The sequence below is a fragment of the Streptomyces sp. NPDC101225 genome (assembly GCF_044767585.1).
GTDB lineage: Bacteria > Actinomycetota > Actinomycetes > Streptomycetales > Streptomycetaceae > Streptomyces.
In genome coordinates, this window is record NZ_JBIWOE010000008.1 from 35,335 (window position 1) to 93,005 (window position 57,671).

At 71.9% G+C, this 57,671-nt stretch carries 47 protein-coding genes (1 of these 47 running past the window's edge); 23 read left to right on the top strand and 24 right to left on the bottom strand.

Annotated elements, in window-relative coordinates:
• Window positions 1-151 precede the first annotated feature (151 nt).
• The 3 genes from ACIRPX_RS13890 to ACIRPX_RS13900 are packed head-to-tail and all read left to right on the top strand — an operon-like array spanning window position 152 to window position 3,115.
• On the top strand, window positions 152-1,564 hold the full coding sequence (locus tag ACIRPX_RS13890; RefSeq protein ID WP_404192978.1) for a polyketide synthase: 1,413 nt from the start codon (window positions 152-154) through the stop codon (window positions 1,562-1,564).
• On the top strand, window positions 1,561-2,739 hold the full coding sequence (gene redW / locus ACIRPX_RS13895) for an L-prolyl-[peptidyl-carrier protein] dehydrogenase (RefSeq protein ID WP_404192981.1): 1,179 nt from the start codon (window positions 1,561-1,563) through the stop codon (window positions 2,737-2,739). Before ACIRPX_RS13890 ends, redW begins: the two co-directional genes overlap by 4 nt.
• Window positions 2,740-2,794: 55 nt before the next feature.
• A complete protein-coding gene (locus tag ACIRPX_RS13900) occupies window positions 2,795-3,115 on the top strand; it encodes a RedY protein (RefSeq protein WP_404192984.1) in 321 nt (106 codons plus the stop codon).
• Between the two features lie 30 nt (window positions 3,116-3,145).
• On the opposite strand, the gene ACIRPX_RS13905 is transcribed toward ACIRPX_RS13900, so the two are convergent.
• The 7 genes from ACIRPX_RS13905 to ACIRPX_RS13935 all read right to left on the bottom strand — a co-directional run bounded on the left by ACIRPX_RS13905 (window position 3,146) and on the right by ACIRPX_RS13935 (window position 9,138).
• A complete protein-coding gene (locus ACIRPX_RS13905) occupies window positions 3,146-3,820 on the bottom strand; it encodes a DNA-binding response regulator (protein WP_404192986.1) in 675 nt (224 codons plus the stop codon).
• Between the two features lie 372 nt (window positions 3,821-4,192).
• A complete protein-coding gene (locus ACIRPX_RS13910) occupies window positions 4,193-5,437 on the bottom strand; it encodes a RedV protein (RefSeq protein WP_404192988.1) in 1,245 nt (414 codons plus the stop codon).
• A gap of 12 nt (window positions 5,438-5,449) precedes the next feature.
• On the bottom strand, window positions 5,450-6,235 hold the full coding sequence (locus ACIRPX_RS13915) for a 4'-phosphopantetheinyl transferase family protein (RefSeq protein WP_404192991.1): 786 nt from the start codon (window positions 6,233-6,235) through the stop codon (window positions 5,450-5,452).
• 1 nt (window position 6,236) lies between these two features.
• Window positions 6,237-7,127, bottom strand: a complete 891-nt coding sequence (locus ACIRPX_RS13920; protein WP_404192993.1) for a DUF6206 family protein — start codon at window positions 7,125-7,127, stop codon at window positions 6,237-6,239.
• A gap of 13 nt (window positions 7,128-7,140) precedes the next feature.
• Window positions 7,141-7,584, bottom strand: a complete 444-nt coding sequence (locus tag ACIRPX_RS13925; protein ID WP_404192996.1) for a DUF6041 domain-containing protein — start codon at window positions 7,582-7,584, stop codon at window positions 7,141-7,143.
• Window positions 7,585-7,660: 76 nt separating this feature from the next.
• Complete coding sequence (locus tag ACIRPX_RS13930; protein ID WP_404192998.1) at window positions 7,661-8,893, bottom strand: beta-ketoacyl-[acyl-carrier-protein] synthase family protein; 1,233 nt, start codon at window positions 8,891-8,893, stop codon at window positions 7,661-7,663.
• On the bottom strand, window positions 8,890-9,138 hold the full coding sequence (locus ACIRPX_RS13935) for an acyl carrier protein (RefSeq protein ID WP_404193001.1): 249 nt from the start codon (window positions 9,136-9,138) through the stop codon (window positions 8,890-8,892). Before ACIRPX_RS13935 ends, ACIRPX_RS13930 begins: the two co-directional genes overlap by 4 nt.
• 387 nt (window positions 9,139-9,525) lie before the next feature.
• On the opposite strand from ACIRPX_RS13935, the gene ACIRPX_RS13940 reads away from it, so the two are divergent.
• From ACIRPX_RS13940 to ACIRPX_RS13995, 12 genes are all read left to right on the top strand, one after another.
• Window positions 9,526-10,527 carry a beta-ketoacyl-ACP synthase III gene (locus ACIRPX_RS13940; RefSeq protein WP_404193004.1) on the top strand — a complete coding sequence of 334 codons (1,002 nt, stop codon included), beginning with the start codon at window positions 9,526-9,528 and terminating at the stop codon, window positions 10,525-10,527.
• A 49-nt stretch (window positions 10,528-10,576) separates the two neighbouring features.
• Window positions 10,577-10,825, top strand: coding sequence for an acyl carrier protein (locus ACIRPX_RS13945; RefSeq protein WP_404193001.1), 249 nt, complete (start codon window positions 10,577-10,579; stop codon window positions 10,823-10,825).
• A gap of 85 nt (window positions 10,826-10,910) precedes the next feature.
• Window positions 10,911-11,171 carry an acyl carrier protein gene (locus tag ACIRPX_RS13950; RefSeq protein WP_404193006.1) on the top strand — a complete coding sequence of 87 codons (261 nt, stop codon included), beginning with the start codon at window positions 10,911-10,913 and terminating at the stop codon, window positions 11,169-11,171.
• On the top strand, window positions 11,168-13,057 hold the full coding sequence (locus ACIRPX_RS13955; RefSeq protein WP_404193008.1) for an aminotransferase class I/II-fold pyridoxal phosphate-dependent enzyme: 1,890 nt from the start codon (window positions 11,168-11,170) through the stop codon (window positions 13,055-13,057). Before ACIRPX_RS13950 ends, ACIRPX_RS13955 begins: the two co-directional genes overlap by 4 nt.
• Before the next feature lie 34 nt (window positions 13,058-13,091).
• Window positions 13,092-14,711 carry a D-alanine--poly(phosphoribitol) ligase gene (locus ACIRPX_RS13960; protein WP_404193613.1) on the top strand — a complete coding sequence of 540 codons (1,620 nt, stop codon included), beginning with the start codon at window positions 13,092-13,094 and terminating at the stop codon, window positions 14,709-14,711.
• A gap of 11 nt (window positions 14,712-14,722) precedes the next feature.
• Window positions 14,723-22,621 (top strand): aminotransferase class I/II-fold pyridoxal phosphate-dependent enzyme, encoded by a 7,899-nt coding sequence (locus tag ACIRPX_RS13965; RefSeq protein ID WP_404193011.1) that lies wholly within the window; start codon window positions 14,723-14,725, stop codon window positions 22,619-22,621.
• A 79-nt stretch (window positions 22,622-22,700) separates the two neighbouring features.
• Window positions 22,701-23,570, top strand: coding sequence for a thioesterase II family protein (locus tag ACIRPX_RS13970; protein ID WP_404193014.1), 870 nt, complete (start codon window positions 22,701-22,703; stop codon window positions 23,568-23,570).
• Window positions 23,558-24,649: an SAM-dependent methyltransferase gene (locus ACIRPX_RS13975; RefSeq protein ID WP_404193017.1), complete on the top strand. Its 1,092-nt coding sequence runs from the start codon at window positions 23,558-23,560 to the stop codon at window positions 24,647-24,649. Before ACIRPX_RS13970 ends, ACIRPX_RS13975 begins: the two co-directional genes overlap by 13 nt.
• 19 nt (window positions 24,650-24,668) lie before the next feature.
• Complete coding sequence (locus ACIRPX_RS13980) at window positions 24,669-27,386, top strand: PEP/pyruvate-binding domain-containing protein (RefSeq protein WP_404193019.1); 2,718 nt, start codon at window positions 24,669-24,671, stop codon at window positions 27,384-27,386.
• Window positions 27,387-27,462: 76 nt separating this feature from the next.
• Entirely contained in the window at window positions 27,463-28,626 is a 1,164-nt protein-coding gene (locus tag ACIRPX_RS13985; RefSeq protein ID WP_404193022.1) for a Rieske 2Fe-2S domain-containing protein, read from the top strand.
• A gap of 73 nt (window positions 28,627-28,699) precedes the next feature.
• Complete coding sequence (locus ACIRPX_RS13990; protein WP_404193025.1) at window positions 28,700-29,380, top strand: DUF1295 domain-containing protein; 681 nt, start codon at window positions 28,700-28,702, stop codon at window positions 29,378-29,380.
• A 52-nt stretch (window positions 29,381-29,432) separates the two neighbouring features.
• Window positions 29,433-30,350, top strand: a complete 918-nt coding sequence (locus tag ACIRPX_RS13995) for a lysophospholipid acyltransferase family protein (RefSeq protein ID WP_404193028.1) — start codon at window positions 29,433-29,435, stop codon at window positions 30,348-30,350.
• 64 nt (window positions 30,351-30,414) lie between these two features.
• Here ACIRPX_RS13995 and ACIRPX_RS14000 read toward each other — a convergent pair whose 3' ends face one another.
• Entirely contained in the window at window positions 30,415-30,942 is a 528-nt protein-coding gene (locus ACIRPX_RS14000; protein WP_404193030.1) for a nitroreductase family deazaflavin-dependent oxidoreductase, read from the bottom strand.
• Between the two features lie 150 nt (window positions 30,943-31,092).
• Window positions 31,093-31,737, bottom strand: coding sequence for a TetR/AcrR family transcriptional regulator (locus ACIRPX_RS14005; RefSeq protein WP_404193032.1), 645 nt, complete (start codon window positions 31,735-31,737; stop codon window positions 31,093-31,095).
• Window positions 31,738-32,207: 470 nt separating this feature from the next.
• On the opposite strand from ACIRPX_RS14005, the gene ACIRPX_RS14010 reads away from it, so the two are divergent.
• Complete coding sequence (locus ACIRPX_RS14010; protein WP_404193034.1) at window positions 32,208-36,092, top strand: glycoside hydrolase family 2 TIM barrel-domain containing protein; 3,885 nt, start codon at window positions 32,208-32,210, stop codon at window positions 36,090-36,092.
• A gap of 37 nt (window positions 36,093-36,129) precedes the next feature.
• Here the strand turns inward: ACIRPX_RS14010 and ACIRPX_RS14015 are convergent, their stop codons facing one another.
• Complete coding sequence (locus tag ACIRPX_RS14015) at window positions 36,130-36,537, bottom strand: BlaI/MecI/CopY family transcriptional regulator (protein WP_404193036.1); 408 nt, start codon at window positions 36,535-36,537, stop codon at window positions 36,130-36,132.
• 134 nt (window positions 36,538-36,671) lie between these two features.
• On the opposite strand from ACIRPX_RS14015, the gene ACIRPX_RS14020 reads away from it, so the two are divergent.
• The 4 genes from ACIRPX_RS14020 (at window position 36,672) to ACIRPX_RS14035 (ending at window position 39,849) form a co-directional block, all read left to right on the top strand.
• Window positions 36,672-37,325, top strand: coding sequence for a DedA family protein (locus ACIRPX_RS14020; RefSeq protein WP_404193615.1), 654 nt, complete (start codon window positions 36,672-36,674; stop codon window positions 37,323-37,325).
• 61 nt (window positions 37,326-37,386) lie between these two features.
• The gene (locus tag ACIRPX_RS14025; protein ID WP_404193040.1) at window positions 37,387-37,770 is read left to right on the top strand and encodes a BlaI/MecI/CopY family transcriptional regulator; all 384 of its coding nucleotides are present in this window, start codon (window positions 37,387-37,389) and stop codon (window positions 37,768-37,770) included.
• A 91-nt stretch (window positions 37,771-37,861) separates the two neighbouring features.
• Entirely contained in the window at window positions 37,862-39,346 is a 1,485-nt protein-coding gene (locus ACIRPX_RS14030; protein WP_404193043.1) for a DNA-3-methyladenine glycosylase 2 family protein, read from the top strand.
• An 11-nt stretch (window positions 39,347-39,357) separates the two neighbouring features.
• Window positions 39,358-39,849: a methylated-DNA--[protein]-cysteine S-methyltransferase gene (locus ACIRPX_RS14035; protein WP_404193046.1), complete on the top strand. Its 492-nt coding sequence runs from the start codon at window positions 39,358-39,360 to the stop codon at window positions 39,847-39,849.
• On the opposite strand, the gene ACIRPX_RS14040 is transcribed toward ACIRPX_RS14035, so the two are convergent.
• Window positions 39,846-40,583, bottom strand: coding sequence for an SIR2 family NAD-dependent protein deacylase (locus ACIRPX_RS14040; RefSeq protein ID WP_404193050.1), 738 nt, complete (start codon window positions 40,581-40,583; stop codon window positions 39,846-39,848). The two genes, ACIRPX_RS14035 and ACIRPX_RS14040, sit on opposite strands and share 4 nt — an antisense overlap.
• 87 nt (window positions 40,584-40,670) lie before the next feature.
• Here ACIRPX_RS14040 and ACIRPX_RS14045 point away from each other — a divergent pair, with 87 nt between their 5' ends.
• Entirely contained in the window at window positions 40,671-40,934 is a 264-nt protein-coding gene (locus tag ACIRPX_RS14045) for a hypothetical protein (RefSeq protein WP_404193053.1), read from the top strand.
• A 7-nt stretch (window positions 40,935-40,941) separates the two neighbouring features.
• Here the strand turns inward: ACIRPX_RS14045 and ACIRPX_RS14050 are convergent, their stop codons facing one another.
• Together ACIRPX_RS14050 and ACIRPX_RS14055 are read right to left on the bottom strand one after the other, a co-directional pair.
• Window positions 40,942-41,436 (bottom strand): NUDIX domain-containing protein, encoded by a 495-nt coding sequence (locus ACIRPX_RS14050; RefSeq protein ID WP_404193056.1) that lies wholly within the window; start codon window positions 41,434-41,436, stop codon window positions 40,942-40,944.
• A gap of 40 nt (window positions 41,437-41,476) precedes the next feature.
• Window positions 41,477-42,550, bottom strand: a complete 1,074-nt coding sequence (locus ACIRPX_RS14055; RefSeq protein ID WP_404193059.1) for an ADP-ribosylglycohydrolase family protein — start codon at window positions 42,548-42,550, stop codon at window positions 41,477-41,479.
• A 216-nt stretch (window positions 42,551-42,766) separates the two neighbouring features.
• Here ACIRPX_RS14055 and ACIRPX_RS14060 point away from each other — a divergent pair, with 216 nt between their 5' ends.
• Window positions 42,767-43,885, top strand: a complete 1,119-nt coding sequence (locus tag ACIRPX_RS14060) for a glycerate kinase (protein ID WP_404193062.1) — start codon at window positions 42,767-42,769, stop codon at window positions 43,883-43,885.
• Between the two features lie 231 nt (window positions 43,886-44,116).
• Here the strand turns inward: ACIRPX_RS14060 and pssA are convergent, their stop codons facing one another.
• The 9 genes from pssA to ACIRPX_RS14105 all read right to left on the bottom strand — a co-directional run bounded on the left by pssA (window position 44,117) and on the right by ACIRPX_RS14105 (window position 55,115).
• Window positions 44,117-44,971, bottom strand: coding sequence for a CDP-diacylglycerol--serine O-phosphatidyltransferase (gene pssA, locus ACIRPX_RS14065; protein WP_384260052.1), 855 nt, complete (start codon window positions 44,969-44,971; stop codon window positions 44,117-44,119).
• Complete coding sequence (locus ACIRPX_RS14070; protein ID WP_384260222.1) at window positions 44,958-45,614, bottom strand: phosphatidylserine decarboxylase; 657 nt, start codon at window positions 45,612-45,614, stop codon at window positions 44,958-44,960. Before ACIRPX_RS14070 ends, pssA begins: the two co-directional genes overlap by 14 nt.
• Window positions 45,615-45,784: 170 nt before the next feature.
• Window positions 45,785-46,999: an acyl-CoA dehydrogenase family protein gene (locus tag ACIRPX_RS14075; protein ID WP_404193065.1), complete on the bottom strand. Its 1,215-nt coding sequence runs from the start codon at window positions 46,997-46,999 to the stop codon at window positions 45,785-45,787.
• 5 nt (window positions 47,000-47,004) lie between these two features.
• A complete protein-coding gene (locus ACIRPX_RS14080; protein WP_404193068.1) occupies window positions 47,005-47,511 on the bottom strand; it encodes a MaoC family dehydratase in 507 nt (168 codons plus the stop codon).
• Window positions 47,512-47,516: 5 nt separating this feature from the next.
• Window positions 47,517-48,479, bottom strand: coding sequence for an HpcH/HpaI aldolase/citrate lyase family protein (locus ACIRPX_RS14085; RefSeq protein ID WP_404193071.1), 963 nt, complete (start codon window positions 48,477-48,479; stop codon window positions 47,517-47,519).
• Window positions 48,476-50,524 carry a protein meaA gene (locus ACIRPX_RS14090; RefSeq protein WP_404193073.1) on the bottom strand — a complete coding sequence of 683 codons (2,049 nt, stop codon included), beginning with the start codon at window positions 50,522-50,524 and terminating at the stop codon, window positions 48,476-48,478. Before ACIRPX_RS14090 ends, ACIRPX_RS14085 begins: the two co-directional genes overlap by 4 nt.
• A gap of 17 nt (window positions 50,525-50,541) precedes the next feature.
• Entirely contained in the window at window positions 50,542-51,885 is a 1,344-nt protein-coding gene (gene ccrA, locus ACIRPX_RS14095) for a crotonyl-CoA carboxylase/reductase (protein WP_404193076.1), read from the bottom strand.
• A 448-nt stretch (window positions 51,886-52,333) separates the two neighbouring features.
• Window positions 52,334-53,146, bottom strand: a complete 813-nt coding sequence (locus ACIRPX_RS14100; RefSeq protein ID WP_404193079.1) for a TetR family transcriptional regulator — start codon at window positions 53,144-53,146, stop codon at window positions 52,334-52,336.
• A 160-nt stretch (window positions 53,147-53,306) separates the two neighbouring features.
• A complete protein-coding gene (locus ACIRPX_RS14105; RefSeq protein WP_404193082.1) occupies window positions 53,307-55,115 on the bottom strand; it encodes a 3-hydroxyacyl-CoA dehydrogenase family protein in 1,809 nt (602 codons plus the stop codon).
• A gap of 396 nt (window positions 55,116-55,511) precedes the next feature.
• Between ACIRPX_RS14105 and ACIRPX_RS14110 the strand changes: the two genes are divergently transcribed.
• The gene (locus ACIRPX_RS14110; RefSeq protein ID WP_404193085.1) at window positions 55,512-56,087 is read left to right on the top strand and encodes an adenylosuccinate lyase; all 576 of its coding nucleotides are present in this window, start codon (window positions 55,512-55,514) and stop codon (window positions 56,085-56,087) included.
• A 1-nt stretch (window position 56,088) separates the two neighbouring features.
• Here ACIRPX_RS14110 and ACIRPX_RS14115 read toward each other — a convergent pair whose 3' ends face one another.
• Entirely contained in the window at window positions 56,089-56,496 is a 408-nt protein-coding gene (locus ACIRPX_RS14115) for a RidA family protein (RefSeq protein WP_404193088.1), read from the bottom strand.
• Between the two features lie 60 nt (window positions 56,497-56,556).
• On the bottom strand, window positions 56,557-57,671 hold the 3' portion of the coding sequence (locus tag ACIRPX_RS14120; RefSeq protein WP_404193091.1) for an alpha/beta hydrolase. The gene runs 463 nt beyond the window's last position; the window shows 1,115 of its 1,578 coding nt (coding positions 464-1,578); the start codon falls outside the window, past its right edge; it ends in the stop codon at window positions 56,557-56,559.

Consider the following 57,671-nt stretch of genomic DNA (forward strand, 5'->3'; position numbering starts at 1 on the left):
GGCTCGGCCGCCCGGCTCCCCGGCCGGCGGGGGGGGGGGGGGGGGGGCGCCCCCCCCCCCCCCCACGCCGGCCGCGCCGGGCCGGGCCGCGGGAGCCGGGGACCGGACCGCGGCCGTTGCCGCCCCGGCGCCGGGCCCGGAACCGATCGCGGTGGTCGGTCTCGCCGGCCGCTTCGCGGGCGCGTTGGACGCCGAGGGCTTCTGGCGGGTGATCGGCTCCGGCAGGACCCGCGTCGGTCCGGTGCCGGAGTCCGTTCTCGAGCGGCGGCTGTACTACGCGCCCGGTGCCCTGAGCCTCACCCACACCTACACCGACCAGGGCGCTCATGTGCCGGTGCCGGAGGAGCCGCCCGGCGAGCTGCGGATCGTCCCGTCGCGGCACGCGGCCATGGACGGCACGCAGCGCCTCGCGCTCGCCGTCGCCGCCGAGTTGCTGCGCGGACGAGCCCCGTCCCCGGGCGGGGAGCCGGGCACGCCCGGCGCGGTGGGGCGGCTCGCGGGCAGGGGGCTGGTCGCGATCGGCACCAATCTGGGGCTGACGCGTGAGCGCCGGGCCGACGCGGAGCTGTCCCTGCAGGAGTGGGACGAGGTGGTCGGCCGGCTCGCCGCCCTGGACGGACTGTCGCCGCTGCGGAAGAAGACCCTGCTGGCGTCGGTGCGTGAGGGGACGCCGGCGGCGCAGGACGCCGCCATGTCACCGGCTCTGGCCGACGGCTGCCTGGCGAGCGGCGTGGCGGCGCTGCTCGCCCACGAGTACCGCCTCGACGCCGTGCCGCTCGGCGTCGAGGCCGCGTGCGCCTCGTCGCTCGCGGCGCTCGACGCCTGCGTCGGAGCCCTCCGGCAGGGGACGGTCGACTTCGCCGTGACGGGCGGCGTCGAGCTGGCCTGCAACACCCGTGACATGGTGCTGTGTTCGGCGCTCGGACTGCTGTCGCACAGCAGGAACGCCCCCTTCGACCAGGCCGCCGACGGCTTCAGCCCGGGTGACGGCTGCGGCCTCTTCCTGCTCAAGCGGTACGGCGACGCACGCCGCGACGGTGATGACATCGTCGGCCTGGTACGCGGTATCGGCGCGTCCAACGACGCGAAGTCCCTGATAGCCCCCGACGTCGAGGGCCAGGCGTCGGCCATGCGACGGGCCTTCACGGAGGTCGACTTCGGACCGTCGGCGGTCGACTACCTGGAGGCGCACGGCACCGGGACCAAGGTCGGGGACCGCGTCGAGATCTCCGCGGCGGCGCGCGTGTACGGCGGCGAGTCCCGGGCCCGGCCCCTGGAGATCGGCTCGGCGAAGTCGTTCTTCGGCCACACCTTCGCGGCCGCCGGCAGTGCCGGCCTGCTGCGCACGCTCCTCGCCATGCGGGCGGGGACGCTGCCGCCCACCGCGAACCTGCGGACGCTGAATCCGGCGCTCGCCCTCGACGCCATTCCGGCGGCGGTCTCGACCGAGCCGTCTTCCTGGATCCGGCAGCCCGGGCAGCCGAGGCGCGCGGCCCTGAGCTCCTTCGGCACCGGGGGCATCAACTACCACGTACTCATCGAGGAACACCTGGACGGACGATGAACTTCGACTTCGACGCGGACACCGAGGAGATGCGCGCCATGGTGGTCGCGTTCGCCCGGCGCGAGCTCGCCGGCCGCGGCGACACGGCGCACACGGCGTTCGACGCCGTTGACTTCAGGCGGCGCTGGCGGAGCGCGGGTGACCAGGGGCTGGTGGGAGGCACCGTGCCCGCCGACTACGGCGGCAGCGGCCTGGACGCCGCCACCGCGTCAGCCGTCATGGAAGCACTGGGCTACGGCGGCGAGGACACCGGTTTCGCGTTCTCCGTCGCGGCCCATCTGTTCGCCTCGCTGATGCCCATCGTCGAGTTCGGCACCGAGGAGCAGAAGCGGGAGTGGCTGCCCGCGCTCTGCTCGGGGGAACGGATCGCCGCGCACGGCATCACCGAGCCGGAGGCCGGATCCGACGCCCTGAGCCTGCGCACCCGCGCGGAGCGCAAGGGTGACGCGTACGTGCTCCAGGGCGGCAAGTGCTTCACGACGAACGCGCCCGTCGCCGATGTCTTCGTCGTCCAGGCGGCGACCGAGCCGAACGGCGGCTTCTTCGGCCTCACGGCGTTCGTCGTCGACGCCGACACCCCGGGGCTCAGCGTCGGACCGGCCTACGACAAGGTCGGGCTGCGCGGATCGCCCACGGCCGATGTCCACTTCGACGGCTGCGTCGTCCCGGCCGGCCGGATGCTCGGCCCGCAGGGCGCGGGAGCCAGCGTGTTCTCCGCGTCCATGAAGTGGGAACGTGTGTGTCTGTTCGCCATCTACCTCGGGGCGATGCGACGTGTCCTCGAGTCCACGATCGCCTACGCCACGGAGCGTGAGCAGTTCGGGTCCCCCATCGGTGGCTTCCAGGCGGTCAGCCACCGGATCGTCGACATGACGCTGCGTCTGGAGTCCGCCCGGCTGCTGCTGTACAGGGCCGCCTGGGGACTGACGCGGGGCGACCAGGACGAGATCGCACCCGCTCTCGCCAAACTCGCGGTGAGCGAGGCAGCCGTCCAACTGGGCCTGGACGCCGTCCAGGTGCGCGGTGGCCTCGGAGTGGTCCAGGGGGAGGCCGAGGCCTTCCTGCGCGACGCCCTGCCCTCCCGTGTCTTCTCGGGCACCAGCGAGATCCAGAAGAACAACGTCGCACGCGCGCTGGGGCTGACGGGCAACCGCCGCCCGAGCCGCCGCCGTTGAGGCCCGGCGGCCCGCCGCCGGCGCCCGACTTCCGTACCGGACTGGAGGTTTCATCTTGGCGATCATCGTTCACCGCATCCGGCTGCACGACGGCGTCCCGCCCGAGCGCTTCGAGAAGTGGGTGCGGGACGTCGACTACGCGGCATGTCCCGAGCTGCCCAGCGTCCTGGCCTTCGGCGTTCAGCGGGTGGTCGACGCCGCCGGCGGCCCCGGCTACTTCGAGATCATCGAGGTGACCGGTCGCGAGGAGTTCGAGCGGGACATGGAAAGCACGCGGTTTCAACAGCTCGTCGCGCAATTCGACCAAATGGCCAAGGTGGTCGACGAAGTGACGGGAGAACGGATCGGGGACGGGTACAGGGTTCAGAACTTATGAAGTGTGGTTGAAACGCATACTGAATTTACTTCAGTTGGCCGGATTCGGGTTGGCCGAATTCCTTCCGATGGCGGAGATGAGTCCCGACTCGTAGGCGACGGCGACCGCCTGGGCGCGGGTACCCACTTCCAGCTTCCTGAGCAAGTGATGGACATGGGACCGTACCGTCGCCGTGGAGACGGACATTTTCTCCGCTATCTCGGCGTTCGACCTGCCCTGGGCGAGCAGGACGATCACTTCGGACTCCCGTGGTGTCAGGGCGGCCACCAGGCACGCGGCCGGCGTCGCGGAGGTCTCGTCGGGCACGTGGCGCAGGCTCGAGAGGGCCTCCTCGGGCATGACGATGGCTCCGCCGACACTGACCGTGCGCAGGACATGGAGCAGTTCGTCGGCCGAGCTGCCCGGAGTCAGCACCGCCTGGACGCCGGCGCGCAGGGCCTCGATGGAGCGCGCGGCGTTCTCCGCCTTCGCGATGAGGATCACCTTCGTGCCGGCGGACAGGGCGGCGAGCTCCCGTTTGTGCTCCACGGTCAGTGCAGGTGACACCACGACGAGGACGTCCGGTGCCTGCTCCGCGGCCGCCGCCGCGGACTCGGCGCCGGTCGTGTTGCCGATCACCGTGATGTCGGGTTGCTGGTCGAGCAGTGCCCGCATCCCGGCGCCCAGGATCGCATCCTCGCAGCAGACGAGTACGCGAATGTTCACCGACAGCCTCCCTGAGGTGGGACCGGGCGGGTGCATGGGTGGGGCGCCCGCTACGGCCCGGGATGTGACGTTGGTGAGAGGTGCCCTCAGTCGGCGCTGGTGAGGCGGGCCGTCCAGGTGGACGGCGAGGCTGCTTTCGATGGTTTTCGTCCGCGGTGCTGCAAAGTTCGTGCCTCCCCCGAGAGGGCGCCTAGGCGCTCTTCTGACACTCCTTGCTGCTTGCGCGACTGAGATATATCGGTCGTTTTTCAGTCGTGCAACATTTCTTATAAGCAGCTTATTGGAGGCTAGCATGCGATGACACGGCTGCACCGGATTCACGGCGTTCGGCGCACCCTGCCGAATCGCTGACCACCGTTCAGCGGCGGAGCGTCATACGCGCCGAACCGCCCGGTGCGCGGCGCGCCGGTGGGACGGCGGGAAGTCCGTCACCGGGAGTCCGAGCCGGCTCATGAAGAACGCGCGCCCGGGCAGGCCGAGCCGCCGCTCCAACTCGGCCCGCACGTCGTCGTGCTGGAGGACGACACTCACGGGGTGCAGGACGAGCCCGGCACGGGTCGCCCCGAGCCAGTAGTCGGCCAGTACGGCGCCGCCCCGCACGGCGGACCCGGCGCCGGGCGCCTCCTCGTGGAAACCCAGGGCGACGACGGCAGGGGAACGCCGTACCATCGCGGCGAGTTGCCGGGCGAGGATCCGGTGATAGCCGGCGTGCCGCAGCATCCGCATGGTCGGGGGCGCCAGGGCGATCCGCAGGCCGAGCCGGCGCGGCGGCGACATCGGCCCGAAGAGCTGGCCCAGGGTGAACCCGTCACCGCGGGCCTCGGCCTCGGCCTCGTCACGGCGGATGAACGCATGCGTCTCGGTCCAGGCGAGCGGGTGGCTGAAGTCGCGCCCCCCGTGCCGGGAGACCAGGTCGGCGACCGCGGCCCGCTCGGCATCGGCGACCACATGGCGGACGGTGACCTCCGGGCCGTGCTCCGGCGCCGCCCGGAGCAGCGCCGGGCCCGGCCGGGGCGGCGCCAGCCGGGCGAGTACGGCCGGGTCGACACCGGCGGACTCGTAGGGGCCGCGGTTGGTACGGCGGGCCCGCACGGTCGCGCGCAGTTCGGTGAGGTCCTCCGCGGGCGTGGGCGTTCGCCGCAGGCGGACGACGCACAGCGGCGCCCAGGCCCGCGGCCACCGGTCGCCGAAGACCCGGCCGGCCGCGCCGTCCGCCGTCCCGGGGCCGGCCGGCGGCAGGTCCAGGAAGCGGATCCGGTCGGCCGTCCAGCCCTGGGCGGCCAGGGACCGCAGCAGGATCTCCCCGTAGGCGCCGCAGCTGATCAGCATTTCCACCCCGTGCGCGGGGAGCGCGGTGAGCCGCCGTTCGCGGTCCAGGGCGAGGACGAGGAACTCGCCGTCGTCCTGCGCGACACGGTGTTCCCGGGCCGCGGCCGGCCCGAGCAGGGCCGCGGCGGCGCGCCGGGCGACCGTACCGTTCGCCCAACCGACCCCCCATGGCTGGCAGTTGTGCGACGAGGGGCTGTGGACGGCGATCTCGGCCGCCGCCCGGAGCGCCTCCTCGAACGCCACGCCGCGCTGCGGGTGGGCGGACACGGATGCGGATGTCGATGTCACTGCCCTGAGCTCCTATCGCCACACCAACGCCACGGAGTAGCCGTCGACTTCCCGTGCCCAGCTGTCGAACCGCGTCCCGTCGCCGTGGGCCACGTGACGGCTGAGGGCCGGTCCCGCACGCCACGAGAAGCGGCCGTCGGCACGCCAGCCGGTCAGCTCGACCTCCTTCGGGTCGACGCGCAGGCCGAAACCGAAGTGTTTGAGCACCGCCTCCTTGCACGCCCAGTGCAGGGACGGCGGCATGGCCCGCAGGAGGCCGGACTCCGTGTCCCCGGCCGCACCGGCCGGGAGCGTGAGCAGAGCGGTGAGCATCGGGGGCATCCGGCGGACCTGCTCGACGTCGATGCCGACGGCACGCGGTCCGCACACCGCGACGGCGAAGTCCACCGAATGGGACAGGCCGACCTCGACCGGCTGGTCGACCTGCGGCTTGCCGGCCCGCAGACCGTCGGTGACGGCGCTGACGCGGACCTCGCGCGTGCCGGTCCGCGTCCCGAAGTGGCGCCCCTGGTAGGCGCACACCCCGTGCTTGAGCGCCAGGCGTCCCGCCAGCCATTCCACCCGCCTCTTGGGCAGGCGCAGCTGACGCGCCTGTGCCCTCTCACCGGCGTCCAGGTGCCGGTGGCGGAGGGCCGCACGGGCCTGCTCGCCGCAGGCGCGCAGCCAGGCGATCGACACCACGGCGAGGGTGAGCGGCCCGCGTACGTGACAGACGTACAGCGGCCGTGCCGGATCGAGCGTCAGGCGGTCGTCGAGTCCGGGCACCGTGCGGACCGGCGGTGTCGTCACAGCGCCCACGTCAGCGATCCACGGGCGGCGGCAGCAGGAACGGGTAGGGGCGGCGCAGCACCTTGAAGTGCCAGAAGCGGTCGGCGGTGCGCAGCCGCTGGATCAGCTCCCACATCCGCGCGTCACCGCGGTAGTAGGCGGCGACCTCCGATTCCGTGATCGGTTCGGTGAGCCGCGCGTTGGCCTGATCCAGGAAGGCCGGGATCAGCGCGTCGAGCCGTTCCTTGTGCAGATTGCCGAGGAAGTCCAGGAGCACGCCGCGCGTCCCGTAGAACTTGTCGAAGATCGACTTGCTCATGGACAGCCGGACGGCGTCGCGCAGCACCCACGGCAGCGAGGTGAAGAAGAGCCGCACGTCGAGCCTCTCCCGGCCCCGGTCGTCCCGCATGAGGGGAGTGGTGACATCCAGGTACACCAACTCGCCCCCGACATCGACCCAGTTGGACGCCTGGGCGTCCAGTCCGAGTGAGGGGCACACGGCGCGCTCCACCTGGTCGAGGAACCGGGCGAAGAAGTCCTTGGCCCATGTCTCGTCCTCGGTGTGCAGGAGCCGGGAGCACAGCCGCCGCCCGGGCAGCTCGCGTTGCACGCAGTAGGCGACGACCCGCCCCGCCGGCTGGTGGGCGTGCCACACCCGCGTCTCCGCGACATTCAGCCCGCTGTCCGCGAGGCGTCGCAGATACGCGTCGAGACCGCGGCGGTAGCCCTCGAAGCGCGCCCGGTCGGGGAAGACCGGCAGCCGCTTGCAGGCGTAGCTGCCGTGGTCGGTGCGCAGCCGGAGCACCAGGGTGACCTCGCCGTGGCCCAGGATGTCCAGGGCGCTGTCGTCGGCGGTGCGCAGCGCGCCCTGGACCTGTTTCTCGAGGCGGTCGAGTTCGGCGTGGGGAACGGTGAAGGACATGGGCATCGGGCCTTTACGTTTCGGTGTCCGCCCCGGCTTCGGCGGGGACGTGGGAGGCGCCTGCCGGGGCACGGCGGTGCACCACTGTCAGGTAGATGGCGGCGGCGAAGAACGCGGCGTCGAGCACGAGGATCTGGGGCACGCTGGCGACGAGGACGATCACGAAGCAGACCAGCATCGCCAGCTGTCCGTAGAGCGCGGGGAGCACCAGCTCCCGGTTGCGGATCAGCACCAGACCGCTGCCGATCATCGCTGCCGCGACGAAGACGGTGACGCCCATGGGGTACTTGGCGAGCCACTCGGTGAAGTCACCGATCACGGCGATGCCGTGGTTGGCGTCGGCGGCGTCGTCGAGACGCTTCTCCACCGACTCCAGCTGGGGGAAGAACTTGCCGACGCCCGCGATGATGTAGAGGACGCCGACGACGCGCTGAAGAATCAGGATTCGTTTGGTCACCTGTCGGATTCTTCCGGTGTCGTGGCCGGCTGGCCGGTGAGGTTTTTGGACAAGATCTGCCATCCGTGCGGGTGCTTCACGCGGCCGTGAGGACCAGGACGGCGTTCTGGCCGCCGAAGCCGAACGAGTTGCTCACCGCCACCCGCACGTCGCACCGGCGTGCGGGCCCGGTGACCACGTCCAGCTCGATCCCGGGGTCGAGCCGCCGGAGGTTGGCCGTCGGGGGAACGGCACCGTGCTCGACGGTGAGCGCGGTCAACGCGGCCTCGATCGCACCGGCCGCCCCCAGCGTGTGCCCGAGGACCCCCTTGGCCGATGTCACGACGGCGCCCTCGCCGAGGACCGTGCGCAGGGCCCCTGCCTCCGCCGCGTCGTTCAGCGGCGTGGACGTGCCGTGCGCGTTGACGTGGTCGACCTCGTCCGGCAGGACGTCCGCCGCGGCCAGCGCCGCACGCAGGGCCTGGACGACGCCGGCGCCCTCGGGATCCGGAGCGGTCATGTGGTGGGCGTCGGCCGACGCCCCGTATCCGGCCACTTTCGCCCGGACGCGCGCCCCACGGGCCCGGGCGTCCGCCTCCCGCTCCAGGACCAGCATGCCGCTGCCCTCGCCGATGACGAACCCGTCCCGGTCCGCGTCGAACGGGCGGGAGGCGGCGCCGGGTTCGTCCAGCCGCGTCGACAGCGCCCCCATCTGGGCGAAGCCGGTCACCATGAGGGGGCTCACACCGGCTTCGCCACCGCCGGCGAGCACCACGTCGCAGCTGTCGTCGCGCAGCAGCTGCAGTGCCGTGCCGATGGCGGTGGCCCCGGACGCGCAGGCCGTCGCGGTGACGAGGTTGGGGCCCCTCGCGCCCAGATCCATGGCCAGGTGCCCGGCGACCATGTTGGGCACCAGCATCGGGATCAGCAGCGCCGACACCGCCTGGGGCCCCTGGTCCAGCATCCGCCGGTGCTGGGCCTCCCACGTCGCCACACCGCCCAGCCCGCACCCCACGACCACCCCGACCCGCGCACCGTCCCACGTCGTCGGGTCCAGGCCGGAGTCGGCGACGGCCTCGCGCGCCGCGGTGATGGAGAGCTGGATGAACCGGTCGTGGGTCAGGGTGCTGCGACGGCCCACGTGCTCGCGGGGGGAGAAACCCGGCACCGTGCAGGAGATGTCCACCGGGAGACCGGCCAGCGCCGGGTTCCGCGCCGCGGCCGACCGTCCGGCGCACACTCCCTGCCAGGTGGCGTCGGCACCGATGCCGGCCGCCGTGACCAGACCGATCCCGGTGACCGCCGCGGCGGGTGGTGTGCGTGCGGTCATGACGAGGCCGTGGAGGGGGTGTGCCGTTCCAGCAGTTCGGCGACCTGGGTGATGGTGTCGCCGGGCGAGGCGGCGTCGTCGTCGACGGGGACGCCGAACTCCGACTGGATCACCAGGAGCAGTTCCACCAGGAACAGGGAGTCCATGTCGAGGTCCTCGAAGGTGGTGTCCGGGCCGATCTCGGCGCGGTCCACCTCGAAACGGCCGACGAGAAGATCGACCAGCCTGCCGTACATCGCGCTCATGAGGTGCGCCCTACCTTTCCGGCGGCCCGTCCCACGCTCCGCGGGGAGCCGGGGCGAACGCGCATTCGCGTGCCGGGTGTTCGTCGTACCGAGTCTGGGCCGCGGGGCTGACTGCGCACTGACCGATGGCTGACGACTCACTGACCGGCCGCGGCACCGGCCCCCACCGCGGCGGGGGCGGCGGAGCGCTCCCGGACCGCGGCGACGTGCCGTGTAAGCCATCGGTCAGTGCGCGGTCAGTCATCGGTAAGGCCCCTGGACAAGACTCGGCCCGGACAGCGGATCTGCACCCGGAAGACGAGGAGCGCACGTGGTGGCACGTCGTGCGGACACAGCGCCGGGCACGGTCCGGTTCTCCGGCTGTCCCGGCTGTCCCGGCGGTGTCCGGTGAACCGGGCGGCGGTCGTGGCCGGCGTCGGCAGCTGCCTGCCGTCCCGGGCCGTGTCCAACGACGAGCTGGCGACGCGGCTGGACACCTCCGACACCTGGATCCGCTCGCGCACCGGTATCGCGCAGCGGTACTTCGCGGCGCCGGGGACGGCGACGTCGGACCTCGCCGTCGGCGCGGGCGCCAAGGCCCTCAAGTGCGCGGGCATGTCCGCCGTGGACGCCGTCGTCGTGGCCACGACCACGCCGGACCGGCCCTGTCCGGCGACCGCTCCGGTCGTCGCCGCCCGCCTGGGCATGACGGGAACGGCCGCCTACGACGTGTCCGCCGTGTGCACGGGTTTCGTGTACGGGCTGGCGACGGGGGCGGGCCTGATCCTCGGTGAGATCGCCGACCGGGTCCTGGTGATCGGCGCGGAGACCTTCTCGACCCTGCTCGATCCGGACGAGCGCTCCACCGCCGTGATCTTCGGAGACGGAGCCGGCGCCGTGGTCCTGCGCTCCGGCCTCCGCGCGGAGGCCGGAGCGCTCGGACCGTTCGACCTGGGGAGCGACGGCGACGGCGAGGACCTCATCACGGTGCCCGCGGGCGGCTCGCGGCAGCGTCTTTCCGGGGCGCCGCCCGGCGCGGGGGAGCAGTACTTCTCCATGTCGGGGAAAGAGGTGTTCCGGCATGCGGTACGCCGCATGACGGGCTCGGCCCGGGCGGTGCTCGCGCGGGCGGGCTGGAGCGCCGGGGACGTCGACCATCTGGTGAGCCATCAGGCCAACCTCCGTATCACCCAGCACGTCGCGGAGGGGCTCGGGCTTCCCGGACGGCGCTGCTTCAGCAACATCGCCGAGGTGGGGAACACGGCGGCCGCCTCGATCCCCCTCGCGCTGGACCAGGCCCACACCCGCGGCGTGCTCGGACCCGGGCAGCGGGTGCTGATCACCGCCTTCGGAGGTGGGCTGACCTGGGGGTCGACGGTGCTGACCTGGCCGCGACTGGACCGACCCTGACCGGCTGCCCGCGGTCGGCGACCGACAACGACAGAGCAGGAGCTCAGCCATGAGCGCGATGTACGGCAGGCTGGTCGATCTTCTCGTCGGCCGTTTCGAGGTGGACCGCGCCGAGATCGGCCCGGACACCACCTTCGAGGACCTCGACATGGACTCCCTGTTCCTGGTGGAACTGCTCCTGGTGATCCAGTCGGAGTTCGGCGTCCCCGTCGACGACGACGCCGCCTCGCCCGGCGACACCATCACCCAGGTCGCCGAACTGCTGGAACGGCACACCCCCTCCACGGCCTCGTCATGACCGCACGCACACCACCCGCCACAGCCACCGCCGTCGACCCGTGGCGACCAGGTCAGGGCCGCCGGACACACAGCCGAGGACGACCATGAGCACCCAGCAGTCAATCATCGACCACATCGCCGAGGTCTGGCTCGACGGCGACGCCGACGGGCTCGACGCGCAGCTCCCCCTCGCCGAACTCAACATCATCGACTCCGCGGAGATCTTCGATCTCGTGCACTACCTGCAGGACCGCTTCCGCGTCGCCGTTCCGCTGCACGAGGTCTCCCCGGCGAACTTCCGGACCGTCGACGCGATCGCCTCACTCGTCGAACGGCTCCAGCGCGAAAGGGAGAGTGTCCGATGACCGACTCCACGGGGGAGATGCAGCACCGGGACGGCGTCCACCGGCAGGTCGTGGACATCGTGGCCTCGCGCACGCTGTACGACGATTCCTACCTCCTGCCCGACAGCCACTTCGAGGCGGACCTCGGGATCGACTCGGTCATCCTCGAATCCATCCTGGCGTCGGTCAACGAGCACTTCGCCCTGCGCACACCGCTGGTCGCGGGACCCGCGACGATCAGGGAACTCGTCGACGCCGTCGCGGACGCGCTGGACGGCGGTGCCGGCCCGGCCGCGGTCCGGGCCGACGCGCGGGAGGACACCGACGCGCTGCTGGAGACGGTCGTCGCCGCGGCGCAGCGGCACACCCGGTACCAGCGTCACCAACTCGCCCTCGACGCGGACTTCGAGAGCGAACTCGGCATCGACTCCGTCGTCCTGGCGGCGATCGTCGCCGACGCCGCGCGGGAACTCGCCCTCGCCGACGGCCTGCACGACTCCCTCACGGCGACATCGCTGCGCGCACTGGCCGCCGAACTGCGGGCCGTCCGGCACGGCGATGGGTCCACGGACCGGGCACCGTCCGCCGAGGCCGCGTCACCCTCCGGGCCGGCGGCGGACGGGGGACTCGGCCAGGACGCGCCGGAGTGGGACGGCCGCTCCATGAAGGACTTCGTCGAGGAGCGCAGCAGCGACCTGTTCGCCAAGACCCGCAGCTTCCGCTCCTACCTGCGGCGGCGAGAGGCCGAACAGCTCTACTGGTACGGGATGCCGCTGCGGTCCCGGTGCGGCAACCGGGCCGTCATCTTCGACGAACTCGCGGGCCGCGAACGCGAGTTCCTCATGTTCGCCTCCAACAACTACCTCGGCCTGGCCAACCACCCCGAGGTGATGGACGCGATCTGCGACGCCACCCGCACCTACGGAGCCACCCACACCGGCTCCCGCTTCATCGGCGGCACCAACGTCCTTCACAAGGAGCTGGAACGCCGTCTCGCGGCCTTCAAGCGGCGCCCGGCCTGCATCGTCTATCCCGGAGGCTACGCCGCGAACCTGGGGGCGATCTCCGCCCTCGTCAAGAGCTACGACACCCTCGTGGTCGACCGGCTCAACCACATGAGCATCGTCGACGGGGCCCGGCTCTCGGGCGGCGTCCGCAAGATCTACCAGCACAACGACATGGCGGACCTGGAGCGCATCCTCAAGCGGGCCGACGACCGGTCCGGGGGCCGGCTGATCGTGGCCGACGGCGTGTTCAGCATGCACGGCGACATCTGCGACCTGCCCGAGATCGTCCGGCTGGCCAAGGAGTACGACGCCAGGATCATGATCGACGACGCCCATGCCACCGGCGTCCTGGGCGAGCGCGGCTCCGGCACCACCGAGCACTTCGGCCTCAAGGGCGAGGTCGACCTCGAACTCGGCACGATGAGCAAGGCGCTGGCGGGCATGGGCGGCTTCGTCGTCGGCGAGGAGGAGGTCGTCGAGTACCTCCGCTTCTACTCGAACTCCTACGTGTTCGCCGCCAACATCCCGGCCGGCGTCGCCGCCGGCCTGATCGCGTCGATCGACGTCATCGAGGCGGAGCCCGAGCGGATCGCCCGGCTGTGGTCGAACATCCGGCTGCTGCACGGCCAGCTGGCGGATGCGGGATTCGATCTGGAGAGCACCCGCAGCGCCATCCTGCCCCTCGTCATCGGCGACGAGCGCAAGGCCATGGAGATGGGGCGCGCGGTGCGGGCCCGCGGGCTGTACTGCCAGACGGTGGTCTTCCCGGGCGTACCGCTCGGCGACGCCCGGCTGCGCGTCAGCGTCACCTGCGAGCACACCCGCGAGGACCTGGAGAACGCCGCGGGGATCTTCGTCGAGGCGGCCCGCGAGGTCGGAGTGCTGCCCTCGGCGGCCTGAGGCAACGGTGATGGGAGCAGGCATGACGCAGACGATGAGCGAGTCCGACGTAGCGCTGATCCGGTTGCCGCAGAGTCTCTCGACGGAGCAGGCGGCCCGTCCGGCCCTGGTGGGGGAACGGACCGTGACCTACGGCGAGTTGCAGGCCCAGGTCGCCTCCGTGGCCGCCGGCCTGCTCGGCGCCGGGGCCGTGGTCGGCGACCGCGTGGCGATCTGGATGGACAAGCAGCCACGCTACGCCGAGGCCGTCCTCGGCACCCTGCAGGCGGGATGCGCCTACGTACCCCTCGACGGAGGCCAGCCGGCGGAGCGGGTCCGCACCATACTCGCCGACTGCGAGCCGGTGGCCCTCTTCACCGACAGCCACCACTGGGAGCGGCTGGCCGGCCACGAACTGCCCGGCTCTCTCAGGACGGTCGTGGTCTGCCACGGCACGGCCCACGCACCGCGCCACCCCCTCCCCGCGGCGGACGGCGGCCGTGTCCCCCCGCAGACCTGGGAGGGCTTCGCGGCCGGCGCGGCGCGGCACATCGTGTTCCTGCCCGCGCTGGACCGCGACGACCTCGCCTCGATCCTCTACACCTCGGGTTCGACGGGCACACCCAAGGGTGTCCGCATCACCTACCGGAACCTGGCCGCCTTCATCCGGTGGGCACGTGCCGAACTGCTCGTGGGCCCCGACGACGTCTTCGCCAACCACGCCTCGTTCAACTTCGACCTGTCCACCTTCGACCTGTTCACCGCGCTGTCGGTGGGCGCCCGGGTCTGGATCGTCGCCGACGACCAGGCCCGTGACGCCGGCGCCCTGGCCGCGGGCATACGGGAGCACGGCGTCACCGTGTGGTACTCCGTGCCGTCGGTGCTGCACCTGCTCACCGTGTCCGGAGCGCTGACACCGCGGACCGCACACGCGCTGCGGTACGTCCTGTTCGCCGGTGAGGTCTTCCCCGTCCAGCAGCTGCGGGCGCTGGCCGCGCTGCTTCCGCCGGAGGCGCGGCTGTACAACCTGTACGGCCCCACGGAGACCAACGTCTGCACCTACCACCGCGTCCGCCCCGAGGACCTGACCCGCGACGAACCGGTGCCGATCGGCCGCCCGGTCACCGGCGCGCGGGTGTCCGTCGTCGGCGAGGACGGGCGGGTCGCCGAGGGCCCGGACGCCTTCGGGGAGCTGGTGGTCGAGGGCGACTGCGTCACGCCCGGCTACTGGCGCCGCGAGTCGGAGCCCGCGGCCGCCGACCACTGGAAGGGCCGCCACGCCACGGGCGACCTCGTCAGCTACGAAGAGGGCGCACTCGTCTACCGGGGCCGCAAGGACCGCATGGTCAAACTCTCCGGCTACCGGGTCGAGCTGGGAGAGATCGAAGCCGCCGTGCTGCGGCACCCGGACATCTCCGCCGCCGCCGTCGTGGTCGACACCCGCGGCGCCGAACGGCGGATCGCCCTCTACTACACGCTCCGCGGCGGCGGACGCGGCCCGGGACTCATGGAGATCAAGCGGCACTGCGCACGCCATCTGCCCCGGTACATGCTCCCGCAGACGGCGGCCCGGCTCGACGAGCTCCCGCGCAACGCCAACGGCAAGACGGACTACGGCCGGCTGCGCGGAACGGCCGGGCGGACCCGGCCCGCGCGGGCCCTGCCCGGAAAGTGACGGAGACGCTCATGAACCAACGTCCGACTGGCACTCTTCGGCGGGGCGAGGAACCGGCGACGGTCGCCGGGCTGCTGCGGCACCACTGCGAACAGCGCCCGGACGCCCTGGCGTACCGCTTCCTCACCGGCGCCGGCTCCGACGGCGAGTTTCTGACCTACCGTCAACTCGACCAGCGCGTCCGGGCGGTGGCCGTCGCCCTGCAGCGCGAGGACCTGGCCGGGAAACCGGTCCTGCTGCTCCACCCGCCGGGCCTCGACTACATCGCCGGATTCCTCGGCTGCCTGTACGCCGGAGCCATCGCCGTACCGGCGTATCCGCCGGACACGCGGCGGTTCGGGCAGACCATGCCCCGGCTGGCCGCCATCGCCCGCGACGCGGGGGCCACGCACGCACTGACGACCGGCGAGATCTCCCGCTTCGTGCACGGCCGGCACGACGAGCTCGCCACGCTCGGCCTGGGCGGGCTGCGCTGGCTGGTGACCGACGGACTCGGCACCACCGACGCCGACGACTGGCGCCACCCCGGTCCCCGGGGGGAGGCCCCGGCCTTCCTCCAGTACACCTCGGGATCGACGTCGTCCCCCAAGGGCGTCATGGTCGGCGACGACAACCTGATCCACAACCTGCGCGCGATCCACCGGCGCCTGCGGCACGACGCCGACTCGGCGATGGTCTCGTGGCTGCCGCCGTACCACGACATGGGCCTCATCGGGGGCATCCTGACCCCGCTCTACGGGGGGTTTCCCGCGCACCTGATGGCGCCCATGTCCTTCGTACGCCGGCCCCTGCTGTGGCTGCGGACGCTGTCGGACACGCGTGCCTCCACCAGCGTCGCGCCCAACTTCGGCTTCGAGCACTGCGTCCGCAGGATCACCGACCGGCAGAGCGAGGGCCTGGACCTCGGCCACTGGCGGCTGGCGCTGAACGGCGCCGAGCCGGTGCGCGCGGACACGCTGCGGCGCTTCACCGAGCGATTCGCTCCCCGCGGCTTCCGGCACAGCGCCCTCCTGCCGTGCTACGGGCTCGCGGAGGGCACGTTGATGGTGACCGGTGTGCGGGCCGACGCGGCGCCCACCGTCGGCGCCTTCGCCTCCCAGGCCCTGGGGGAGGGCAGGGTCCGACCCGCCGCCGAGGCCGATGACGGCCGGGCGGCCGAGGTCGTCGGATGCGGCCCGGCCGTCGACGGCGTGCACGTCGCCATCGTCGATCCGGCCACACGACGCCGGATCGGCGCGCCGGACCGGATCGGGGAGATCTGGATCGCCGGCGGCAACGTCGCCCACGGCTACTGGCGGCGGGCCGAGGCCACGGGCGCGGCGTTCGGGGCCCGCATCGAGGGCGAGGACGGGACACCCCATCTGCGCTCCGGCGACCTCGGATTCCTGCGCGGGGGCGAGCTGTACGTCGTCGGCCGCACCAAGGACGTCGTCATCGTGCAGGGCCGCAACCACTACCCGCACGACATCGAACTCACCGTGGAGCGGACCGACGCACGCCTTCGCGCGGGCAGCGGCGCCGTGTTCTCGGTGGAGGTGGACGGCGCCGAGGAGATGGTCGTCGCCTACGAGGTCGAGGGCCGGCGCGTCGAGGACGCGCCCGGACTGCTGGCCCGGCTGCGCACCGCCATCGCCGAGGCGCACGAGGTCGCACCGTACGCCGTCGTCCTGCTCAAGCGGTCGACCGTGCACAAGACGACCAGCGGCAAGATCCAGCGCCAGGCGTGCAGGCGGGACTTCCTCGATCTGCGGCTCACGGCCCTCGCGGCCAGCGTCACCCGGGACGCGGGGGCCCCGGCCCCGGACGGGACGCCCGCCGGTCCGCCCGCCGGCCGGCGCAGGCGGCTGGTGACCGACGCCGTCACCGAGGCCCTGACCGGAGTCGCCCCGGGGGACGACGCGCCGGACATCACCGACTGGACCTTCGCCGAGCTGGACCTCGACCACCCGGCGCTGCTGACCGCCGTGCGCGGGCTGGAGCGGCGGCTCGGCACCGCGGTCCCGTTCGGTGAACTCCTCGTACGCCCCCGGGTCGACACGTTGATCGCGCTCCTCCTCGGCGAGCGGCCCGGGGAGGTCACGACGCCGCCCCGCACCGCGCCCGCCGAGGAGGAGCGGACCGTGCCGGACGGGCCGGAGGCCGTCGAGGCCTGGCTCGTCCGGCGGATCGCTGCCTGCCTGGGACTGCCGGCAGCGGCGGTCGACGCCACCAAACCGCTGGCGTCCCTGGGGCTGGACTCGAAGCAGGCGGTGGAGATCGTGGCCGAACTGGGCGCGTTGACGGGCCGTGAGGTCACCACCGGCGCGGTCTTCGACCACCCGACGGCGCGTGCCGTCGCCCGCCACCTCGCCGGCCGGCCGGCGCGCACCGCGGCACCGGCCGCGGGTTCCGCCGAAGCCCCGGCCGGGGACACCCCCCGCGGCGAGATGGCGGGACCGGCCTCCCGCGCGGCCGCGGACCACGGCGCGGCCGAGCCGATCGCGATCGTCGGCATCGGGTGCCGCCTTCCCGGAGCGCCCGACGCGGACGGTCTCTGGCGCCTGCTCATGGACGGCCGCGACGCGATCACCGAGGTGCCCCGGGACCGCTGGGACGCCGGCCGGGTGAACGCGCCCGCCCACGGCGGGTTCCTCGACGCGGTCGACGAGTTCGACGCGCGCTTCTTCGGCATGTCGGCGAGGGAGGCCGCCCGGACCGACCCGCAGCAGCGGCTGCTCCTCGAGGTCGCCTGGGAGGCCCTGGAGGACGCCGGGCTCGACCCGGGCACTCTCGCGGGCAGTGCCACCGGGGTCTTCGTCGGCATCAGCAGCCACGACTACTCCGCACTGCAGATGAGCCGGCCGGAGGCGATCGACGTCCACGGGGCCACCGGCAACGCGCACTCCATCGCGGCCAACCGGCTGTCGTACACGCTCGATCTGCGCGGGCCGAGCCTCGCCGTCGACACGGCCTGCTCCTCCTCCCTGCTGTCGGTCCATCTCGCCGCCGAGAGCCTGCGTCGCGGGGAGTGCTCGGCGGCCCTCGCCGGCGGGGTGAACCTGATGGTCACCCCCGGCCTCTCGGTGGCGTTCGCCGCGGGCAACATGCTGTCGGCCGACGGCCGCTGCCGCTCCTTCGACGACTCCGCGAACGGCTACGTGCGCGGCGAGGGCGCGGGCCTGGTCCTGCTCAAGCCGCTCTCCGCCGCCCTCGCCGACGGCGACCGGATCCACGCCGTGATCAGGGGCTCGGCGACGGGGCACGGCGGCCGGGGCAACGGCCTGACGGCTCCGCGGACCTCGGCGCAACGCGCCGTCTGCGAACGGGCCCTGGACCAGGCCGGCCTGACGCCGGAGGCGATCCACTACGTCGAGGCCCACGGCACCGGAACCCCGCTCGGCGACCCCGTCGAATGGGAGGCACTGGCCGCCGTCTACGGCCGCGGCCGCCCCGAGGGCGAGCCCTGCCTCGTCGGTTCCGTCAAGACCAACATCGGTCATCTGGAGGCCGCCGCGGGCATCGCCGGCCTGATCAAGGCGGCCCTCGTCGTAGGCCGCCGCCAGGTACCGCCGACCCTGCACCTGCGCACCCCGAACCGCCATCTGGTGCGCGGCGCGGCGCTCGAGGTGCCGACGCGGCCGGCGAGGCTGCCGGAGGGGGCCGTGCCGCGAGCCGCCGTCAGCTCCTTCGGGTTCGGCGGCGCCAACGCCCACCTGATCCTCGAAGCGGCCCCCGACACCACCGGGGACGAGACGGCCGCGCCCCGGCGCCCGGTGCACGCCCTGCGGCTGTCGGGGCACACGCCGACGGCGCTGACCGAACTGGCCCGGCGGTGGCGCACCCACCTGGCCGCCCACCCGGACGCGGACGTCGCGGACCTGTGCCGGGCGGCGAACACCGGCCGGCCCCGGCTCGGCCACCGGGCGGTCGTGATCGGCGGCGGTGCCGGGGAACTGGACGCCGCCCTCGACGCCCTGGTCCGCGGCGAGGCGTCGACCGCCGTGGTCCGCGAGCGGCCCCGCTCCGGCCCGGCACCGAAGGTGGCCTTCCTCTTCAGCGGCCAGGGCACCCAGTACACCGGCATGGGCAGGGGGCTGTACGACACCCACCGCGGTTTCGCCCGCGCCCTCGACCGGGCGGACAAGGTGCTGCGGCCGTTCATCGGGCTGCCCCTGCCGGATCTGCTCTTCACCGAGGCGGGCGGCGGCCTGCTGCACGGCACCCGCCACTGCCAGCCCGCGCTGGTGGCACTGGAGGTGGCCCTCGCCGAGGTGTGGATGTCGGCGGGCGTGCGGCCGGCCGCGGTCCTCGGGCACAGCATCGGGGCCTACGGCGCCGCCTGCGTGGCCGGTGCGATGTCGCTGGAGGACGCGCTGACGCTGGCGGCGGTCCGCGGCCGGCACATGGACGAGCAGCCCGGCGACGGCGCGATGATCGCGTGCGCCGGGGACGCGGACGTGATCCGCTCGGCGGCCGGCCGGTTCCCCGGCGTCTCGGTGGCCGCCGTCAACGCTCCGGGCCACCTGGTCCTGTCCGGGGCCCGCCAGGAGATCGACGAGGTCCGCGCCCTGCTCCAGGACCGCTCCGTCGTGGTCCGGCCGCTGGCCGTCTCGCACGCCTTCCACTCCGCTCTGATGGCCGGCGCGGCCGGGCCGCTGCGGGAGGCGGCCCGCGCCGTGCGGTTCGCGGAGCCGGCGATCCCATGGGTCTTCGACGGCACCGGCGAGCAGATCACCGGACGCATCGGTGCCGACGATCTCGTGGAGCACATGCTCGGCACGGTCCGGTTCGCCGACGGCTTCGCCGCGCTGCGCCGCCTGGGCTGCGACGCCTTCGTCGAGATCGGCCCGCACCCCACCCTGCTCAACCTGGCCCGCACCACGACACCCCCGGACCCCGCGAACCCGGTGCTGTGGCTTCCCTCGCTGCGCCGGGGCGGTCCGGCGGGCGGCGGTGACTGGGGGACCCTCCTGCAGTCGCTCGGCCGCCTCGACTGCGCCGGCGGCGAGGTCGACTGGGCGGCGCTCGACGAGGGACACCGGCGAGCGCGGGTGCCCGTACCGCACACGGTCTTCGAGCGGCAGTCGTACTGGTTCACGTCGCCCCGGCAGGAGGCACCGGCCGTGACAGAGCATTCCGCACCCGCCGCACCCGAAGCAGCCGGCGTGTCCGACGCACCCGACGCACCCGGAGCAGCCCCCCGGCGCGAACACGCCGCCGGCGCGCAGCCGGCCGCGCACCCGGTCGCCCGGGACGGCCACGAGGCCGCCGACGCCGCGGGCGGCCAGGACGCGCTCCAGGTGCTCCTCGCACACGTCTCGCGCGTGTGCGCCTTCCCCGTCGACCAGATCCCGCTCGACGCCCGGCTGGGCCAAGACCTCGGCTTCGACTCCCTCATGCGCACCGAACTGCAGCGGGCGCTCGAGCGCGCCTACCCCGGATGTCTTCGCACGGACCGGGCGCTTCCCGACGACCCCAGCGTCCGGGAGCTGGCGGACCTGCTGGGCACGGGGACGGCGCCCGCGCCCGTCGGCGCCGCGCACTCCCGCGGACGCCGCCCCGAAGCCGCGGCCGTGCCGGCTCCGGCGAGTGGCCCGGCCCCCGCGGTCCGGCAGGAGCGGGAGTTCGAGGAGTGGGCCGAGTACGCGGAGCTGCAGGGGCGGCTCGGCCAGGCCAGGGCGAGCGGCGCCAACCCGTACGGCCGTGTCCACGAGGGGCACAACGCCGGGCGTGCCACCGTCGACGGCCGTACCGTGCTGAACTTCGCGTCCTTCAACTATCTGGCGCTCTCGCACCACCCGCGCGTCCGCAGGGCGGCACAGGAGGCCATCGACCGCTACGGCACCTCCAGTTCGGCCACGCCTCTCCTGTTCGGGGAGACGCCGCTGCACCACGAACTGGACGCCGAGATCGCCTCCTTCCTCGGCACGGAGGACGCGATCGTCTTCGCCGGGGGCCACGCCACCAACGTGGCGACCATCGGCCACATCCTCGGCCCCGGAGACCTGGTCCTGCACGACGAGTGGATCCACGACAGCGCGGTACGCGGCTGCATCCTGTCCGGGGCGCGGCGCAGGCCCTTCCCGCACAACGACTGGCGGGCCCTGGACTCGATGCTCGGGTCGCTGCGCGCGGGCCACCGCCGCGCGCTGGTGCTCATCGAGGGCGCCTACAGCCAGGACGGCGACATCCCCGATCTGCGCCGGTTCATCGACGTCAAGAAGCGCCACGGCGCGATGCTGATGATCGACGAGGCCCACTCCATCGGCGTGCTGGGCCGTACGGGCCGGGGCATCGGCGAGTACTTCGGGGTCGACCGGCGCGAGGTCGACCTGTGGATGGGCACGCTGAGCAAGGCCCTCGGCAGCCTCGGCGGCTACATCGCCGCCCGCGGCCCGCTCATCGAGTACCTCAGGTTCACCGCCCCCCTGCACATCTTCAGCACGGGGATCTCGCCGGCGAACACGGCCGCCGCCCTGGAGGCGATCCGGGTCGTCAAGGACGATCCGCGGCGGGTGGCCCGGGTACGGGGCCTGGCCGAGCACTTCCGGGACGCGGCCCGGGCCCGCGGCCTCGACATCGGTGTCTCCCGCGCGTCCGCGGTGATCCCGGTCGTCATCGGCGACTGGGAGACGACCATGGCGCTGTCGAACACCCTGCTGGAGCGCGGCGTGAACGTGATGCCCATCGGCTATCCGGCGGTCGCCCGCGACGAGTGCCGGCTGCGCTTCTTCATCAACGCCGACCACAGCGAAGAAGACCTGGAACATTCCCTCGACGTCCTGGGGCGTGCCATGGCAGACCACACGACCGCAGCTTCGGCCACGGGCCGCGCGGCGGACGAGACCGCACCGGACGCCACCGCGTCCGCCACCACGCCGGAGGCCGCCGTGCGGCACACGCCGGGCCCTGTCCGGGACTCCGGCCCCGACGTCCTGGTCGCGGGCGCGAGCGGCTTCATCGGCGGACACCTGACCCGGCGGCTGGCCGAACACGGCCACCGCGTACGGGTCCTGGTCCGGCCCGGCAGCGACCGCTCCGCCTTCGAGGGCGCCGACGTCGAGATCACCACCGGCGACCTCGGCGACGCCGACAGCCTGCGCCGTGCCACGGCGGGCGTCCGGCACGTCTACAACTGCACCGGGATGTCGGCCGACTGGGGTCCCTGGGAGCAGTTCCGGAGCATCAACGTCGACGGCAGCCGCCGCCTCGTCGAGGCCGCGCACCACGCGGGCACCGTCGAACGCTTCCTGCACGTCAGCACCACCGACGTCTACGGCTACCCGGTCACGCCCTGCGACGAGTCCGCGGAACCGCGGGACATCGGGCTCCCGTACAACCGCAGCAAGGTGCTCGGCGAGCGCGCCGTCCGGGAGGCGGCCGAACGGGCCGGACTGCCCCTGACCGTCGTGCGGCCCGTCTCGGTCTACGGGCCGCGCAGCAAGGACTTCGTCATCGAGATCGCGACGCTCCTGCTGGCCAAGCAGATGGTCTACATCCGCCGGGGCGACGTACCGGCCGGGCTCGTCTACGTGGGCAACCTCGTCGACGGCATGATCGCGGCCTGCACCTCGGAGACCGCGGCCGGCCGGGTCTACAACCTGCGGGACCGTGATCTGACGACCTGGCGCGAGTACGTGGAGGCACTGGCGCACGGCCTGGGCGTCAAGCCGCCCGCCTTCAGCCTGCCGACACCGCTCGCACGCGGGGTGGCCACGGCGTCCGAGAAGCTCTACGGCGCCCTCAGGGTCACCTCCCGCCCGGTGCTCACCCGGCACGCCGTCCACCTCTTCGACCGCGACCAGTCCTACGCCATCGACCGGGCCCGCGACGACTTCGGCTTCAAGAGCGAGGTCGGCTTCCAGGAAGGCATGGACCTCACCCTCGCCTGGCTGAACTCGCCCGAGGGCCGCAAGTTCGTGCCCCGCTGAAGCCGGCCGTGCCGGCACCGGCCCCCGACGGAGCGACGACCGACCGACGGAGCGACGACCGAGGACTGTGAGGATCCACGTGCCCATCACCGAGCGGCCGCCGGGGCCCGGCCCGGCCCCGCGGCCACCCCTCGCCGGCTGGTTCCCTTCTCTCGCCCCCGCGGGAGGAGCCGATCCCCCGCGCCTGCGGCTGATCTGCTTCCCGTACGCGGGCGGCACCCCTTCCGTGTACCGGGGCTGGGGCGACCGGCTGGGCACGGGCGTGCAGGTCGTGCCCGTCCTGCTGCCGGGGCGCGGCCTGCGGTTGCGGGAGAGCCCCTACACGGCGATGCGGCCCCTGGCCGGTGACATCGCGGATGCCCTCGTCGAGCGTGAACTCGCCCGGGACTACGCCCTGTTCGGGCACAGCATGGGCGCGCTGCTCGCCTACGAGGTCGCCTGCGCGCTGCGCGAGCGGGGACACGCCGAACCCCGGCACCTGTTCGTGTCCGGCAGCAGGGCACCCCACCTCTACGGTGACCGCGACGACCGGTCGCTGTCCGACGCGGACCTGCGGCAGCTGGTGCGGGCCCTCGGCGGTCTCGGGGACGACCAGGTCATCGGCAGTTCCTACCTGGAGCGGCGGCTGCCCGTGCTGCGCGCCGACCTGACCGCCTGCGAGGAGTACCGGTGGACTCCGCGGGCTCCGCTGGGCTCTCCCATGACCGCGTTCTCGGCCACCCGCGACCCGATCGCCTCGCGCCCCTCCGTGGAGGCGTGGCGGACCTACACCCGCGGCTCCCTCCTGCACCACCACCTGGAGGGTGACCACTTCTTCCTGAACGGCCCGTCAAGGCAGGCACTCCTGCGCGGGATGGGCAGCGAACTCGCCCGGCTCACCGACGGGCCCGCCCCCGGCGCGACCGACCGACCCACCACTCCGAAGAGGGAACCCTCATGGATCTGCTGAGCCTGGCCAGGACCGTCAAGCACCGGGTCGAGGATCCGCTCACGGACGTGCTGACCGTCGCGAAGATCGTCGCGGACCCGCGCAACCCGGTGCTGCTGACCCTGTCGACCGTGCTGGTCAACCCGCTCTACCGGGCGGCGTTCCTCGCCTCCGCCGCGGGCTCGGGTGTCCTGCGCTGCCTGGCCGTGCGCCCGTGCGACCTGGAGAGCCTCGCCGAGTACCTGGAGATCTCCGAGGACGACCGTCCGCAGTTGCGTGCCTGGCTGGAGACCGGCGTCCGGCTCGGTGACCTGGGCAGGCGCGAGGGCTGCTACCGGCTCAGGAGCCCGGCGGCCAGGCTGCTGGCCCAGCCCGGCAACGACGCCGTGGCCGCCGCCCTCGAGGAGATCCTGCGCTTCCACGTGCCGGTGCTGCTCGACGCGCCCCGCATGCTCGGCGGCGGCCGCCGCTTCTCCCTGGAGGACCAGGACGGGACCGTCATCGCGCGTTCCTCCCTCGCGCTGCGCGGGCTGGTCCAGGCGGCCATCGACCGGACGCTTGAGCGCGAGGGCCCGGTGCGGCTGCTGGAGATCGGCTGCGGGACGGGCGCCTACGTGCGCTACGCCGCCGAGTCGAACCCGCGGCTGACCGCGGTCGCGGTCGACCTGCAGGAGGAGGTCGCCGCGCGCGCCGCCGGCAACATGGCCGCGTGGGGCCTCACCGAACGGGTGGAGACCCGCCAGGGCGATCTGCGGACACTGGATCTGCAGCCCCAGTTCGACCTGGTCACGCTGCACAACAACATCTACTACTTCCCCGAGGCCGAGCGCGTCGAGGTGCTCCGGCGGGCCCGGTCCTTCCTCGCCCCCGGTGGCCGGCTGCTGCTCACCTCGTCCTGCCAGGGCGGCGGCAACCCCGGTCTCGACGTGCTCAACCTCTGGTTCTCGTACGCCGATTTCGGCGGCCCCCTGCCCCGGGCGGACGAGCTGGTCGCGCAGCTGGAGAAGGCGGGCTTCACCGGGGTGCGGGCCACGCGGGTCGTCCCCGGCCAGCCGTTCCGCGCGTTCGTCGGCACCAACTCTGACGTCCAGAGCGCCTGACAGGCCAGGAGATCTCATCATGGAAACCCGAACCGACAGCGTCCCGGCCCCCGCGGAGCTCGCACGGTCCCCGTACGCGGACCTCGTGATCGTCCTCGGCCGTACCCCTGCCGCCGTGGAGAACGCCGGCGGCAAGGCCGCCCGGCTGGGCGAGATGACCGAAGCCGGCCTTCCGGTCCCGCCCGCCTTCTGCCTGAGCACCGGTCTGTTCGACCTCTTCCTGCGCGAGACGGGCCTCGCGGCGGAGATCCGTGCCGCCGAGGCCCGCGGCGCGGGCAGTGCGGCGATCCGCGAACTGATCGTCTCGCGGGAGATCCCCGAGCCCCTCGCCCGGACCGTCCTCGCCGCCTACGAGGACCTGGGCCGGCCACGGGTCGCCGTCCGCTCCTCGGCCTGCCGGGAGGACTCCGCCGACCAGTCGTTCGCCGGGCAGCACGACACCGTCCTGGACGTCTCGGGCGACACCGCGCTGCTGGAGGCGGTGCGGACCTGCTGGGCGTCGCTCTGGTCCGACCGGGCCGCGGCCTACCGGGACAGCGGTCCCGCGGGCTCCATCGCCGTGGTCGTGCAGGAGATGGTCCACGCCGACGTCAGCGGCGTGCTGTTCACCGTCGATCCGGTCGGCGGGCGGCCCAACCGGCTTGTCGTGGAAGCCTGCTGCGGCCTCGGGGAGGGACTGGTGTCCGGGCGCGTCTCCAGCGACTTCTTCGTCCTGGACGACCGCACCCTGGACGTGGTCGAGGAGCGCGTGCGCTACAAGGTGACCAAGTGCGCCTCCGTGACCCCCGGCACGATCGGCATGACCAAGGTGGACGCCGCCGACCGCAGCGCCCCCTGCCTGACCCGCGACCAGCTCACCGCGCTCGCCCGGCTCGCACTCGACGTCCGCGCCCACTACGGCACCGAGCAGGACGTCGAGTGGGCCATGCGGGACGGCACGCTGTACCTGCTGCAGACCAGGCCGATCACCACCCGCCCCCGTGAACAGGCGGCCGAGGAGAGGCACAGCCCCTACGTCGCACCGCAGACGGAAGCGGTGCGGCAGGGCACGCTGTGGTCCCGGATGGACATCGGCGAGATCTTCGTCGGCCTGATGTCACCGCTGGGCCTGAGCTTCGCCCGCTACTACCAGCAGCACGTGCACCGCGACTGCGCCGCGGCCCTCGGTGTCCGCGACACCGGCGACGTGGACCTGCACATGGGCTACTTCCAGGGCCACGTCTATCTGAACATCTCCTACACCGCCCACCTGCTGGGCCAGTGCCTGCCCACCCGCGACCAGCGTCACTTCACCAGCCGCTTCGTCAGCGAGGAGGCCGACCTCACCGCGTACGCCAACCCCTTCGGCACCTTCCCCGGCGGCATCGAGGACCTGCTGTCCACCCTTCACTGGGCGCGGTTCACGGGCACCGAGATGCTGACCATGAAGCACCGCGCGGAGGAGATGGTCGCCACCCGGCTGTACGAGTTCGACCGTGCGCGGCGGCTGGACCTCGCGCGGATGAGCCGCCGCGAACTCGACGCCGAACTCGCCCGCTACCTCGCCTTCTTCCATGACGCGCACGTCGGCTACATGCCCTACTACATCAACGCGTTCGGCTTCTACGGCGTCCTCACCGAGCTGTGCGGCAAGTGGCTGGGAGCCGCTGGCGACAATCTCCAGAACCGCCTCAAGACCGACATGTCCAGCCTGCGGACCGTCGCGTCCGCCCAGGAGATCTGGACGATCGCCCAGGCCGCCAAGGCCCGGCCGCGGGTGATGGGGATCATCGAGGAGACGCCGCTCGAACGCATCGCGCAGCGGCTGCGCGACGACGAGGAGGGCCGCCTCTTCTGGAACGCCGAGATGGAACCGTTCATGCGGGCCAACGGCACCCGTGGGCGGCAGGAGATGGAGCTCACCCATCCGCGCTGGATCGACGACCCCTCGTACATCTTCCAGATGATCCGCCGCTACGCCGCCGACGGTTTCTCCGTCGACGACATCATGGGACGCAGCCGGGCCCGGGCGGAGGGCGACATCTGGTCGGCGCTGGGGAAGCTGCCGCTGCCCCGGCGCAAGACGCTGGAGACGGTCATCGCGATGTACACCCTGTGCAGCGAGCTGCGCGAGACCACGCGCATGTCGATGATCACGTCGATCTGGCTGGTCAGGAACGTGGTGTACGAGGTCGGCCGCCGCCTGGTGGCGGAGGGCGTCCTGCACTCCCTGGACGAGGTCGCCCACCTCGACTTCGAGGACGTGCGCGCGTACCTGGCCGGCGGGGACACGGGACGCGAGACGTTCTCCCGCGCGAAGCTGGACGAGCGCCGGCGCGTCCACGAGTACCACAACCGGCTGCCCGAGCCGCCCCTGACGTTCATCGGCGAGCACGACCCGACCCGGTCGGTGCGGCCCGTGGCCGGTGGCACGCGCCTGGAGGGGCTGGGCTCCAGCCCGGGACGCATCGTCGGCCGCGCGCGCATCGTGGAGGACCTGGTCTGGCAGGCGGACGAGTTCCAGCCGGGAGAGATCCTGGTCACCCGCTACACCGACGCCTCCTGGACACCCCTCTTCGCGATCGCCGGCGGCGTGGTCACCGACATCGGCTCGATGCTCTCCCACAGCTCGATCGTGTCCCGCGAGTTCAACGTGCCCTCGGTGGTCAACACCAAGTACGCCACGCAGCGCATCAACACGGGCGACATGGTCGCGGTCGACGGCGACACCGGTGTCGTCGAGGTCGTCGAGGGCTGAGTGCGCGTACCGCCCATCCGCCAGTACACCGCGCCCGGTTCACCGCGGCGCGGGTGACGAGAGGAAGACAGCCAGGATGATCCCCAACCAGTGGTACCCGATCCTGCAGGTCGGTGACCTCAAGCGCGACAGGCCCACCGGCGTGCGCCGCATGGGCGAGGAACTCGTCCTGTGGCGCGACCTCGACGGCGCACTCGTGTGCCAGACGGCACGGTGCCCCCACAAGGGCGCCAACATCGGCGACGGCCGCCTCAAGGGCAACACCGTCGAATGCCCGTACCACGGCTTCCGCTTCGACGCCGAGGGCACCTGCAAGGTGGTGCCCGCGCTGGGCTCCGAGGCACGCATCCCCGCCTCGCTCAAGCTGCGGACGTACCCGGTCCGTGAGGAGCACGGCCTGGTCTGGATGTGGTGGGGCGACCAGCGGGAGGAGCTGCCGGCCATCGAGCTGCCGAGCGAGCTGGCGAGCAACCCCCGGCCCTACGAGACCATTTCGTGGACGCGTCCCCTCCACTACACGCGCTACATCGAGAGCCTTCTCGAGTTCTACCACGTGACCTTTGTGCACCGGGATCACTGGACGAACAACATCGACTACACCTTCATGTACGGCACCGCGCGCAATCTGTGGACGGACGGCCGCGACCGCTACCTCGCCGCGAACAAGATCGTGAACCACAGCGTCGAGGTCGAGGGGACCACCATCCGCTCCACGTTCGACCAGAGCGAGGAGGCCAATCCCGACAACAGCTCGCACTTCAACCTCATCTACCAGGCACCGGGACTGACCCACGTCAAGACCGGGCTCCTGGAGATCACCACCTGGCTCACGCCCATCGACGACGAGAACACCCTGGCGATCATGCGGCTGTACGAGTACCCCAGGCTGCGGACCATGGTGCCGATCAAGCAGTTGCGGCCCTGGGTGCTGCGGGCCTCGCTGCTCATGGAACGGCTCGTCCAGGACCCGCAGGACGTGGGCATCATGCTCCGCCAGGAACCCAAGGTCAGCGAGCGCGGGGTGAACAAGTTCATCGCGGTGGACGAGATGAACGCCAAGTTCCTGCAGATGCGCGACCGGCTCAAGGCGGAGGCCGAGGCCCACGCGGACACCCCGGCGAGCGAGCCGGACGGCGGCGGTGCCGCCGCCGGCGCCGGCGGCACCCGGCGGGCGAACGGCGCTCGCGGAAAGCGCACGGCCGAACCGAGGTCCGCCGGCCTGGCCAAGGCCCGCTCCTGACGGCCCTCGCGCCCGCCCCCCCCGTACCGTTCCTGAGCCCACCCCCCACCCCACCGGAAAGAGAGCGTGAAAGATGTACGGCGGGTACAGCAGATCCATCGGCCCGAAAACGCTGGTGACCTTGTGCAACGCCGCGGCCGTGGCGGCGGCCGCCTGGTTCCTCCTCGGAGGCACGGACACCGTGGCCGGCTGGTTCGGCACCCACTTCGACCATGCCGAGCCGCTCCGCCGCGGTCTGCTTCTCGCGCTCTCGGCGATCTATCTGCTCCGGTTCATCGCCACGACCTTCGTCATGCTCAAACGCAGCATGGAGTGGTCCGAGGCCGCGACCGTGGGCGTCTGGGTCGTCATCATCCACGGCACGATGGCCTTTCTGGGCGGCACCAACGCCGCGTCGGTGGGCGTGCTCGCCTGGCTCGGCGTGGTCTTCTATCTGGCCGGCTCGTACCTGAACACCGGCTCGGAGTACCAGCGCAAGGTGTGGAAGCAGGCGCCGGAGCACAAGGGCAAGCTGTACACGGAGGGCCTGTTCCGGTACTCCATGCACATCAACTACTTCGGTGACGTCGTGCTCTTCACCGGTTTCGCGCTGGTGACGGGCAGTCCGTGGGCCTTCGTCATCCCGGCGATCATGGCGTCCATGTTCGCGTTCCTGAACATCCCCATGCTCGACAAGTACCTGGCCGGGCGATACGGCGACGCCTTCGAGGAGTACTCCGGGAAGACGGCCAAGCTGGTGCCGTTCGTCTACTGAGCGCCGCCGCGGAAGAAGACCGCCGGCGGACGGGAAACGGGAGGAACGGCCCATGGACGAGGCACGTCACGAAGAGACCCCGGGCGCGCGGGAACGGGTGAGCCCGCGCGACCTGCTCATGGACGCGGTCGCCCAGGGGATGCTCGCCCTGGCCCGGGGGCGTGACGTCCTCGACCGCTGTCTCACCGAGGAGCACGGGGTCGACGACTTCGGCTTCGACCCCGAACTCACCGACGACGTCCTGCTGGCACCCCTTCGGCCCCTCTACGAGAAGTACTTCCGCGTCGACGTGGAGGGACTGGACAACGTACCGGCCGAGGGCGGCGCGCTGATCGTCGCCAACCACTCGGGGACGCTGCCGCTGGACGCGCTCATGCTGCAGGTCGCGCTGCGCGACCACCACCCCGCGCGGCGGGCGCTGCGGCTGCTCGCCGCCGACCTGGTCTTCGAACTGCCGCTGATCCGGACGCTGGCCCGCAGGGCCGGCCACACGGTCGCCTGCATGGACGGCGCGTTGCGGCTGCTGGAGCGCGGGGAGCTGGTGGGCGTGATGCCCGAGGGCTACAAGGGGCTCGGCAAACCGTTCGCCGAGAGATACCGGCTGCGCCGCTTCGGCCGGGGCGGCTTCGCGGCCGTGGCGCTGAGAACCGGGAGCCCACTGGTGCCCTGCTCCATCGTGGGGGCCGAGGAGATCTACCCGATGGTCGCGGACGCCGGCCCGCTGGCCCGCCGGCTCGGCCTGCCCTATTTTCCGGTCACGCCCACTTTCCCGCTGCTCGGCCCGCTGGGCGCCGTCCCGCTGCCGACCAAGTGGACGATCCGGTTCGGTGAGCCGATCCGGACCGACCACTACTCCTCCGAGACGCTGGAGGACCCCATGTTCGTGCACAAGATCTCGGACGAGGTCCGCGACACCATCCAGGAGACACTCACCACGATGGTCCGCGACCGGGGATCGGTCTTCCGCTAGTGCTGTGACCGGGAAGCCGCATGGCGCCGGACCACCACGCCGTGCGGTCGTCCGGTCCCTTCGTTCACGCCGGCGGGGTCGGTCGTCCGCCCTCTCGGGACCGGGCCGCGTCCTCGAGCCGCACGAACGGCGTGGCCTCTCCGACGCCGCGGTAGCCGGCCTCGCTGCCGTCCACGGGAAAGCCCATCAGCGAGCAGAGACGGCGAGCGGCTCGCGGGTGCTTCTTGGCGTACGCGGCCATGATGTCGGCGCCTTCCCCGGGCGTCAGGAAATGAGCGGTGACGGTGAAGCGCCGTCGGCCGAACTGGACGGCGGCCTCGGGCCGATGGCGCAGATTCTGATACCAGTCCGACTTCGGCCCGAAGCCCGACGCGACGATCCAGGTGCCGGCATGCGCGTCGTAGGACACCACTTCGATGACCGCCTGGCGTTGCCGACCGGACGTGCGGCCTGTGTGGTGGAGCAGGAGAAATCGTTTGCCGAGCAGGGGTCCCAGCCCCGCGCGGTACAGACGGATGGGAAGGCGGAACGCCCACCGGCGCCATCCGCTGGGCGGCGGAGTACGGCGGGGAGTGCTCTCGTGTTGCGTCATCGTTGCCTTCCTGGCTTTGTGGGCGTGTGGCCCGCGTCCACCAATGGCGATACGCCCGGGGCTCCTTCGAAAATGCAATCTTTGCACAGTATAAATAAGCTGGGGAACGGCGGAAGTTGTGAATCGGCCAAGGTTCCCGGCCAGGGCGCCCTAGAGGGTGTCCCGGTCCGGCTGCGGGGGTGCCGCGGTCAGCCCGCCCGCGTAGATGCTCAGCATTTCCGGGGACCAGCGGGTGACGCCGTCCGCGGAGAGCGGGTCCGTGCCGAGGACCTCGGTGAGGCGGTCGCGGAGCAGGAAAAGGGCGAGGTCGTTGGCGAGCAGGAACGCGGCCCGCATCGCCGGATCGCGCCCGGACGCGGCCAGCCCGGCCTTGGCGAGGGCGTCCAGCGTGGTCCTGGTCGCCTCGAAGAGCCGCTCGAACAGCAGCCGTCCGGCGTCGGAGTCGGACATCAGCAGCCGGCGCACGTAGGCGGGCAGGGGTGAGTCCTCGGGCAGGTGCCGGGCGAACGCCTCACTGAGCGAACTCGTCCCGGACACCGGGTCGAGCAGTTCCGCACCGCCGCCTCCGGTCAACTCGCCGAGCATCGCCTCGAAGAAGTCCAGGACGTATGCGTCGACCTCTTGGCGCAATCCCTGTTTCGACCCGAAGTGATGGGCGACCAGGCCGGGCGAAATGCCCGCGGCGGCGGCGATCTGCCGCACTGTCACCTTTTCGGGTCCGTCGGCGGCGAACAGGCGAAGGGCCTCGTCGCGGATGACCGCGCGAGCGGTCCGGTCGTCGCGGATTAAACGCATGTGCGGAATTCTAGGCAATTCATTATCGACCGTACAGGCATGGGCGCCGGGCGCGTTCCCGCGCGGACTCTCGCGGCGTCGACCGGAATTCAATTGGTTTACGGCGGGACGGTGTGTCCGGCCGGCCGTCGGCTCCCGGCGGTTCTTGTCCGTCGCCCACGCGGTGGGCGGTCCGTGGCGGTGTCGGGTCGGTGACGGTGTCAGGCGTGGGCCCCCGGGGGGTGCGCGCGACGGGACCTGCCGCCGGTGTGCTGCGGTGAGAAGTGGAGTCCTCAGGACCGCACAGATTCCGACAGGATCGTTGCCTGGCCCGCGCCCGCGACCTAGGGTGCAGCTGTCTCTGCAGCCACTGCGTCACCGTCGGTTGCCGGCCGAGTCGACATCAACTCTCGTATCCCAACAGCTTCCGACATCATCTGACGCACCCTCAGTACGCGCACCGCACTGTCGTCCCGAGGAAGGCCACGATCATGCCGCACCCGTCCCTCGCCGACCGGCTCGTCAGCCGCCGCCGCCTCCTCGAAGGAGGAGCCGCCGTCCTGGGCGCGCTCGCCCTGTCCACCCCGTCGGCCACCGCTCACGCGGCCGATCCGGGCGCGGCGGCGGACGGCACGCCGGAGTGGAACGGAGACATCGCCCTCTTCCAGGTGGGCACCGAGCCGCCGCACAGCACGCTGATGCCCTACGCGCACCTCGGCCAGGCGCTGGCCGCCGACCGGACCCGCTCGCCCTACCGGCTCAGCCTCGACGGGACGTGGAAGTTCGCGCACGCCGACCGCCCCGACGACCGCGACCCCGACTTCCACCGCACCGACCTGGACGACGGCGACTGGGACACCATCGCCGTCCCCTCCGCCTGGCAGCAGCAGGGCCACGACTTCCCGATCTACGTCAACATCACCTACCCCTGGTGGGGAGCGAACGGCCGCGGCGAGGAGGCCCAGCCGCCGGCCGCCCCCACCCGCTTCAACCCGGTCGGCCAGTACAGACGCACCTTCACCGTCCCGCGCCACTGGACGGGACGCCGTACCTTCCTGCACTTCGAGGGCGTCAAGTCGGCCCACTACGTATGGATCAACGGCGAACTCGTCGGCTACCACGAGGACTCGCGCACCCCGGCCGAGTACGACATCACCGCGCATCTGCGGCCCGGCGCCAACCAGATCGCGGTGGAGGTCTACCGCTTCTCCGACGGGGACTGGATGGAGGACCAGGACATGATCCGGCTGAGCGGCATCTTCCGCTCGGTCTTCCTGTACTCCACCCCCTCGGTGCATCTGCGCGACTTCAAGCTCGACACCCCGCTGAGCGACGGCTACCGGTCCGCCGAGCTGTCGGTCACCGCGAGCGTGCGCGCCTACGCGGGCGGCCACGCGGGCCGTTACACGGTCGACACCCAGCTCTACGACGCGGACGGCCACCCGGTCTGGTCCCGCCCGCTGCGGCAGAGCGCGGACCTCGCCTCCGGCGGCGAGACGACCGTACGGGCCGCCAGAAGCGTGCCCGCGCCGAAACTGTGGTCGGCCGAGCGGCCCTACCTCTACACGGCCGTGCTCCAGCTGCGCGACCCCGCGGGCAAGGTGACCGAGACCCTCTCGCACCGGGTCGGCCTGCGCGAGTTCGCCCTCAAGGACGGGCTGATGCGCATCAACGGCAGGCCCGTCTCGATCCGCGGCACCAACCGGCACGAGATGCACCCCGCCCGCGGCACCGCCCTGAGCCGCGCGGACATGGTCGAGGACATCCGCATCATCAAGCGGCTGAACATCAACTCCGTGCGCACCTCCCACTACCCGAACGACCCGGTCTGGCTCGACCTCGCCGACGAGTACGGCCTCTACCTCGTCGACGAGACCAACCTCGAGACCCATGGCGTCCGCGACCGCTACCCGGGGGACCACCCGGACTGGACGGCGGCCTGCGTGGCCCGCGCGCGGAACATGGTCCACCGCGACAAGAACCACGCCTCGGTCGTCATCTGGTCGCTGGGCAACGAGGCGGGCACCGGCAGCACCTTCGTCGCCATGCACGACTGGATCCGCGGCTACGACCCCACCCGCGTCATCCAGTACGAGGGCGACGACCGTCCCGCCATGAGCGACATCCGCTCCGCGATGTACGAGTCGCCCGCACGGATCGAGGCCCGCGCGAAGGACGCCGGCGACACCCGGCCGTACGTCATGATCGAGTACGCGCACGCGATGGGGAACTCCAACGGCAACTTCAAGGAGTACTGGGACGTCATCCGCCGCCACGACGTGCTGCAGGGCGGCTGGATCTGGGACTTCGTCGACCAGTCGCTGAGCCGCGCCACACCCGTCCGGAAGATCTTCACCGAGCGCGGGCCGGTCGGTCTGCGCGGCGAACTCCGCGATCCCAGCGGCACGTTCGACCGGGCCGAGGGCCTGTCCGGCGCGACCGTCTTCGCCCGCGACGACCGTCTGGACCTGACCGGCTCGCTCACCCTGGAGGCGTGGGCCACCCCGCACGCGACGGGCTACCACCAGCCGATCATCGCCAAGGGGGACACCCAGTACGCGCTGAAGCAGAGCGGCACGACCCTGGAGTTCTTCATCTACGGCGACGGCCAGTGGATCAGCGCGAGCTGGACGGTGCCGGACGACTGGACCGGCACCGAGCACCACCTCGCGGGCGTGTTCGACGCACAGGCCGGCACGCTGACCCTGTACGTGGACGGCGCCGTGAAGGCCACGAGGACCACCACCCGGCTCCCCGCCGTCAACACCGCGCCCCTGGCCCTCGCCAACGACGCCGACAACCCCACCCGCGAGTTCAGCGGCACCATCCGGCGGGCCCGCGTCTACGCACGTGCGCTCAGCGCGGCCGAACTGGCCGCCGACCGCGGCCCCGGTGACGACGGCGTGCGGTTCTGGTTCGACGCGGCCACCGTCGCCGTCACCGAACGGCGGCCGCGGGAGCGGACGTTCCTCTCCTACGGCGGAGACTGGGGCGACAACCCCAACGACGGAAACTTCTGCGCCAACGGCATCGTCACCGCCGACCGTGCCCACACCGGCAAGGCGGCCGAGGTCAAGCGGATCTACCAGGCCGTCAACATCACCGCGGCCTCCGGCGGCCCGGGCGCGGTGACCCTCACCAACGAGAACCTGTTCACCAACCTCCGTGCCTACGAGGGCAGATGGGCGCTCGTGGCCGACGGCAGGACCGTACGGCGCGGCACCCTCACCCGCGCCCAGCTCGACGTGCCGCCGCTGTCGGGCAAGGACGTCACCGTGCCCGTGCGCCTGCCGGCCGACCCGGCACCGGGCACCGAGTACTTCCTCGAACTCTCCTTCACCACCAGGGAACCCACGCCGTGGGCCGAGGCCGGCTTCGAGGTGGCCGCGCAGCAACTGCCGCTCGACGCGGGCGCCCCCGCGGTGACTCCCGTACCGCTGGAGAACGTGCCGGCCCTGCGGCACCACGAGAGCGACACATCCGTCACCGTCACCGGCGAGGACTTCTCCGTCACCGTGGACAGGCACAGCGGAACCATCACCTCGTACGAGGCCGCGGGCACCCGTCTGGTCACCGCCGGGCCCGTGCCCAACTTCTGGCGCGCTCCCACCGACAACGACCACGGCAACGGCCAGCACACCCGCAACCAGACCTGGCGCGACGCCGGGGAGCGCCGCAAGGTGACGGCCTTCAGCGTGCGGACGCTGCGCGACAGGGCCGTCGAGATCAAGGTGGCCGGGACGCTGCCGACCACCGTCGAGTCGGCGTACACCACCACCTACACGGTCTTCGGCAACGGCGAGATCAAGGTCGACAACACCTTCCACCCGGGCGCCCCGAGCCTGCCCTACATCCCGGAGGTCGGCACCCTGCTGTTCCTGCCGGGCCGGCTGGAGCATCTGCACTACTACGGCCGCGGCCCCGAGGAGAACCACTGGGACCGCAACGACGGCACCGACGTGGGCCTGTACTCCGGGACCGTCTCGGAGCAGTGGACGCCCTACATCCGCCCGCAGGAGAACGGCAACAAGACCGACGTCCGCTGGGCCGCCCTGACCGACGGCCGGGGCCGGGGGCTGCTGGTCTGCGGCGAACCGCTGCTGGAGGTCAACGCCTCCCACTTCACGCCGGAGGACCTGTCGCTCGCCGCCCGCCACGCGTACCAGCTCACCCCGCGCGAGGAGGTCGTCCTGCGGGTGAACCACCGGCAGATGGGCGTGGGCGGCGACAACAGCTGGGGCGCTCAGACGCACGACGCCTACAAGCTGTTCGCCGACCGCGACTACGGCTACACCTACCGGCTGCGTCCGCTGTCCGGTGTCGGCGGCGCGACGGCGGCCTCCCGGCGGCCCACGGCCGCGGAGTTCTCCGGGTGATCCGGGAGGGCGGCCCGCACCGGCGCACGCCGTGGCGTCAGCCCGCGTCCGCCGCGGAGCCGCCCTCCAGCAGGGAGCGCAGCAGTTCCTCGTCCGCGGGGCTCAGATCGGAGACGAAGCGGGCGAGGACGGTGCCGCGGTCGCCGTCCTTGTCGAGTTCGGCGTGCATCCGGCGGGCCGTGAGCCCGTGCGAGTCCTGGGCCGGGGCGTAGGCGTAGCCGCGGCCCGAGCGGGCACGGGTCACGGCCCCCTTGGCGTGCAGCCGGGTGAGGATGGTCGTCACCGTCGTGCGCGCGAGGCCGCCGCCGAGCTCCTTCTGGACCGCGCCGGGTGTGAGCGCCTTGCCCGCGGCCCACAGCGCGGCGAGTACGCTCGCTTCCAGCTCGCCGGCCGGCCGGCGGTCCGTGCGCCCGTCGACCGGCTCGTCACCGTTCCGCTCGGACATGGGAACGCTCCTCGGCTCTCGTTCGTCTACAGTGCAGTAGACGGTCTACATGACTGTAGTCGTTCGGTGCGGGCCCGCACCCGCTCCGTCCACGTCCCAGTATGAGAGGGGTCGTCTCCGTGGCAGCTGCCCACATGGCCGTGAACCTGGCGGTGAACGTCCTGGACGCCGGTTCCCTGCTGTCCGCGTTCGGCGCTCTCGGCGTCGCCGTCGTGATGTTCGCCGAGACCGGACTGCTGGTCGGCTTCTTCCTGCCCGGCGACTCCCTGCTGTTCACGGCCGGACTGCTGTGCGCCGGCGGCTCCGACGCGGCGGTGCGTCTCTCGCTCTGGCAGGTGCTGGTGGCCGCCGTGGTCGGCGCGCTCCTCGGTGCCCAGACGGGGTACTGGCTCGGGCGCCGGGGCGGCCGTGCCCTGCTGGCCCGCAGCAGGGCGAAGAAGCTGCACGAAGGCGCGGAGCGGGCCGAGCAGCTCCTCGAACGCTACGGCCACGCCAAGGCGGTGGTCCTGGCCCGCTTCGTGCCGATCGTGCGCACGGTGCTCAACCCGCTGGCCGGTGCGCTGGAAGTGCCGCCGCGGGTCTTCACGGTGTGGCAGGCGGTGGGCGGCCTGGTGTGGACGATCGGCCTGACCCTGGGCGGCTACGCGCTCGGTTCCTCGGTACCCAACGTCGACCGCTACCTGCTGCCGCTGGTCGGGCTCGTCGTCCTCGCCTCCCTGACCCCGATCGCCCTGGAGGCGCGCCGCGCCCGGGCCCGCCGCGCCTCCGAGGGGACGACCTCGCCCTGACCGGCAGGACGTGTCGGCCGCGGCACTGACCGCCCTCGCGTATGCGCCGTAATGTGGTGCCATGGCCGGCGCGACTCCTCGCGGCAGGGCCGTACGACGCGGTCCGGGCGAGCTGGAGAGCGAGATCCTCGCCACCCTGTGGGCGACGGACCGCGCCCTCACGCCGGCCGAGATCCAGGCCTGTCTGCGCGGCGGCCTCGCCTACAACACCGTGCACACGATCCTGCGGCGCCTGCACGACAAGGGCCTCGTCCTGCGGGACGCCGGCGGCCGGCGCGGCGCCTACCGCCCGGTGAAGAACGCCGCCCAGCTGACCGCCGAGGCCATGCACCGTGCCCTGGCCCGTGGGCCCGACCCGATCGCCGCGCTGCAGCACTTCGTGACCGGACTGACCTCGGCGGAGGAGGCCGCCCTGCGTGCGCTCCTGGACGAGGGCGGGGCGTGAGGCCAGGGGCGATCCGGGGCGCTCCAGCGCGGGCGAGGTAGACGTCGGATTCTCGCCAGCCCCGATGCCGCCCGTCCCCGATGCTGGAGCCATGCAGAACGGGATGCACACCGACCGGGAGCGCTGCGTGCGCGCCGTCCAGTCCAAGGACGCGCGCTTCGACGGATGGTTCTTCACGGCGGTCCTGACGACCCGCATCTACTGCCGCCCCAGCTGTCCCGCCGTCCCGCCCAAGCCCGGGAACATGACCTTCTATCCGAGCGCGGCCGCCTGCCAGCAGGCCGGCTTCCGGGCCTGCAAGCGCTGCCGCCCCGACACCAGCCCGGGCTCCCCGGAATGGAACCGGCGCGCCGACCTCGTGGCCCGCGCGATGCGCCTGATCGCCGACGGCGTCGTGGACCGCGACGGCGTCCCCGGTCTCGCCGCCCGCCTCGGCTACAGCACCCGGCAGATCGAACGCCAGCTCCTCGCCGAGCTGGGCGCCGGCCCGCTCGCGCTGGCGCGTGCCCAACGGGCCCAGACCGCCCGCCTGCTGATCGAGACGACGACGCTCCCGATGGCGGAGATCGCCTTCGCCGCCGGCTTCTCCTCGATCCGCACCTTCAACGACACCGTGCGCGAGGTCTTCGCCCTGTCGCCCAGCGAACTGCGGGCCCGGCTGCCGCGGAAGAACGCGCCGTCCGGCACGCCGGGCGCACTGACGCTCCGCCTGCCCTTCCGCACCCCGCTCAACCCCGACAACCTCTTCGGCCACCTCGCGGCCACCGCCGTACCCGGCGTGGAGGAGTGGCGGGACGGCGCCTACCGCCGCACGCTGCGCCTGCCGTACGGCCACGGCATCGTCGCCCTGGCGCCCGAGCCCGACCACATCGCCTGCCGGCTCACCCTCGGCGACCTGCGCGACCTGCCCGTCGCCATCAGCCGCTGCCGCCGCATGCTCGACCTGGACGCCGACCCGGTCGCGATCGACGACCAGCTCCGCACCGACCCCCTGCTCGCCCCGCTGGTCGACAAGGCCCCGGGGCGGCGCGTCCCGCGCACCGTGGACGAGGCGGAGTTCGCCGTACGGGCCGTGCTCGGCCAGCAGGTCTCCACGGCCGCGGCCCGCACCCACGCGGCCCGCCTCGTCACGGCGCACGGCGACCCGGTGGACGACCCCGAGGGCGGCCTCACCCACGTCTTCCCCACCCCCGGCGCGCTCGCCGCCCTCGACCCGGAGTCCCTGGCGATGCCGCGCACCCGCCGCACCACCTTCACCACTCTCGTACGTCAACTCGCCGACGGCACCCTCCACCTGGGCCCGGAGAGCGACTGGCCGGAGACCCGCGCCCGGCTCCTGGCCCTGCCCGGCTTCGGCCCGTGGACCGTCGACGTCATCGCCATGCGCGCCCTCGGCGACCCCGACGCCTTCCTCCCCACCGACCTCGGCATCCGCCGTGCCGCCCAGGAGCTGGGCCTCCCCTCCACCCCGGCGGCCCTCACGGCCCGTGCGGCGGCCTGGCGGCCCTGGCGCGCGTACGCCGTCCAGTACCTGTGGGCGACGGACAGTCATCCCATCAACTTCCTCCCGGTGTAAGGACGTTCGCCATGAGTTCCACGAAGCGGCACACGGTGGTCGCCGGTCCCTACGGCCCCCTCACCCTGGTGGCCGACGACGGTGTCCTGTGCGGCCTCTACATGACCGGCCAGCGCCACCGCCCGCCGCAGGAGACCTTCGGCGACCGCGACGACACCCTCTTCGCCGAGGCCGAGCAGCAGCTCAAGGCCTATTTCGCGGGCGAGCTGACGGAGTTCACCCTGCCACTGAGCCTGCACGGAACCCCGTTCCAGCGCGCGGTCTGGGACGAACTGCGCCGCATCCCCTACGGCGAGACCCGCTCCTACGGGCAGCTCGCCGACGCCCTCGGCAGACCGTCCGCCTCCCGCGCCGTCGGTCTCGCCAACGGCAGGAACCCGATCGGCATCATCGTGCCCTGCCACCGCGTCGTCGGCGCCGACGGCAGCCTCACGGGCTACGGCGGCGGCCTCGAACGCAAGCGGCGCCTGCTCGCCCTCGAAGGCGGAACGGCCCTGTTCTAGCCCGCCGTCTCCGTGCCCAGCTCGCGCAGCAGTGCGGGCAGCGCCGTACCGATGGGCTCGCGTACGACCTCGTCCGCGAGGTCGTCGTACGGCGTGGGCTCGGCGTTGACGATGATCAGCCGCGCCCCGTGGTCGGCGGCGACGCCCGCGAGACCGGCGGCGGGCTGCACCTGGAGGCTGCTGCCGACGGCGACGAAGACCTGGCACGCCTTGCTGACGGCGAGCGCGTCACCGAGCACCTCCGGGTCGAGGCGCTCGCCGAACATCACGGTCGCCGACTTCAGGATGCCGCCGCACTCGCGGCAGGGCGGGTCGGCCTCACCGGCGTCGACGCGCGCGAGGGCCTCCTCCATCGATCCGCGCGCATGACAGCCGGTGCACACGACACTCCGTGCGCTGCCGTGCAGTTCGAGCACCTTGCGGGCGGGCAGGCCGGCGAGCTGGTGCAGCCCGTCGACGTTCTGCGTGACGACCCTGACCGGCACGCCGGACCTCTCCAACTCGGCGACGGCCCGGTGCGCGGCGTTCGGCCGGGCATCCAGCGCCCGGCTCTCGCGCCGCATCAGCCAGGACCGCCGCCGGATCTCCGGATCGCCCATGTAGTACGCGTACGTCACGAGCTTCTCGGCCTCGGGATCCCGGCGCCACAGGCCCTGCGGGCCGCGGTAGTCGGGGATGCCGGAGTCGGTGGAGATGCCGGCGCCGCTGAGAATGGCGACGAGGGGCCTGTTCATGGGCCGAGGGTACGGGCGCTCGCCTGCTCGGAGCCACGGGATATCCGGTGGCGTGACCTGGCCGATCCCGGTGTCGTTGGCCAGGCCATGAAGAAGATCGGCGCCCTGGCGGCGCTCACCATGGTCGGTCTCACGCTCGCCACCCCGGCCCAGGCCGACGACGGCGACCACGGACGCATCAACATCGGCGGCAGGACGCTGTCCGCCAAGGGACTCTGCAAGGAGGCCACGGCCCTCGTGCCGGTGGCCGCGCCCTGGACCGCGCAGTCGGTGGACGACGCCTGCAACGACCGTGACCACAGCCGGATCCACCACGGCCACATCGACCCGGACGAGGAGCTCGCGCGGTAACGGCGGCTCAGCCCACCCTGCGGCCGTTCTCCAGCTCCGCCGTGCCCGAACCCTCCGCCAGCACGTCCAGGGCGGCCAGGACACGGTGGCCGAGGGTGCCGAGCAGGAAGTCGCCGAGGTCCTCGCGGCCCACCAGCCGCCAGGACAGCAGCTCTTCCTCCTGCAGACGGATCGCCTTGACGTCCTCCTCGCCGAGGACACCGCCGTCGTAGAGGTACGCCACCAGCGGCGGCCAGCCCGGCCGGTACACCCAGTCCACCGCGAGCAGCCGCCCCGGCTCGCGGTCGAGGCCGATCTCCTCCAGCGTCTCGCGGCGCGCGCCCTGGCGCGGGCTCTCGCCGTCGTCCGACTCGATCGTGCCGCCCGGAAGGGCCCAGCCCTCACGGTAGTTGGGCTCGACCAGCAGCACCCGGCCCTCGGCGTCGCGGAAGAGGGCGGCGGCTCCGGCGAGGACACGGGGGAGACCGGCGATGTACGTGGCGAAGTCTGGAGTGGAGGTCATCCAGGAAGGGTAACCAGGCGGAGCACGCCCTAGGCCTGCCCTAGGCCTCCGTCCCCGCCAGCTGCAGCGTCCGCTCCGCCAGCTCGCTGATGCGCGACCCGTCGAAGCCGAACACCGCGCTGCGGACGGTGTCCTCCAGGGGCTGCGTCCACTGCTCCGGGATGGCGTCCGCCCCCGTCAGCACGCCGGCCACCGAGCCCGCGGTCGCGCCGTTGGAGTCGGTGTCCAGACCACCGCGGACGGTGAGGGCGATGGTGCGGGTGAAGTCGCCGTCGCCGTACAGGAGGCCCGCGGTGATGACCGCCGCGTTCGGGATCGTGTGGATCCAGCCGAGCCCGGCGGTCTCCTCCGAGACCGTCGCCAGGGTGTCCTCCCAGGTCATCCGGGTGTCGTGGAGCGAGACGACACGGCGCACCGTACGCGCGAGCCGGCTGCTCGCCGGGATCACGGCCAGCGCCTGGTCCATCGCGTGCCGCACGGTCGGCGCCGTGAACGCCGCCGCGATCAGCGCCGCCGCCCACATCGCGCCGTACACCCCGTTGCCGGTGTGCGACAGCACCGCGTCCCGGCGGGCCAGGGAGGCGGCCCGGCGCGGGAGGCCGGGGCACGTCCAGCCGTAGATGTCGGCGCGGATCAGGGCGCCGATCCACTCCTGGTACGGGTTGTCGTACGTGGCCGTCAGCGGCGGCTTGATCCCGTTGGCGAGGTTGCGGTAGGCCGCCCGTTCCGCCGTGAAGGTCTGCAGATAGGGCAGCCGCAGCAGCCACAGCTCCCCGACCTGCTCGGTGCTGAAGCCGAAGCCGTGGGTCTCCAGCAGATCCAGGCCGAGGATCGCGTAGTCGACGTCGTCGTCGCGGCAGCTGCCGTGGATGCGCCCGCGGACGCACTGGCGCCACTCGGGGCGCAGCTCGAAGCCCTCGCTCTCGACGGCGGGTTCGGGGAGGTAGTCGGTCAGGGGCAGGGCGGCTGCCTGCCGCAGATAGCGGTCGATGCGATCGCGCGTCCACAGGTCGCCCTGCTCGACCGGCTTGCCGAGCATGTTGCCCGCGATCCGGCCGAGCCAGCCCCCGAGGATGCGGTCGGCGAGCTCTGGCTCAGTGCCCACAAGGGTCATAGCTCATGGTCTACCCGATTCCCGACCCGGCCGCCCGCCCGTCGCGCACGGAGGCACCGGCGGCCGCCGGGCGTGTCCCACGGGCCGGGCGGAGCATGACGGAGGGGGCTTCCTCCGGTTATGGTCGCAGCGGCGCGACTGGCCTTGACACGTGCGGGGCCCGGAGAGCAAGGGGAAGACAAGGTGGCGGACGCTGCAGGTAGGGGTGCCCGGAGGGTGCTCATCGCCGCGGACAAGTTCAAGGGGTCGCTGACGGCCGTGCAGGTCGCGGAGCGGGTGACGGCCGGGCTGCGCCGGGTCGTGCCGGACCTCCCGGTGGAGGCCCTGCCGGTGGCCGACGGCGGCGACGGGACCGTGGACGCGGCGGTCGCGGCCGGTTTCGAGCGGCGCGAGGTGCGCGTCGCGGGACCGCTCGGGGACGAGGTCACGGCGGCGTTCGCGCTGCGCGGCGGCACCGCGGTCGTGGAGATGGCGGAGGCGAGCGGGCTCCAGCGGCTGCCGGCCGGCGTCTTCGCACCGCTCACGGCGTCCACGTACGGCTCCGGCGAACTGCTGCGCGCCGCGCTGGACGCGGGCGTGCGGACCATCGTGTTCGGAGTGGGCGGCAGCGCGACCACCGACGGCGGCGCCGGGATGCTGTCCGCGCTCGGCGCGCGGTTCCTGGACGCGGACGGGGAGCCGGTGCCACCGGGCGGCGGCGGCCTCGGCGAGCTGGTCCTGGCCGACCTCTCGGATCTGGACCCGCGCCTCGGCTCCGTCGACCTGGTCCTGGCCAGCGACGTCGACAACCCGCTGACCGGCCCGAAGGGCGCGCCCGCCGTCTACGGCCCGCAGAAGGGCGCCTCCCCGGACGACGTGGAGACCCTCGACTCCGCCCTCGCGCACTACGCGAAGGTGCTGGAGCGGACGGCCGGGGCGAAGGCGGCGGAGTTCGCGGCGGCCCCGGGGGCGGGCGCGGCCGGCGGCATCGGCTACGGCGCACTCCTCCTCGGCGCCCGGTTTCGGCCCGGCATCGAGGTCATGCTCGAGGTGCTGGGCTTCGCGCCCGCGCTGGAGTGGGCGGACCTGGTGATCACCGGCGAGGGTTCCCTGGACGAGCAGACCCTGCACGGCAAGGCGCCCGCGGGCGTGGCCGCCGCGGCCCGCGCCGCGGACAAGGAGGTCGTCGCCGTCTGCGGCCGTGTCGCCCTGCCGCCGGAGGCACTCGGCCGCGCGGGCATCCGCCGCGCCTACCCGCTGACGGAGCTGGAGCCGGACGTGGCGAAGTGCATCGCGGACGCGGGCCCGATCCTGGAGCGGCTGGCGGAGCAGATCGCGCGCGACTTCCTCGCCTGAGGGCGCGGGGCGGCCGCCGTCCAGGACTTCAGCGACCCGGCGGCCGCCTCGTCCCGCGAGAGCGTCGGCCTTCGGCCGGACAAGAGCGCCACCGGCGGCATGAGGGTGGTCCGCCCGGCGGAGGCGTCGCAGCCGGCCCGGACGTACACCCCGCAGCCCTGAGGCATCGCGAACGGGCGAGGGGGCCCGGACCTGTCGGTCCGGGCCCCCTCGGGAGCGTCACGGCGGGGCCTACGGCAGCTGGGCCGCCCGTGCCTCACGCCGGTTGCCGCGGAAGTTGTTCACCCGGCGGGCCGTGGCGAACAGCGGGATCACCGCGCCGGTGACCAGTTGCAGCGCGCAGCCCGTCTGGAGCAGCAGCTGACCGCTCGGGGCGTCGAAGGCCCAGGCGGCCAGGAGCCCCATCGACACGACGATCCAGGACAGCATCGCCACCGCGAGGCGGCCCCGCGGCTTCGGGTACTCGACCCGGCTCACCATCAGCCAGGCCGTGCCCACGATCGCCAGCAGCGTCGCCACGAAGGGCAGCTCCAGCAGCACGATCGAGACGACCGTCAGGGCCCCGAACGGCGACGGCATGCCCTGGAACATGCCGTTCGGCACCGTCACGCAGGAGAAGCGCGCCAGCCGCAGCACGACCGCCAGGAGCACCACGATTGCCCCGACGGCGGCCATCCGCTGGTGCGCGTCGTCCGCGACCATGCCGTACACGAGGACGAAGTACGCCGGCGCCAGACCGAAGCTGATCAGGTCCGAGAGGTTGTCCAGCTCCGCACCCATGGGGGAGGAGCGCAGCTTGCGTGCCACCAGCCCGTCGAACAGGTCGAAGACCGCCGCGCACAGCATCAGGATGACCGCGGTGGCCGCGCTGTGGCGGGCCATGCCGGTCTCCTGGTCGCCGGTGAGGTGCGGGATCAGGATGCCGGTGGTGGTGAAGTACACCGCCATGAAGCCGCACGTGGCGTTGCCGAGGGTGAGGGTGTCCGCTATCGACAGGCGCAGAGAGAGGGGCATCTCCTCCTCTTCGTCCACCTCGTCCGCCTCGGGCACCCAGCCCGCCTGGGTCTCAGGATCAATCACGGTCAATGCGAGTCACCCCAGCCACGGTCTTCTGACCGACCTCGACCGCGACCTCCACGCCCTCGGGCAGGTAGATGTCGACGCGCGAGCCGAAGCGGATCAGCCCGATGCGGTCACCCTGCTCGACCTTCGTGCCCTGCGGGATGTAGGGGACGATGCGGCGGGCCACCGCACCGGCGATCTGGATCATCTCGATGTCGCCGAGTTCGGTGTCGAAATGCCAGACTACGCGCTCGTTGTTCTCGCTCTCCTTGTTGAACGCCGGTACGAACCCGCCGGGGATGTGCTCGACCGACGTCACCGTGCCGGAGAGCGGCGCGCGGTTGACGTGGACGTTGAGCGGGCTCATGAAGATCGCGACGCGGGTGCGGCCGTCCTTCCACGGCATGATGCTCTGCACCACACCGTCGGCGGGGGAGATGACCCGGCCCTGGGCGATCTCGCGCTCAGGGTCGCGGAAGAACCACAGCATGCCCGCCGCGAGTGCGGTGGCGGGCACGGCCACGGCCTTGGCGGCGCCGGAGCGGCGTGCGCGGGCCAGGCTGAGGGCTGCGGTGGCGACGGTCGGGAGAAGCCACGGCGATGCTCCGCGCGCGAGGCGTACGCCGGCCCGGCTGTCGCTTGGTGCAGAGGTTTGGCTGTGGGGCATGGATGACCTTCGTAGCGGATGATGCCGCGCAGTAACGGGGGACGGCGGCTTTCCCGGGATCGTACCGGTCGCGGACCACAACTGGGCAAGCCAGGAAGCCGAGTCGGAGGCCGAAGAAGGATGACGGGGTGTGATCTTCTTCCCCAAGAAAACACCCCGTATCCGGACATCTAGCCCTGGAATCGATACTCTTCGAGCAGCCTGCGACCGATGATCATTTTCTGGATTTCGGCGGTACCTTCGCCGATCAGCAGCATCGGGGCCTCACGGTAGAGGCGCTCGATCTCGTACTCCTTGGAGAAGCCGTAGCCGCCGTGGATCCGGAAGGAGTCCTCCACGACCTCCTTGCAGTACTCGGAGGCGAGGTACTTCGCCATCCCGGCCTCGAGGTCGTTTCGCTGTCCGGAGTCCTTTTTGCGTGCCGCGTTCACCATCATCGCATGGGCGGCCTCGACCTTGGTGGCCATCTCCGCCAGCTTGAACTGAATGGCCTGGTGCTGGGCGATCGCCTTGCCGAAAGTGTGGCGCTGCTGGGCGTACTGGACGCCGAGCTCGAAGGCACGCTGAGCGACGCCGCAGCCACGCGCCGCCACGTTGACGCGGCCGACCTCGACGCCGTCCATCATTTGGTAAAAACCTCGGCCGGTGGTGCCGCCGAGCACCCGATCGGCGGGAAGGCGCAGGCCATCCATGATCAGCTCGGTGGTGTCGACGCCCTTGTAGCCCATCTTGTCGATCTTCCCGGGGATGGTGAGGCCGGGGCGGACCTCTCCGAAGCCGGGCTCCTTCTCGATCAGGAAGGTGGTCATCGACTTGTGGGGCTTCGCGGCCGCCTCCTCGGGGGAGTGTCCTTCGTCACTTCGGACGAGAACGGCGACCAGGCTTGACGTTCCGCCGTTCGTCAGCCACATCTTCTGGCCGTTCAGGACGTACTCGTCGCCGTCCCTGACCGCCTTGGAGCTGATCGCCGAGACGTCCGAGCCGAGTGCGGGCTCCGACATGGAGAAGGCGCCGCGGATGTCGCCGGCCGCCATGCGCGGCAGGAAGTGGTCCTTCTGCTCCTGCGTGCCGTGCTGCTTGAGCATGTACGCCACGATGAAGTGGGTGTTGATGATCCCGGAGACCGACATCCAGCCGCGGGCGATCTCCTCGACGCACAGGGCGTAGGTGAGGAGCGACTCGCCCAGGCCCCCGTACTCCTCCGGGATCATCAGGCCGAACAGGCCCAGTTCCCTGAGGCCGTCGACGATGCTCTGCGGGTACTCGTCGCGGTGCTCCAGCTCGGTGGCGACCGGGATGATCTCCTTGTCCACGAAGTCGCGGACGGTGGAGATGATCTCCTGCTGGACGTCGGTCAGACCGGCGGTCTGGGCGAGGCGTGCCATGGGGCTCAGCCCTCCTGAAGTTCCGGGCGGCCGGGCTGCTCGCCGCCGCGCTCCTTGATGTACGTCTCGGTCGGCACCATCACCTTGCGGCGGAACACGCAGACCAGGGTGCCGTCTTGCTTGTAGCCCTTGGTCTCGACGTGGACGATGCCGCGGTCGTTCTTCGACTTCGAGGGCCACTTGTCGAGCACGGTCGTCTGGCCGTAGATCGTGTCGCCGTGGAAGGTCGGCGCCACGTGCTTGAGCGACTCGATCTCCAGGTTCGCGATCGCCTTGCCGGAGATGTCCGGGACGGACATGCCGAGCAGCAGGGAGTAGACGTAGTTCCCGACGACGACGTTCTTGCCGAAGTCCGTCGTCCTCTCCGCGTAGTTGGTGTCCATGTGGAGCGGGTGGTGGTTCATGGTGAGGAGACAGAAGAGGTGGTCGTCGTACTCCGTGACCGTCTTCCCGGGCCAGTGCTTGTACGTCGCCCCGACCTCGAACTCCTCGTAGGTGCGTCCGAACTGCATGACCGTCAGGCCTCCGGGATCTCGAACTTGCTGGTGCGCTGCATGCCGGCGGCCCGGCCCTTGCCGGAGACGACCAGGGCCATCTTGCGGCTGGCCTCGTCGATCATCTCGTCGCCGAGCATCGCGGAGCCCTTCTTGCCGCCCGCCTCGGACGTGTAGTAGTCGTACGCGTCCAGGATCAGCTCGGCGTGGTCGTAGTCCTCCTGCGAGGGCGAGAAGATCTCGTTGGACGCCTCCACCTGGCCCGGGTGCAGCACCCACTTGCCGTCGAAGCCGAGCGCGGCGGCGCGCCGGGCGACCTCGCGGTAGCCGTCGATGTTGCGGATCTGCAGGTAGGGGCCGTCGATCGCCTGGAGGTTGTTGGCGCGGGCGGCCATCAGGATCTTCATCAGGATGTAGTGGTAGGCGTCCGCCGGGTAGCCGGGCGGCTGCTCGCCCACGACCAGCGACTTCATGTTGATGGAGGCCATGAAGTCGGCCGGGCCGAAGATGATGGTCTCGACGCGCGCGGAGGCCGTCGCGATCTCGTTGACGTTGTTCAGGCCCTGGGCGTTCTCGATCTGCGCCTCGATGCCGATCTTGCCGACCTCGAAGCCCATGGTCTTCTCGATCTGGGTCAGCAGCAGGTCGAGCGCGACGATCTGCTCGGCCGTCTGCACCTTCGGCAGCATGATGCAGTCGAGGTTCTGGCCGGCGCCCTCGACGACCGTCACGACGTCGCGGTACGTCCACTCGGTCGTCCAGTCGTTGACCCGCACGACCCTCGTCTTGCCGGTCCAGTCACCCTCGTTGAGGAACTTGACGATGGTGTGCCGCGCCTCGGGCTTGGCGAGCGGCGCGCACGCGTCCTCCAGGTCCAGGAAGACCTGGTCCGCGGGGAGCCCCTGGGCCTTCTCCAGGAAGCGGGGGTTCGAACCGGGTACGGCCAGGCACGAGCGCCGCGGGCGGAGACGGTTGACGGTCGTCATGCGGGGACCTCCAGGGGGTCGAGCTTGTTCGCGTTCCGGATCTCGTCGACGATGCGGCCGATGATGCCGGTGATGTCGAAGTCCTTCGGGGTGAAGACGGCGGCCACACCGGCGGCCCTGAGCTGTTCGGCGTCGCCATTCGGGATGATGCCACCGGCGATCACCGGGATGTCTGTGGCACCGGCCACACGGAGCCGCTCCAGGACGTCCGGCACCAGCTGGGCGTGCGAGCCGGAGAGGATGGACAGGCCGACCGCGTGCACGTCCTCGGCCAGGGCCGCGTCCACGATCTGCTCGGGAGTGAGCCGGATGCCCTGGTAGACCACCTCGAAGCCGGCGTCACGCGCGCGGACGGCGATCTGCTCGGCGCCGTTGGAGTGGCCGTCCAGGCCGGGCTTGCCGACCAGGAAGCGGAGCTTGCCGACGCCCAGGTCCTTGGCGGTGAGGTCGACCTTGCGGCGGACCAGCGCCATCGCCGAGCCCTCCTCGGCGGGGACCGCCACCGGCGCCGAGGAGACACCGGTCGGCGCGCGGAACTCGCCGAACACCTCGCGCAGGGCCCCGGCCCACTCGCCGGTCGTGACGCCGGCGCGGGCGCACTCCAGGGTGGCCTCCATGAGGTTGCCGGTGCCCTTCGCGGCCTCCTTCAGCTTCTCCAGCGCCTTGCAGGGGCGCGGGTGGTTGAAGGGCGGCTGGTAGCGGGTGTCGCGCCAGTTCCGCAGGCCGGCGATCACGCGGGCCTCGACGGCCGGGTCGACCGTCTGGATGGCCGTGTCGAGATCGGCCGTCAGCGGGTTCGGCTCGGTCGTCTCGAAGATGTTGACGCCGACGATCTTCTCCTGGCCGGACTCGATGCGGCCCCGCCGCTCGGCGTGCGAGGACACGAGCTGCGACTTGAGGTAGCCGGACTCGACGGCGGCCATCGCGCCGCCCATCTCCTGGATCCGCTCGATCTCCGCCAGGGAGTCCTCGACGAGCTTCGCGACCTTCGCCTCGATGACGTGCGAGCCCTCGAAGATGTCCTCGTACTCCAGCAGGTCGCTCTCGTGCGCCAGCACCTGCTGGATGCGCAGCGACCACTGCTGGTCCCAGGGGCGGGGCAGGCCCAGCGCCTCGTTCCAGGCCGGGAGCTGGACGGCACGCGCGCGTGCGTCCTTGGAGAGGGTCACGGCCAGCATCTCCAGGACGATCCGCTGGACGTTGTTCTCCGGCTGCGCCTCGGTCAGGCCCAGGGAGTTGACCTGGACGCCGTAGCGGAAGCGGCGCTGCTTGGGGTTCTCGATGCCGTAGCGCTCGCGGGTGATCCGGTCCCAGATGCGGCCGAACGCCCGCATCTTGCACATCTCCTCGACGAACCGCACGCCGGCGTTGACGAAGAAGGAGATGCGGGCGACGACGTCGCCGAACTTGTCGGCGGGCACCTGACCGGAGTCCCGGACGGCGTCCAGGACCGCGATCGCCGTGGACATCGCGTACGCGATCTCCTGCACCGGCGTGGCGCCCGCCTCCTGCAGGTGGTAGCTGCAGATGTTGATCGGGTTCCACTTCGGGATGTGGGAGACCGTGTACGCGATCATGTCCGTCGTCAGACGCAGGCTCGGCCCCGGCGGGAAGACGTGCGTCCCGCGGGACAGGTACTCCTTGACGATGTCGTTCTGGGTCGTGCCCTGGAGCTTGGTGATGTCGGCGCCCTGCTCCTCCGCGACGACCTGGTAGAGCGCCAGCAGCCACATGGCGGTGGCGTTGATCGTCATCGAGGTGTTCATCTGCTCCAGGGGGATGTCCTGGAACAGCCGTCGCATGTCACCGAGATGGGCCACCGGCACGCCGACCCGGCCGACCTCGCCGCGGGCGAGGATGTGGTCGGAGTCGTAGCCGGTCTGCGTCGGCAGGTCGAACGCGACCGACAGGCCGGTCTGGCCCTTGGCGAGGTTGCGCCGGTACAACTCGTTGGACGCCTCGGCCGTGGAGTGACCGGCGTACGTGCGCATGAGCCACGGCCGGTCCTTCTCCCGCTCGCCTTCGGCGGGCTGACGCTCAGTCATCTATGACCTCGGGTGTCTCAGATGTTGCGGAAGCGGTTGATGGCGTCGATGTGCTGGGCGCGCATCGCCTCGTCGCGCACGCCGAGGCCCTCCTCGGGGGCGAGGCACAGCACGCCGACCTTGCCCTGGTGGAGGTTGCGGTGCACGTCGTAGGCGGCCTGGCCGGTCTCCTCCAGGGAGTAGACCTTCGACAGCGTCGGGTGGATCTTGCCCTTCGCGATCAGCCGGTTGGCCTCCCAGGCCTCGCGGTAGTTGGCGAAGTGCGAGCCGATGATCCGCTTCAGCGACATCCACAGGTAGCGGTTGTCGTACTCGTGCATGTAGCCCGAGGTCGAGGCGCAGGTGGTGATCGTGCCGCCCTTGCGGGTGACGAACACGGAGGCGCCGAAGGTCTCGCGGCCGGGGTGCTCGAAGACGATGTCGATGTCCTCGCCGCCGGTGAGCTCACGGATGCGCTTGCCGAAGCGCTTCCACTCCTTGGGGTCCTGGGTCTGCTCGTCCTTCCAGAACCGGTAGCCCTCGGCGTTGCGGTCGATGATCGAGTCGGCCCCCATCGAGCGGCAGATCTCCGCCTTCTGCTCGCTGGAGACGACACAGATCGGGTGGGCGCCGCCGGCCAGTGCGAACTGGGTGGCGTACGAGCCGAGACCGCCGCTCGCGCCCCAGATCAGGACGTTGTCGCCCTGCTTCATGGCGGCGCCGTTGCGGGAGACCAGCTGGCGGTAGGCGGTGGAGTTGACGAGGCCGGGGGCCGCCGCCTCCTCCCAGCTCAGGTGGCCGGGCTTGGGCATCAGCTGGTTGGACTTGACGAGCGCGATCTCGGCGAGGCCGCCGAAGTTGGTCTCGAAGCCCCAGATGCGCTGCTCGGGGTCGAGCATCGTGTCGTTGTGGCCGTCGCTCGACTCCAGCTCGACGGACAGGCAGTGCGCGACGACCTCGTCCCCCGGCCGCCAGACGTTCACGCCCGGACCGGTGCGCAGGACGACGCCCGCGAGGTCGGAGCCGATGATGTGGTACGGCAGGTCGTGGCGCTTGGCCAGCTCGTTGGTGCGGCCGTAGCGCTCCAGGAACCCGAAGGTGGACAGCGGCTCGAAGATCGAGGTCCACACCGAGTTGTAGTTGACCGAGGAGGCCATGACGGCCACCAGGGCCTCGCCCGGGCCGAGCTCGGGCAGCGGCACGTCGTCGAGGTGGATCGACTTGCGCGGGTCCTTGTCCCGGGTCTGAAGGCCCGAGAACATCTCCGTCTCGTCCTTGTGCACGGTGATCGCGCGGTACGACTCGGGGAGCGGCAGGGCGGCGAAGTCGTCCGGCGTCGATTCCGGCGACTGGATCGCGTCCAGGATGTCCTTCACGGTCACGGTGTTGCCTCCGGCGGTTGGGGTCTCCCCGGTTCGAGCGGAGCCGAGAACGGGGGAAGCGTCCTGAGGGGGGACGCCTTGGGTCACGTCGGTGCTGCTGAGGGTTCTTGAAGGTGCCGTCGGTTCGGCTCGGTGGTGCTGGGGCAGCGCTTTGTGGCGCGGGAGGTTGCCTGTGACGCAGGCGCCGGGCGCGCAGACCGATGGCCTGCGGGGACAGCCGGCGTACGAAAGGTCGCTGCACGCCGGCCGCCCGGACTCCTTCAACGTATGACACCGCGTGTCACCCCGCAAGGCACTGAGTGCCAGAGATTGCGCTCAGGCGAAATCTTTACGTAACACATGAGCGATGATCGATCGAACGGGGCCGGAAAGCCGTCCGAAAAGGGGCTCTGACATGCCAAAACGGCCACCCCGGAGGGTGGCCGTCATCACAGCGGTGCGGGAGGCCTCAGCGCTCCTTGAGCGCCTCCTCGATGGTCCGCATGACCTCGTCCAGCGGAGCGTCCGTGCGGGCGACCGTGACCAGCACCTCACCCTGGTGGGACACGGCCGAGGGGGCCGGTGGCTTCGGCGCGGTCGAGCGCCCCGCCCCGATGCCCGTCCCGAACGTCTTGCGCACGATGGCGAAGGCATGGTCCAGCTGCGCCTCCACGTCACCCTGGCCGCCGGCCCTCAGCCAGCGCCGCAGGACGTGGTTGTGGGCGGTGACCACGGCGGACGCGGCGACCTCCGCCAGCAGCGGGTCGTCGTTGGCGTCGTCGTCGTGCGCGTGCTCGTCGAAGTGGCCGAGCAGATAGCGGGTGAACAGGCGCTCGTAGCGGGCCACCGACGCGATCTCCGCCTCGCGCAGGGTGGGCACCTCGCGCGTCAGCTTGTAGCGGGCGACCGAGATCTCCGGCCGGGCCGCGTACATCCGCATGACCTCCTTGATGCCGCGGCACACCGTGTCGAGCGGATGCTCGTGCGGGGGCGCCGCGTTGAGGACCGCCTCCGCCCGGACCAGCGTGTCGTCGTGGTCCGGGAAGATCGCCTCCTCCTTGGAGCGGAAGTGGCGGAAGAAGGTGCGGCGCGCGACCCCGGCCGCGGCCGCGATCTCGTCGACGGTGGTCGCCTCGTACCCTTTGGTCGCGAACAGCTCCATCGCCGCGGCCGCCAGTTCGCGGCGCATCTTGAGGCGCTGGGCGGCCGCGCGACTGCCTGCGGCACTTTCCGGCGCGTCGGGCGTGGCTGGTGTACGTGAGGACCTGGCGGGCTGGGACATGACCCGAACGTACTGCATGTGCGCAGCTTGTCGCGCAGGTACGGGGTTTCCCCCGCCCTCCTCGGGCGGGGGAGCGCCGCGGTGCGCGGCCGGGAGGTGGCTGCCCGGTTCGAGCAGCCCGCCCCAGTCCGTCTCGCCTCGCAACCAGTCGCCGACGTCGTCAGCGCCGGGCATACTCACGGAAGCCGCGGCCGGTCTTGCGGCCGAGGCAGCCGGCGGCCACCAGGTGCTCCAGGAGGGGCGCCGGGGCCAGGCCCGGGTCCCGGAACTCGCGGTGCAGCACCTTCTCGATCGCGAGGGAGACGTCGAGCCCGACGACGTCCAGGAGCTCGAACGGGCCCATCGGGTAGCCGCCGCCCAGCTTCATGGCGGCGTCGATGTCGTCGAGGGTGGCGTAGTGCTCCTGCACCATCTTGATCGCGTTGTTGAGGTACGGGAACAGCAGCGCGTTCACGATGAAGCCCGCGCGGTCCCCGCAGTCCACCGGGTGCTTCCGGATGCGGCCGCAGACCTCGCGGACCGTCGCGTGCACGTCCTCGGCGGTCAGCACCGTGCGGACGACCTCGACCAGCTTCATCGCCGGCGCCGGGTTGAAGAAGTGCATGCCGATCACGTCCTGCGGGCGCGAGGTGGCGCGGGCGCAGGCGACCACGGGCAGCGAGGAGGTCGTGGTGGCCAGGATCGCGCCCGGCTTGCAGACCTTGTCCAGCGCCTGGAACAGCTGCTGCTTGATCTCCAGGTCCTCGGCGACGGCCTCGACGGCCAGGTCGACGTCGGCGAAGGCCTCGTAGGAACCCGCCGCGGTGATCCGGTCCAGGGTCTGCGCCGCGGCCTCGGCGGTCATCCTGCCCTTGTCCACCGAGCGCGCGAGGGACTTGCCGATCCGGGCCTTGGCGGCCTGCGCCTTCTCCTCGCTGCGGGCGGCGACGACGACCTCGTACCCGGCCTTGGCGAAGACCTCGACGATGCCGGACGCCATGGTGCCGGAGCCGGCGACGCCGACCGAGCGGACCTCGCGGCCCGGGGTGAGCGTGCCGCCCTCCAGCGGGGTCAGCGCGTCGCGCACGACGGCGGCGCCGCCCGGGGCCTCGTAGGTGTAGAAGCCGCGGCCCGACTTGCGGCCGGTCAGACCCGCCTCGCTGAGCTGCTTGAGGATCGGGGCCGGGGCGTGCAGACGGTCGTGGGACTCCGCGTACATGGCCTCCAGCACCGTGCGGGCCGTGTCGACGCCGATCAGGTCGAGCAGGGCGAGCGGACCCATCGGCAGACCGCAGCCGAGCCGCATCGCGGCGTCGATGTCCTCGCGGGAGGCGTACTTCGCCTCGTACATCGCGGCGGCCTGGTTGAGGTAGCCGAACAGCAGGCCGTCGGCGACGAATCCGGGCCGGTCGCCGACCGCGACGGGCTCCTTGCCGAGGTCGAGGGCGAGGTTGGTGACCGCGGAGACGGCGGTCGGCGCGGTCAGCACCGAGGAGACGACCTCGACGAGCTTCATGGCCGGCGCCGGGTTGAAGAAGTGCAGGCCCAGCACGCGCTCCGGACGGGCGGAGTCGGCGGCCAGCCGGGTCACGGACAGCGCGTTGGTGCCGGTCGCCAGGATCGCGTCCGGCCGCACGATCCCGTCCAGTTCACGGAAGATCTGCTGCTTGATCTCGTACGACTCCGGAGCCACCTCGATGACGAGGTCGGCGTCGGCCGCGGCGCGCAGGTCGGTGGAGGTGCGGACGCGGGCGAGCGCGGCGGCGCGCTCCTGCTCGGTCAGCCGGCCCCGCTCCACGGCGCGGGCGGTGGTGGCCTCCAGGGCGGCGACGGCCTTGGCGGACGCGGCCTCGCTGATGTCGATGCCGACGACCTCGCGGCCGGCCCGGGCGAGGACCTCGGCGATGCCGGTGCCCATGGTGCCGAGGCCGACGACGGCGACGGTCGACAGCGGCGACGAGGAAGAGGAGGGGGACAGGGGAGTGGCCATCGCGGGACTCCAGGAATGAGGGGTGACGACTGGGAGTGCGTCCGGATGCGCCGGGCGGGAGCGGCCGGAGCCGGACCTGGGGCGCACCGGATGCGGTGCTGCATGCGGGTGTTGCCGGGCTGCGAGCGCACACGCCCGGATCCGTCGCCATGGGCGCGCACACGCCCGGGGCGAAGGGTGGGAAACCGACCGGCCCTGTCCCGGGGCCGGGTCGTGCTGCGGTACTCGAGGTACCGAACCGACTGCTCCCACGGCGGCTGCGTCACCAGGCCACCGTGAGGGGGTGCGAGTGGGTAACTCGCTCGTCTGAGCTTAACCGGCGGGTAACGAGCGCGCCAGCCCCCGGCTTTGTGATGTACGTCCCGGCAGATCGGGACCCCCTCTAGTCTCGGTGCCATGGACGAAGAGTTGCGATCACTCACGGAGCGCTTACGGGCGGAGTCGGCAGGCTCCCTCGCGTACGACGGTCTGCTGGCGACCGACGACCTCGACGAGCTGGCGCGGGTGCTCACCGCGAGCGGACAGCCGCTGTGGGCCCGGGAGCTGGCCGCGTTCCGGCTGGGGCTCGCGGGTGACCGGCGCGCCTTCGAATCCCTCGTCCTGTTCCTCAACCACCGCGATCCGCAGCGCTGCGCCGGCGCCGCCTACGCCCTCGCCCGCCTCGACGACCCCCGCACCGCCCGCGCGGCGGCCGCGCTCGCCACCAACGAACTCCGCGTCGCCTACGCCCTGTACCCGGTCCGGCTGCTGATCCGCCTGCACGCCCCGGAGTCCGTCCCCGCGCTGATCACCACCCTGGAGCGCAGGCTGCGCCCGCACGACCCCTACCGGCGTGTGGCCCTGGCGTGCGTGGAGGGTCTCGGCACGCTGGAGGACCCCCGGGCCCGTCCCGTCCTCCACGAGGCCCTGGCGCACCCGGTCCTGGCGGAGGCGGCCGTACGGGCACTGGCGCGGATCCCGAAACAGCGCTGACCTACCCCGCCGGCGTCCCGACGACGGCGAGCGCCTCGATCTCCATCAGGAATTCGGGCCGGACCAGCGCGGACACGTGGACCGCCGAGGCCGCCGGGAGGCGGTCGTCCGGTATGTGGCCGGCGCGGGCCTCGCGGATGGCCGACATGTGGGCCATGTCCGTGACGAAGAAGGTGAGTTTGACGACGTCGTCGAAGGTGGCTCCGGCGGCGGCGAGGCAGCGGCGGAGGTTCTCGAAGACCTGGCGGGCCTGGGCGCCGGCGTCGTGCTCGCCGACGAGCTCGCCGTCCTCGTCGAGGGCGAGCTGGCCGGCGATCGCGACGAAGCGCCCGGTGCCCATGGCGACGTGGCTGTACTGGGCGGCGGGGAAGACCCCGTCGGGGGCGGAAATCCTGGTCGGCTCACTCATGCGTCCATCGTGGACCATGGGTGTGACAAGGCCCCCGACGGGCCTTCGGGCACGGGATGTTCAGCCGTGGAAGCCCAGCATGCCGTGCAGCGCCGAGCCGCCGGCGGAGGTGGGCGCCGCCTTCGCGCTCAGCGGAGTGGGATCGGGCAGCTTGGGGCAGACCGCGTCGATCTGGCCGCCGCTGCGCGGAACCTTGCCGCTGGCCAGGTAGTCGGCGAGGTACTTGTCCAGGCAGGCGTTGCCGCTCAGCGTGATGCCGTGGTTCCCGCCGCCCTGCTCGACCACGAAGCTCGAACGGGCCAGCAGGCGGTGGACCGTGGCTCCGCCCTGGTACGGGGTGGCCGCGTCGTCGGTCGCCTGGAAGAGCAGGACCGGCGGCAGCTTGTGGTTGGCGATGCTGATCGGGTGCTCGTGGTGCGTCGGCCAGAAGGCGCACGGCGCGTTGTACCAGGCGTTGTTCCAGGTCATGAAGGGCGCCTTGGCGTGGACCGCCCAGTTGTCCTTGCGCCACTGGTTCCAGTCCCGCGGCCAGGCGGCGTCACGGCACTGGACCGAGGCGTAGACGCTGTAGCCGTTGTCCCCGGAGGCGTCGACGGCGGCGAAGTTGTCGTAGGCCTCGACCAGCGGGTCGGGGTCGTGGTCGTTCACGTAGGCCGCGAACGCCTCGGCCAGATAGGGCCAGTAGCCGTTGTAGTAGCCGCCGGGGAGGAAGGTGTCCTCCAGTTCGGAGGCCCCCACCTTGCCGCCGGCCGGCTTCTTCGCGAGCGCCGCGCGCATCGCGTACCACTTGGCCTCGATCCTGGCCGGGTCGGTGCCCAGCTTGTACGTCGAGTCGTACTTGGCGATCCAGGCCATCAGCGCCTTGTGGCGGGCGTCGAAGGCGTAGTCCTGCGAGATGTTGTCGTCGTACCAGACCCCCGTCGGGTCGACGATCGAGTCGAGCACCAGGCGCTTCACGCGCTCCGGGAAGAGCTTGGCGTACACCGCGCCGAGGTACGTCCCGTAGGAGTACCCGAAGTAGCTGGTCCTCCGGGCGCCCGTGGCCGCGCGGATGGAGTCCATGTCGCGTACGGTCTGGATCGTGTTGATGTACGGCAGCAGGTCCGCGTACTTCCGGCCGCAGGCCGCGGCGAAGGACTTGGCGCGGGTGAGGTTGGCCCGTTCGAGGGCCGGCG

What these genes read in the sequence shown, in the direction of transcription:
- redW (WP_404192981.1), top strand. Translation starts at nt 1,561, where the DNA reads ATGAACTTCGACTTCGACGCGGACACCGAGGAGATGCGCGCCATGGTG.
- ACIRPX_RS13920 (WP_404192993.1), bottom strand. Translation starts at nt 7,127, where the DNA reads ATGTCCTTCACCGTTCCCCACGCCGAACTCGACCGCCTCGAGAAACAG.
- ACIRPX_RS13930 (WP_404192998.1), bottom strand. Translation starts at nt 8,893, where the DNA reads ATGACCGCACGCACACCACCCGCCGCGGCGGTCACCGGGATCGGTCTG.
- ACIRPX_RS13935 (WP_404193001.1), bottom strand. Translation starts at nt 9,138, where the DNA reads ATGAGCGCGATGTACGGCAGGCTGGTCGATCTTCTCGTCGGCCGTTTC.
- ACIRPX_RS13945 (WP_404193001.1), top strand. Translation starts at nt 10,577, where the DNA reads ATGAGCGCGATGTACGGCAGGCTGGTCGATCTTCTCGTCGGCCGTTTC.
- ACIRPX_RS13950 (WP_404193006.1), top strand. Translation starts at nt 10,911, where the DNA reads ATGAGCACCCAGCAGTCAATCATCGACCACATCGCCGAGGTCTGGCTC.
- ACIRPX_RS13955 (WP_404193008.1), top strand. Translation starts at nt 11,168, where the DNA reads ATGACCGACTCCACGGGGGAGATGCAGCACCGGGACGGCGTCCACCGG.
- ACIRPX_RS13960 (WP_404193613.1), top strand. Translation starts at nt 13,092, where the DNA reads ATGAGCGAGTCCGACGTAGCGCTGATCCGGTTGCCGCAGAGTCTCTCG.
- ACIRPX_RS13965 (WP_404193011.1), top strand. Translation starts at nt 14,723, where the DNA reads ATGAACCAACGTCCGACTGGCACTCTTCGGCGGGGCGAGGAACCGGCG.
- ACIRPX_RS13975 (WP_404193017.1), top strand. Translation starts at nt 23,558, where the DNA reads ATGGATCTGCTGAGCCTGGCCAGGACCGTCAAGCACCGGGTCGAGGAT.
- ACIRPX_RS13980 (WP_404193019.1), top strand. Translation starts at nt 24,669, where the DNA reads ATGGAAACCCGAACCGACAGCGTCCCGGCCCCCGCGGAGCTCGCACGG.
- ACIRPX_RS13985 (WP_404193022.1), top strand. Translation starts at nt 27,463, where the DNA reads ATGATCCCCAACCAGTGGTACCCGATCCTGCAGGTCGGTGACCTCAAG.
- ACIRPX_RS13990 (WP_404193025.1), top strand. Translation starts at nt 28,700, where the DNA reads ATGTACGGCGGGTACAGCAGATCCATCGGCCCGAAAACGCTGGTGACC.
- ACIRPX_RS13995 (WP_404193028.1), top strand. Translation starts at nt 29,433, where the DNA reads ATGGACGAGGCACGTCACGAAGAGACCCCGGGCGCGCGGGAACGGGTG.
- ACIRPX_RS14000 (WP_404193030.1), bottom strand. Translation starts at nt 30,942, where the DNA reads ATGACGCAACACGAGAGCACTCCCCGCCGTACTCCGCCGCCCAGCGGA.
- ACIRPX_RS14005 (WP_404193032.1), bottom strand. Translation starts at nt 31,737, where the DNA reads ATGCGTTTAATCCGCGACGACCGGACCGCTCGCGCGGTCATCCGCGAC.
- ACIRPX_RS14010 (WP_404193034.1), top strand. Translation starts at nt 32,208, where the DNA reads ATGCCGCACCCGTCCCTCGCCGACCGGCTCGTCAGCCGCCGCCGCCTC.
- ACIRPX_RS14015 (WP_404193036.1), bottom strand. Translation starts at nt 36,537, where the DNA reads ATGTCCGAGCGGAACGGTGACGAGCCGGTCGACGGGCGCACGGACCGC.
- ACIRPX_RS14020 (WP_404193615.1), top strand. Translation starts at nt 36,672, where the DNA reads ATGGCCGTGAACCTGGCGGTGAACGTCCTGGACGCCGGTTCCCTGCTG.
- ACIRPX_RS14025 (WP_404193040.1), top strand. Translation starts at nt 37,387, where the DNA reads ATGGCCGGCGCGACTCCTCGCGGCAGGGCCGTACGACGCGGTCCGGGC.
- ACIRPX_RS14030 (WP_404193043.1), top strand. Translation starts at nt 37,862, where the DNA reads ATGCAGAACGGGATGCACACCGACCGGGAGCGCTGCGTGCGCGCCGTC.
- ACIRPX_RS14035 (WP_404193046.1), top strand. Translation starts at nt 39,358, where the DNA reads ATGAGTTCCACGAAGCGGCACACGGTGGTCGCCGGTCCCTACGGCCCC.
- ACIRPX_RS14040 (WP_404193050.1), bottom strand. Translation starts at nt 40,583, where the DNA reads ATGAACAGGCCCCTCGTCGCCATTCTCAGCGGCGCCGGCATCTCCACC.
- ACIRPX_RS14045 (WP_404193053.1), top strand. Translation starts at nt 40,671, where the DNA reads ATGAAGAAGATCGGCGCCCTGGCGGCGCTCACCATGGTCGGTCTCACG.
- ACIRPX_RS14050 (WP_404193056.1), bottom strand. Translation starts at nt 41,436, where the DNA reads ATGACCTCCACTCCAGACTTCGCCACGTACATCGCCGGTCTCCCCCGT.
- ACIRPX_RS14055 (WP_404193059.1), bottom strand. Translation starts at nt 42,550, where the DNA reads ATGACCCTTGTGGGCACTGAGCCAGAGCTCGCCGACCGCATCCTCGGG.
- ACIRPX_RS14070 (WP_384260222.1), bottom strand. Translation starts at nt 45,614, where the DNA reads ATGCCCCACAGCCAAACCTCTGCACCAAGCGACAGCCGGGCCGGCGTA.
- ACIRPX_RS14075 (WP_404193065.1), bottom strand. Translation starts at nt 46,999, where the DNA reads ATGGCACGCCTCGCCCAGACCGCCGGTCTGACCGACGTCCAGCAGGAG.
- ACIRPX_RS14080 (WP_404193068.1), bottom strand. Translation starts at nt 47,511, where the DNA reads ATGCAGTTCGGACGCACCTACGAGGAGTTCGAGGTCGGGGCGACGTAC.
- ACIRPX_RS14085 (WP_404193071.1), bottom strand. Translation starts at nt 48,479, where the DNA reads ATGACGACCGTCAACCGTCTCCGCCCGCGGCGCTCGTGCCTGGCCGTA.
- ACIRPX_RS14090 (WP_404193073.1), bottom strand. Translation starts at nt 50,524, where the DNA reads ATGACTGAGCGTCAGCCCGCCGAAGGCGAGCGGGAGAAGGACCGGCCG.
- ACIRPX_RS14100 (WP_404193079.1), bottom strand. Translation starts at nt 53,146, where the DNA reads ATGTCCCAGCCCGCCAGGTCCTCACGTACACCAGCCACGCCCGACGCG.
- ACIRPX_RS14105 (WP_404193082.1), bottom strand. Translation starts at nt 55,115, where the DNA reads ATGGCCACTCCCCTGTCCCCCTCCTCTTCCTCGTCGCCGCTGTCGACC.
- ACIRPX_RS14110 (WP_404193085.1), top strand. Translation starts at nt 55,512, where the DNA reads ATGGACGAAGAGTTGCGATCACTCACGGAGCGCTTACGGGCGGAGTCG.
- ACIRPX_RS14115 (WP_404193088.1), bottom strand. Translation starts at nt 56,496, where the DNA reads ATGAGTGAGCCGACCAGGATTTCCGCCCCCGACGGGGTCTTCCCCGCC.